This window comes from Kitasatospora sp. NPDC088346 (assembly GCF_044740765.1).
Classification (GTDB): domain Bacteria; phylum Actinomycetota; class Actinomycetes; order Streptomycetales; family Streptomycetaceae; genus Kitasatospora.
Map to the genome: position 1 here is coordinate 285,084 of NZ_JBIURH010000005.1, position 53,218 is coordinate 338,301.

At 74.6% G+C, this 53,218-nt stretch carries 50 protein-coding genes and 3 pseudogenes (1 of these 53 running past the window's edge); 23 read left to right on the plus strand and 30 right to left on the minus strand.

What is annotated here, in order from left to right:
• On the minus strand, nucleotides 1-715 hold the 5' portion of the coding sequence (locus ACIOFR_RS10580) for a hypothetical protein (RefSeq protein ID WP_400994591.1). The gene continues 200 nt to the left of window position 1, outside the view; 715 of the gene's 915 nt are visible here — the first part of the coding sequence; the start codon lies at nucleotides 713-715; its stop codon lies beyond the left edge, outside the window.
• A gap of 310 nt (nucleotides 716-1,025) precedes the next feature.
• On the opposite strand from ACIOFR_RS10580, the gene ACIOFR_RS10585 reads away from it, so the two are divergent.
• Nucleotides 1,026-1,859 carry an alpha/beta fold hydrolase gene (locus ACIOFR_RS10585; protein WP_400994593.1) on the plus strand — a complete coding sequence of 278 codons (834 nt, stop codon included), beginning with the start codon at nucleotides 1,026-1,028 and terminating at the stop codon, nucleotides 1,857-1,859.
• A 25-nt stretch (nucleotides 1,860-1,884) separates the two neighbouring features.
• A complete protein-coding gene (locus tag ACIOFR_RS10590; RefSeq protein WP_400994596.1) occupies nucleotides 1,885-2,562 on the plus strand; it encodes a DUF1275 family protein in 678 nt (225 codons plus the stop codon).
• Here the strand turns inward: ACIOFR_RS10590 and ACIOFR_RS10595 are convergent.
• Entirely contained in the window at nucleotides 2,531-3,988 is a 1,458-nt protein-coding gene (locus ACIOFR_RS10595) for an amino acid permease (protein ID WP_400994598.1), read from the minus strand. The two genes, ACIOFR_RS10590 and ACIOFR_RS10595, sit on opposite strands and share 32 nt — an antisense overlap.
• Before the next feature lie 294 nt (nucleotides 3,989-4,282).
• On the opposite strand from ACIOFR_RS10595, the gene ACIOFR_RS10600 reads away from it, so the two are divergent.
• Both ACIOFR_RS10600 and ACIOFR_RS10605 read left to right on the plus strand, forming a co-directional pair.
• Nucleotides 4,283-4,771, plus strand: a complete 489-nt coding sequence (locus tag ACIOFR_RS10600) for a glutathione peroxidase (RefSeq protein ID WP_400994601.1) — start codon at nucleotides 4,283-4,285, stop codon at nucleotides 4,769-4,771.
• 226 nt (nucleotides 4,772-4,997) lie between these two features.
• A complete protein-coding gene (locus tag ACIOFR_RS10605) occupies nucleotides 4,998-7,064 on the plus strand; it encodes an amino acid adenylation domain-containing protein (protein WP_400994604.1) in 2,067 nt (688 codons plus the stop codon).
• A gap of 117 nt (nucleotides 7,065-7,181) precedes the next feature.
• Here ACIOFR_RS10605 and ACIOFR_RS10610 read toward each other — a convergent pair whose 3' ends face one another.
• Nucleotides 7,182-8,525, minus strand: a complete 1,344-nt coding sequence (locus ACIOFR_RS10610) for a hypothetical protein (protein ID WP_400994606.1) — start codon at nucleotides 8,523-8,525, stop codon at nucleotides 7,182-7,184.
• 74 nt (nucleotides 8,526-8,599) lie between these two features.
• Nucleotides 8,600-8,902: a hypothetical protein gene (locus ACIOFR_RS10615; protein ID WP_400994608.1), complete on the minus strand. Its 303-nt coding sequence runs from the start codon at nucleotides 8,900-8,902 to the stop codon at nucleotides 8,600-8,602.
• A gap of 150 nt (nucleotides 8,903-9,052) precedes the next feature.
• On the opposite strand from ACIOFR_RS10615, the gene ACIOFR_RS10620 reads away from it, so the two are divergent.
• Nucleotides 9,053-9,655 carry a hypothetical protein gene (locus ACIOFR_RS10620; protein ID WP_400994611.1) on the plus strand — a complete coding sequence of 201 codons (603 nt, stop codon included), beginning with the start codon at nucleotides 9,053-9,055 and terminating at the stop codon, nucleotides 9,653-9,655.
• 86 nt (nucleotides 9,656-9,741) lie between these two features.
• The gene (locus ACIOFR_RS10625; RefSeq protein WP_400994613.1) at nucleotides 9,742-10,131 is read left to right on the plus strand and encodes a YkvA family protein; all 390 of its coding nucleotides are present in this window, start codon (nucleotides 9,742-9,744) and stop codon (nucleotides 10,129-10,131) included.
• A gap of 33 nt (nucleotides 10,132-10,164) precedes the next feature.
• On the opposite strand, the gene ACIOFR_RS10630 is transcribed toward ACIOFR_RS10625, so the two are convergent.
• On the minus strand, nucleotides 10,165-10,749 hold the full coding sequence (locus tag ACIOFR_RS10630; RefSeq protein ID WP_400994616.1) for a GNAT family N-acetyltransferase: 585 nt from the start codon (nucleotides 10,747-10,749) through the stop codon (nucleotides 10,165-10,167).
• Between the two features lie 97 nt (nucleotides 10,750-10,846).
• On the opposite strand from ACIOFR_RS10630, the gene ACIOFR_RS10635 reads away from it, so the two are divergent.
• The gene (locus ACIOFR_RS10635; protein ID WP_400994618.1) at nucleotides 10,847-11,935 is read left to right on the plus strand and encodes a hypothetical protein; all 1,089 of its coding nucleotides are present in this window, start codon (nucleotides 10,847-10,849) and stop codon (nucleotides 11,933-11,935) included.
• Nucleotides 11,936-11,967: 32 nt separating this feature from the next.
• Here the strand turns inward: ACIOFR_RS10635 and ACIOFR_RS10640 are convergent, their stop codons facing one another.
• From ACIOFR_RS10640 to ACIOFR_RS10650, 3 genes are all read right to left on the minus strand, one after another.
• Complete coding sequence (locus ACIOFR_RS10640) at nucleotides 11,968-12,870, minus strand: Gfo/Idh/MocA family protein (RefSeq protein ID WP_400994620.1); 903 nt, start codon at nucleotides 12,868-12,870, stop codon at nucleotides 11,968-11,970.
• 13 nt (nucleotides 12,871-12,883) lie between these two features.
• A complete protein-coding gene (locus ACIOFR_RS10645; RefSeq protein ID WP_400994623.1) occupies nucleotides 12,884-13,552 on the minus strand; it encodes an O-methyltransferase in 669 nt (222 codons plus the stop codon).
• Between the two features lie 67 nt (nucleotides 13,553-13,619).
• Entirely contained in the window at nucleotides 13,620-14,288 is a 669-nt protein-coding gene (locus tag ACIOFR_RS10650; protein WP_400994625.1) for a DedA family protein, read from the minus strand.
• 372 nt (nucleotides 14,289-14,660) lie between these two features.
• Between ACIOFR_RS10650 and ACIOFR_RS10655 the strand changes: the two are divergent.
• Nucleotides 14,661-15,017 (plus strand): annotated as a pseudogene (locus tag ACIOFR_RS10655) (MmgE/PrpD family protein); the annotation flags it as partial.
• Between the two features lie 366 nt (nucleotides 15,018-15,383).
• Here the strand turns inward: ACIOFR_RS10655 and ACIOFR_RS10660 are convergent.
• The 6 genes from ACIOFR_RS10660 to ACIOFR_RS10685 all read right to left on the minus strand — a co-directional run bounded on the left by ACIOFR_RS10660 (nucleotide 15,384) and on the right by ACIOFR_RS10685 (nucleotide 20,519).
• Complete coding sequence (locus tag ACIOFR_RS10660) at nucleotides 15,384-16,232, minus strand: class I SAM-dependent methyltransferase (protein WP_400994628.1); 849 nt, start codon at nucleotides 16,230-16,232, stop codon at nucleotides 15,384-15,386.
• A 71-nt stretch (nucleotides 16,233-16,303) separates the two neighbouring features.
• A complete protein-coding gene (locus tag ACIOFR_RS10665; RefSeq protein ID WP_400994728.1) occupies nucleotides 16,304-17,089 on the minus strand; it encodes a spermidine synthase in 786 nt (261 codons plus the stop codon).
• Nucleotides 17,090-17,151: 62 nt separating this feature from the next.
• The gene (locus tag ACIOFR_RS10670; RefSeq protein WP_400994630.1) at nucleotides 17,152-18,111 is read right to left on the minus strand and encodes an alpha/beta hydrolase; all 960 of its coding nucleotides are present in this window, start codon (nucleotides 18,109-18,111) and stop codon (nucleotides 17,152-17,154) included.
• 112 nt (nucleotides 18,112-18,223) lie between these two features.
• Nucleotides 18,224-18,796 carry a flavoprotein gene (locus tag ACIOFR_RS10675; RefSeq protein ID WP_400994633.1) on the minus strand — a complete coding sequence of 191 codons (573 nt, stop codon included), beginning with the start codon at nucleotides 18,794-18,796 and terminating at the stop codon, nucleotides 18,224-18,226.
• Nucleotides 18,780-19,316 (minus strand): GNAT family N-acetyltransferase, encoded by a 537-nt coding sequence (locus tag ACIOFR_RS10680; RefSeq protein ID WP_400994635.1) that lies wholly within the window; start codon nucleotides 19,314-19,316, stop codon nucleotides 18,780-18,782. The genes ACIOFR_RS10675 and ACIOFR_RS10680 overlap by 17 nt, the downstream gene beginning before the upstream one ends.
• A gap of 66 nt (nucleotides 19,317-19,382) precedes the next feature.
• The gene (locus tag ACIOFR_RS10685; protein WP_400994637.1) at nucleotides 19,383-20,519 is read right to left on the minus strand and encodes an AI-2E family transporter; all 1,137 of its coding nucleotides are present in this window, start codon (nucleotides 20,517-20,519) and stop codon (nucleotides 19,383-19,385) included.
• Nucleotides 20,520-20,773: 254 nt separating this feature from the next.
• On the opposite strand from ACIOFR_RS10685, the gene ACIOFR_RS10690 reads away from it, so the two are divergent.
• Nucleotides 20,774-21,214: a VOC family protein gene (locus tag ACIOFR_RS10690; protein WP_400994639.1), complete on the plus strand. Its 441-nt coding sequence runs from the start codon at nucleotides 20,774-20,776 to the stop codon at nucleotides 21,212-21,214.
• Between the two features lie 22 nt (nucleotides 21,215-21,236).
• On the opposite strand, the gene ACIOFR_RS10695 is transcribed toward ACIOFR_RS10690, so the two are convergent.
• The 4 genes from ACIOFR_RS10695 to ACIOFR_RS10710 form a co-directional block, all read right to left on the minus strand.
• The gene (locus ACIOFR_RS10695) at nucleotides 21,237-22,334 is read right to left on the minus strand and encodes a winged helix DNA-binding domain-containing protein (RefSeq protein ID WP_400994642.1); all 1,098 of its coding nucleotides are present in this window, start codon (nucleotides 22,332-22,334) and stop codon (nucleotides 21,237-21,239) included.
• Nucleotides 22,331-23,035: a glycerophosphodiester phosphodiesterase gene (locus tag ACIOFR_RS10700; RefSeq protein WP_400994644.1), complete on the minus strand. Its 705-nt coding sequence runs from the start codon at nucleotides 23,033-23,035 to the stop codon at nucleotides 22,331-22,333. Before ACIOFR_RS10700 ends, ACIOFR_RS10695 begins: the two co-directional genes overlap by 4 nt.
• An 88-nt stretch (nucleotides 23,036-23,123) precedes the next feature.
• A complete protein-coding gene (locus ACIOFR_RS10705) occupies nucleotides 23,124-23,540 on the minus strand; it encodes a molybdopterin-binding protein (protein WP_400994647.1) in 417 nt (138 codons plus the stop codon).
• 135 nt (nucleotides 23,541-23,675) lie between these two features.
• Nucleotides 23,676-24,872 carry an ROK family protein gene (locus ACIOFR_RS10710; protein ID WP_400994650.1) on the minus strand — a complete coding sequence of 399 codons (1,197 nt, stop codon included), beginning with the start codon at nucleotides 24,870-24,872 and terminating at the stop codon, nucleotides 23,676-23,678.
• Between the two features lie 93 nt (nucleotides 24,873-24,965).
• On the opposite strand from ACIOFR_RS10710, the gene ACIOFR_RS10715 reads away from it, so the two are divergent.
• From ACIOFR_RS10715 to ACIOFR_RS10735, 5 genes are all read left to right on the plus strand, one after another.
• Nucleotides 24,966-26,156, plus strand: coding sequence for an MFS transporter (locus ACIOFR_RS10715; protein WP_400994653.1), 1,191 nt, complete (start codon nucleotides 24,966-24,968; stop codon nucleotides 26,154-26,156).
• A gap of 85 nt (nucleotides 26,157-26,241) precedes the next feature.
• Entirely contained in the window at nucleotides 26,242-26,976 is a 735-nt protein-coding gene (locus tag ACIOFR_RS10720) for a hypothetical protein (RefSeq protein ID WP_400994656.1), read from the plus strand.
• On the plus strand, nucleotides 26,910-28,004 hold the full coding sequence (locus ACIOFR_RS10725; RefSeq protein ID WP_400994659.1) for a hypothetical protein: 1,095 nt from the start codon (nucleotides 26,910-26,912) through the stop codon (nucleotides 28,002-28,004). The genes ACIOFR_RS10720 and ACIOFR_RS10725 overlap by 67 nt, the downstream gene beginning before the upstream one ends.
• 60 nt (nucleotides 28,005-28,064) lie before the next feature.
• Nucleotides 28,065-29,024: a deoxyribonuclease IV gene (locus ACIOFR_RS10730; RefSeq protein ID WP_400994662.1), complete on the plus strand. Its 960-nt coding sequence runs from the start codon at nucleotides 28,065-28,067 to the stop codon at nucleotides 29,022-29,024.
• A 10-nt stretch (nucleotides 29,025-29,034) separates the two neighbouring features.
• Nucleotides 29,035-29,709, plus strand: coding sequence for a TVP38/TMEM64 family protein (locus tag ACIOFR_RS10735; RefSeq protein WP_400994665.1), 675 nt, complete (start codon nucleotides 29,035-29,037; stop codon nucleotides 29,707-29,709).
• On the opposite strand, the gene ACIOFR_RS10740 is transcribed toward ACIOFR_RS10735, so the two are convergent.
• Nucleotides 29,699-30,046, minus strand: a complete 348-nt coding sequence (locus ACIOFR_RS10740) for a YrdB family protein (protein WP_400994668.1) — start codon at nucleotides 30,044-30,046, stop codon at nucleotides 29,699-29,701. The two genes, ACIOFR_RS10735 and ACIOFR_RS10740, sit on opposite strands and share 11 nt — an antisense overlap.
• A gap of 151 nt (nucleotides 30,047-30,197) precedes the next feature.
• On the opposite strand from ACIOFR_RS10740, the gene ACIOFR_RS10745 reads away from it, so the two are divergent.
• The 7 genes from ACIOFR_RS10745 (at nucleotide 30,198) to ACIOFR_RS10775 (ending at nucleotide 35,895) form a co-directional block, all read left to right on the plus strand.
• Nucleotides 30,198-30,713, plus strand: coding sequence for a MarR family winged helix-turn-helix transcriptional regulator (locus ACIOFR_RS10745; protein ID WP_400994670.1), 516 nt, complete (start codon nucleotides 30,198-30,200; stop codon nucleotides 30,711-30,713).
• A gap of 118 nt (nucleotides 30,714-30,831) precedes the next feature.
• Complete coding sequence (locus ACIOFR_RS10750; protein WP_400994673.1) at nucleotides 30,832-31,332, plus strand: hypothetical protein; 501 nt, start codon at nucleotides 30,832-30,834, stop codon at nucleotides 31,330-31,332.
• 102 nt (nucleotides 31,333-31,434) lie between these two features.
• Nucleotides 31,435-32,373, plus strand: a complete 939-nt coding sequence (locus ACIOFR_RS10755) for an NAD(P)H-binding protein (RefSeq protein WP_400994675.1) — start codon at nucleotides 31,435-31,437, stop codon at nucleotides 32,371-32,373.
• A gap of 40 nt (nucleotides 32,374-32,413) precedes the next feature.
• Nucleotides 32,414-32,929, plus strand: a complete 516-nt coding sequence (locus tag ACIOFR_RS10760; RefSeq protein WP_400994677.1) for a DinB family protein — start codon at nucleotides 32,414-32,416, stop codon at nucleotides 32,927-32,929.
• Between the two features lie 269 nt (nucleotides 32,930-33,198).
• Nucleotides 33,199-33,594, plus strand: coding sequence for a cell division protein SepF (locus ACIOFR_RS10765; RefSeq protein ID WP_400994679.1), 396 nt, complete (start codon nucleotides 33,199-33,201; stop codon nucleotides 33,592-33,594).
• Nucleotides 33,595-33,754: 160 nt separating this feature from the next.
• Complete coding sequence (locus ACIOFR_RS10770) at nucleotides 33,755-34,309, plus strand: TetR/AcrR family transcriptional regulator (protein ID WP_400994682.1); 555 nt, start codon at nucleotides 33,755-33,757, stop codon at nucleotides 34,307-34,309.
• A complete protein-coding gene (locus tag ACIOFR_RS10775) occupies nucleotides 34,306-35,895 on the plus strand; it encodes an MFS transporter (protein WP_400994684.1) in 1,590 nt (529 codons plus the stop codon). The genes ACIOFR_RS10770 and ACIOFR_RS10775 overlap by 4 nt, the downstream gene beginning before the upstream one ends.
• 100 nt (nucleotides 35,896-35,995) lie before the next feature.
• On the opposite strand, the gene ACIOFR_RS10780 is transcribed toward ACIOFR_RS10775, so the two are convergent.
• From ACIOFR_RS10780 to ACIOFR_RS10815, 8 genes are all read right to left on the minus strand, one after another.
• Entirely contained in the window at nucleotides 35,996-37,510 is a 1,515-nt protein-coding gene (locus tag ACIOFR_RS10780; protein ID WP_400994687.1) for an oxidoreductase, read from the minus strand.
• A 70-nt stretch (nucleotides 37,511-37,580) separates the two neighbouring features.
• Nucleotides 37,581-40,058, minus strand: coding sequence for a SpoIIE family protein phosphatase (locus tag ACIOFR_RS10785; RefSeq protein ID WP_400994690.1), 2,478 nt, complete (start codon nucleotides 40,056-40,058; stop codon nucleotides 37,581-37,583).
• Nucleotides 40,059-40,300: 242 nt separating this feature from the next.
• Entirely contained in the window at nucleotides 40,301-40,918 is a 618-nt protein-coding gene (locus ACIOFR_RS10790; protein ID WP_400994693.1) for a TetR/AcrR family transcriptional regulator, read from the minus strand.
• Nucleotides 40,919-40,957: 39 nt separating this feature from the next.
• Complete coding sequence (locus ACIOFR_RS10795; RefSeq protein ID WP_400994695.1) at nucleotides 40,958-42,544, minus strand: AMP-binding protein; 1,587 nt, start codon at nucleotides 42,542-42,544, stop codon at nucleotides 40,958-40,960.
• Nucleotides 42,545-42,682: 138 nt separating this feature from the next.
• Nucleotides 42,683-43,885, minus strand: coding sequence for an acyl-CoA dehydrogenase family protein (locus ACIOFR_RS10800; protein ID WP_400994697.1), 1,203 nt, complete (start codon nucleotides 43,883-43,885; stop codon nucleotides 42,683-42,685).
• A 145-nt stretch (nucleotides 43,886-44,030) separates the two neighbouring features.
• Nucleotides 44,031-45,974 (minus strand): acetyl/propionyl/methylcrotonyl-CoA carboxylase subunit alpha, encoded by a 1,944-nt coding sequence (locus ACIOFR_RS10805; protein ID WP_400994699.1) that lies wholly within the window; start codon nucleotides 45,972-45,974, stop codon nucleotides 44,031-44,033.
• Between the two features lie 14 nt (nucleotides 45,975-45,988).
• The gene (locus tag ACIOFR_RS10810) at nucleotides 45,989-47,587 is read right to left on the minus strand and encodes an acyl-CoA carboxylase subunit beta (RefSeq protein WP_400994702.1); all 1,599 of its coding nucleotides are present in this window, start codon (nucleotides 47,585-47,587) and stop codon (nucleotides 45,989-45,991) included.
• Nucleotides 47,584-49,266 carry an acyclic terpene utilization AtuA family protein gene (locus ACIOFR_RS10815; RefSeq protein ID WP_400994704.1) on the minus strand — a complete coding sequence of 561 codons (1,683 nt, stop codon included), beginning with the start codon at nucleotides 49,264-49,266 and terminating at the stop codon, nucleotides 47,584-47,586. The genes ACIOFR_RS10810 and ACIOFR_RS10815 overlap by 4 nt, the downstream gene beginning before the upstream one ends.
• Before the next feature lie 261 nt (nucleotides 49,267-49,527).
• On the opposite strand from ACIOFR_RS10815, the pseudogene ACIOFR_RS10820 reads away from it, so the two are divergent.
• A pseudogene (locus ACIOFR_RS10820) lies at nucleotides 49,528-50,063 on the plus strand (winged helix-turn-helix domain-containing protein); the annotation flags it as partial.
• A pseudogene (locus tag ACIOFR_RS10825) lies at nucleotides 49,976-50,601 on the plus strand (transposase). The pseudogenes ACIOFR_RS10820 and ACIOFR_RS10825, both read left to right, overlap by 88 nt.
• On the opposite strand, the gene ACIOFR_RS10830 reads toward ACIOFR_RS10825, so the two are convergent.
• From ACIOFR_RS10830 to ACIOFR_RS10840, 3 genes are read right to left on the minus strand one after another with little or no spacing between them, the layout of a single operon-like run.
• Nucleotides 50,579-51,265 carry a hypothetical protein gene (locus ACIOFR_RS10830; RefSeq protein ID WP_400994730.1) on the minus strand — a complete coding sequence of 229 codons (687 nt, stop codon included), beginning with the start codon at nucleotides 51,263-51,265 and terminating at the stop codon, nucleotides 50,579-50,581. The pseudogene ACIOFR_RS10825 and the gene ACIOFR_RS10830 overlap by 23 nt on opposite strands.
• Nucleotides 51,156-52,520 (minus strand): multidrug effflux MFS transporter, encoded by a 1,365-nt coding sequence (locus ACIOFR_RS10835; RefSeq protein ID WP_400994706.1) that lies wholly within the window; start codon nucleotides 52,518-52,520, stop codon nucleotides 51,156-51,158. The genes ACIOFR_RS10830 and ACIOFR_RS10835 overlap by 110 nt, the downstream gene beginning before the upstream one ends.
• 3 nt (nucleotides 52,521-52,523) lie before the next feature.
• Nucleotides 52,524-53,168, minus strand: coding sequence for an NAD(P)-dependent oxidoreductase (locus ACIOFR_RS10840; RefSeq protein ID WP_400994709.1), 645 nt, complete (start codon nucleotides 53,166-53,168; stop codon nucleotides 52,524-52,526).
• Between the last annotated feature and the right edge of the window lie 50 nt (nucleotides 53,169-53,218).

A 53,218-nucleotide genomic window follows, 5' to 3' on the forward strand; every position in this document is an offset into this window, starting at 1 on the left:
AGCTCTCCAGGTACGGCTGGAGGTCGGTGACCGGCCGGCCGTCCCGGCTGACCGTGACGGTGAGCGGGTGGATCATCCCGGCCGCCGACCCCTCCTGGAGCGAGACCGTGTAGCCGTCGACCTCGGTGCTGCCGGCCGCCGCGGGCAGCGGCACCGCGAGGACCGCACCGGGCACCGTGACCACCCGGCTGAAGACCAGCTCGGTGCCCCGGTGGGGGCCGGTGTTCGGGGTGAACGAGGCGTACAGCCGCCAGTCGCCCGGTTCGAGGGCGGCCAGGTCGGCGGTCCAGGTGCCGTCGGCGGCCATCGTCGGGTGCAGGTGCTGGTACCCGGTGAGGTCCGAGCGGATCGCGTAGAAGTGCAGCTTCTTGGTCTGCACCACCGCGAAGTCGGTGATCGGCAGACCGTCCGGCCCCACCAGGGTGAACGGGTAGCCCGTCGCCCCGCCGGCCGGGAGCGTGCCGACGGGCGATTCCATCCGGTAGCCGTCGAGCTCGGGGGCGAGCCCCTCGCCGGCCGCCATGCCGGACATCGCCGCCGTCGCCGGCATCTCCGAGGCGCCGTGGTCCATGCCCGCCATGGAATGCACGGCATCGTGCGCCGGGTGGCCGGGCTCCGGGGACGGTCCGGACATCCCGAGCGCGAGGACGAGCGCTCCGGTCGCACCGGCCACCACGGCCGCCCAGCGGAACGTCGAACGGGGAGAAGCGAACATCGGCAGGTCTTTCCGGTACGGCGCGCCCCGGGGAGCGCGTGGATCGGCGGGCGCGGAGCGGGGCCGGTCTCCGCGCGGAACCGGCCCCGCAGTACAGGAGACCCCGCACCGGTACGGCGATAACGGAAAATCCGGAGCCCGCGCGACCGGCCGCTCGTGAGATGCGGGGCCGGGGGCCGGATGGAAGGCTCGTGGCCAGGCCCGGGGCCGCGGAGGGCTGGTCCGCCTCCGGTCGGGGCCGTCACCGGGTCCAGGTCACCGGTTCCAGGTCCGGGTCCAGGGGGAAGTCCGAGAAAGGCGAGGTCTCCGCATGTCGTTCGTCACCGTCGGCCGGGAGAACAGCAGCTCCATCGACATCTACTACGAGGACCACGGCAGCGGGCAGCCGGTGGTCCTGATCCACGGCTACCCGCTGAACGGCCACTCCTGGGAGAAGCAGGAGCGGGTGCTGCTGGAGGCCGGGTACCGGGTCATCACCTACGACCGGCGGGGCTTCGGGCAGTCCAGCCAGCCCACCACCGGGTACGACTACGACACCTTCGCGGCGGACCTGAAGACGCTCCTGGAGCACCTGGACCTGAACGACGTCGTCCTCGTCGGCTTCTCGATGGGCACCGGCGAGGTCACCCGCTACCTGGGCACCCACGGCTCGGCGCGGGTCAGCAAGGCCGTGCTGATGGGTGCCATCCCGCCGTTCCTGCTGAAGACCGACGACAATCCCGAGGGCGTGGACGCGTCGGTGTTCGACGGCATCAAGGCGGCGGTGCTCAAGGACCGGCCGGCGTACTTCAAGGCCTTCCTGGACGACTTCTACAACGTCGACACCTACGGCGGCACCCGGATCAGCACCGAGGCCTGGCAGAACAGCTTCAACGTGGCCGTCGCGGCCTCGGCCTGGGCGGCGCACGCCTGCGTCGACACCTGGCTGACCGACTTCCGGGCCGACCTGCCGAGGATCGACGTGCCGGTGCTGCTCGTGCACGGCAACGCGGACCGCATCCTGCCCTACGGCAACACCGCCGAACGGCTGCCGGGCCTGATCAAGGACCTGACCTTCGTCACGGTGGAGGGCGGCCCGCACAACATCGCCTGGACGCACCCCGAGGAGGTCAACCGGGCGCTGATGGACTTCCTGGGGAAGTGACCGGGTCCGGCGGCCGGAGGACGCGATGGGGAGGGACGCCGCCACCCACGGCCTGCTGGTGCTCGCGGCCGGCGGCGCGAACGCCTTCGGCTTCCTCGCCCTGGGCGGGGTCTTCACCAGCGTGGTCACCGCCAACTCCGCCGTGCTCGGCCTGAGCCTGGGCGGCGCCCACCCGGACGCCGCCCGGCTGGTCGCCCTGGCGCTGCTCGGGTACGGCGCCGGGGCCGCCGCGGGCAGCCTGGCGACCGGCGGCCGGGGCCGGCGGCCCGCCCTGGGCCTGCGGGGCGGGCTGCTGCTGGAGACGCTCGCGGTGTGGCTGGTGGCGGCGGCCTGGCTGGGCTGGGGCGGGGCCCCGGACCCGGCCCAGCGCGCGACGCTGCTGTTCCTGACCGCCGTCGCGATGGGCTGCCAGAACGGCAGCGTCCGCGCCACCGGCAGCGAGGCCACCACGGCCTACCTCACCGGTACGGTCACCACGGCCATCGCCGCCCTGGTGACCCGGGGACGGGCGGCGCGGCAGAGCGCGGGCTCCGTACTGCTCTTCGTCGCGGGGGCGGCGGCGGTGGGCGCGGCCTTCCGCTGGCTGCACCCGGCCGCCCCGCTGCTGCCCGCGCTGCTGGTCACGGCGGCGCTCCGGACCTCCTGGCCGGTGGCGCGCCGGAGCCCGGAGGTCAGTCCCGGTGGGTCTCGGCGACCGCCCTGACCCGCCGGCGGACCAGGAACCAGCCGCCGACCAGCGCGGCCGCGATCAGCGGCAGGCAGGCGACGGTGGTGCGGCCCACGCCGCCGTCCAGCCACATCAGCACCACGACGGCGGCCAGGAAGCAGAGCGTGACGATCTGGGTGTACGGGGCCCAGGGCAGCCGGTAGCCCGGCCGGGTGACCCGGCCGTCCGCCGCGCGCCGCCAGAACAGCAGCGAGCAGATCATGATCATGGCCCAGGTGCCGAGGATCCCGATCGACGCGAAGTTGACGACCAGCTCGAACGCCTCGCCGGGCATGACGTAGTTCAGCACCACCCCGAGGACGCCGAAGCCGGCCGTGAGCAGGATGCCGCCGTAGGGCACGCCGCCCTTGTTCATCACACCGGTGAAGCGCGGCGCCGAGCCGGACAGCGACATCGAACGCAGGATGCGGCCGGTGGAGTACAGCCCGGAGTTCAGGCTGGAGAGTGCGGCGGTGAGGACCACCAGGTTCATCACGCCGGCCGCGCCGGGGACGCCCAGCTTCTCGAAGACCGTCACGAACGGGCTGCGGCCCGCGGAGTACGCGGTGTGGGGGAGCAGCAGCGCGAGCAGGACGACCGAGCCGACGTAGAACAGGCCGACCCGCCACATGATCGAGTTGATCGCCTTCGGCATGATCTTCTCGGGGTTCTCGGTCTCGCCCGCCGCGACTCCGCACAGCTCGACGGAGGCGTACGCGAAGACCACGCCCTGGACCAGCAGCAGCATCGGCATCATGCCCCCGGGGAAGATGCCGCCGTTGTCGGTGATGGTGGCCAGGCCGGGGGTGTGGCCGCCGATGTCGTGCCGGGTGACGATCAGGAAGATGCCGACCAGCATGAAGCTGACGAGCGCGGCGACCTTGATGATCGCGAACCAGAACTCCATCTCGCCGAAGTACTTCACCGAGATCAGGTTGGCCGTGAGCACCACCGCGAGGGCGATGAGGGCCAGGATCCACTGCGGGACGCTGCTGAACATCGCCCAGAAGTGGGCGTACGTCGCGGCGGCCGTGATGTCCGCGATGGCGGTGGTGGACCAGTTGAGGAAGTACAGCCAGCCCGCCGTGTAGGCGCCCTTCTCGCCCATGAACTCGCGGGCGTAGGAGACGAACGCGCCGGAGGACGGCCGGTACAGGACCAGCTCGCCGAGCGCGCGCACCACGAAGAAGGCGAAGGCTCCGCAGACCGCGTACGCGATGAACAGGGAGGGGCCCGCGTCCGCCATGCGGCCGCCGGCGCCGAGGAAGAGCCCGGTGCCGATCGCACCGCCGATGGCGATCATGTTGACGTGGCGGGACTTCAGGTCCTTGCGGTACCCGGCGTCGCCCGCGTCGACGGGCCGGGACGGCGCCGTCGGCGCCCCGGCGGACGGGCGGGCCGCAGTCGATGTGCGGTCACTCATGGAGTTGTTTTCGCCTTCGTGAGGGGACGGGACTTCCTGCTCCGCCCGGCGCGACGTGATGAGGGTGGTCACGGTGGCGCGGGCCGACGGCACATCCTGGCCGCAAGGGGGGCCCGGCAGCAGTAGCCAATGTCACGTTCGGGGATGATTTGCGCAAGATCTGAGCTTTCTCCGCCGTTCGGGGGGTCCCGGGGCCGGTCCGGCCGCTCCGGCGCCGGTCGGGAACACCCGGGGCGGCCCGGAGGTTGTCCGCTGGAGTACGCCCCTGCCCCCGGACAGACCGAAGGACCTCCCGTGAGCCTCTACGACATCCCGCTGCGCACCCTCGCCGGCGAGCCGACCTCGCTCGCCGACCACAAGGGCAAGGCCCTGCTGCTGGTGAACGTCGCCTCCAAGTGCGGCCTGACCCCGCAGTACGCCGGCCTGGAGCGGCTGCAGCAGCGCTACGCCGACCGCGGTTTCACGGTGCTCGGCTTCCCCTGCAACCAGTTCGCCGGTCAGGAGCCCGGTACCGAGGAGGAGATCCAGACCTTCTGCTCCACCACCTACGGCGTCTCCTTCCCGCTGTTCGAGAAGGTCGAGGTGAACGGTGGCGACCGGCACCCGCTGTACGCCCGCCTGACCGAGGTGGCCGACGCCGAGGGCGTCGCCGGCGACGTCCAGTGGAACTTCGAGAAGTTCCTGCTCGCCGCGGACGGCACGGTGGCCGGCCGGTTCCGCCCGCGCACCGAGCCGGAGGCCGACGAGCTGGTGGCCGCCATCGAGGCGCAGCTGCCTGCCTGACCCTCCGCGGGTTCGACCTCCGGGGCCGCCGCGGCCGACGCGGCGGCCCCGCGTGCGTGCGGCGCGGCGCCGGACACCCCGGCCGCGGTGGCCAGGTCCCGAGTCGGTGACAGGTGTGCAACTACCGGACGACCTGCGGGCGTCACGGGGAAGTACTGGCTGCACACTGTCAGTGGGGGCGGGCAGGATCGGCGTGGTCCTGTCGACGCAGGGAGGGGAACGCGCGATGACGACGACACAGACCGAGACCGTGCACGGGCTGTTCGAGGAGCAGGTCCGCCGGGCACCACGGGCCCCGGCCGCGGTGTGCGGCACGGAGCGGCTCTCGTACGGTGAACTCGACGCGCGGGCCAACCGGTTGGCGCACCGGCTGGTCGAGCTCGGGGTGGGGCCCGAGCGGCCGGCGGCGGTGGCGCTGGGGCGGGGGCCCGAGCTGCTGACGGCGGTGCTCGCGGTGCTGAAGGCCGGCGGGGCGTACGTGCCGCTGGAGCCGACCGGGCCGGACCGGATGATCCGCCACGTGCTGACCGACGCCGACCCGGTGGTGGTGGTCACCGAGGAGGTGTACCGGGTGCGCCTGACGGACGCGACCGACCGTCCGGTGCTCTGTCTCGACACCGCGGCCGCGGAGCTGGCCGGTCTGCCGTCGACCGCGCCGGACGTCCGGGCCCGCGGCGTCGACGTGGCGTGCGTCTTCTACACCTCCGGTTCGACCGGCGATCCGAAGGGCGCCCGGATCGAGCACCGCAACCTGCTGCACGCCTACCGGGGCTGGCAGGAGGTGTACCGGCTGAGCGAGTCCGACCGGATCCTGCAGACCGCCACGCTGGAGTTCGACGTCTTCACCGCGGACTGGCTGCGGGCGCTGGGCACCGGCGCCACGCTGGTGATGGCCCGGCGCAACTACACCCTGGACCGCACGGCCGAACTCCGGGAGCTGCACGAGCTGGTGATCGGCGAGCGGATCACCGTGATGGAGACCAACGTCCACCTGCTGCGCCGGCTCTTCGAGTACCTCCAGCCGCTCGGGCTGGAGCTGGGGTCGGTGCGGCTGCTCTCGGTGGGTGCCGAGAAGTGGTACCTGGACGAGCAGTTGCGGATCCAGCGCTACCTCGGCCCCGGGGTCCGGCACATCAACGTGTACGGGGTCGCCGAGGCCGCCGTGGACAGCACCTACTTCGACCCGGCGACGCTGGCGGACCCTCCGGAGCACGCCGAGCGGGTCTCCCTGATCGGCGTGCCGTTCCCGGGGAACCGGGTGCACCTGCTGGACGCCGAGGGCGAGCCGGTGCCGCCGGGCGAGGTCGGCGAGATCTGCCTGTCCGGGCCGGGGGTCGGCCGCGGATACCTGAACCGGCCGAAGCTGACCGCGGACCGCTTCTACGCCGACCGCCGGCACCCCGAAGTCCGGCTGTACCGCACGGGCGACCTGGGGCGGCTGCGGCCGGACGGGATCCTGGAGTTCGTCGGCCGCGACCTCGGCCCGGAGACGGTCGCCGCGGCCGAGGTCGAGGCGGTGCTGCGCGGCCACCCGGACGTCCGGGAGTGCACCGTCACGGCCGTCCCGCGGGAGCCGCGACCCGGGCCGGTCCTGGTGGCGTACGCGGTGCCGGTGGCCGGCCGCACGCTGGACCCGTGGGCGCTGCGGTCGTACCTGGCGGCCCGGCTGCCGGCCGGGTCCGTGCCGGAGGCGGTGGTGCCGCTGTTCGAGCTGCCCCTCACCCGGGCGGGCAAGCTCGACCGGGCAGCCCTGCCGGTGCCCGCGGCGGGCGTCGGGAGCGCCGGCTCCCCGGGGTCCGCCGGATCCGTCAAGGCCGGCCGGGCCGGCGGTGCCAAGGGCGCCGGGGTCTGGGCGGACTCCGCCCCGGGTCCGGCGTCCTGGATCGCGGTCACGGCGGTGTTCGCGCTGCTGTCCCGGTTGTTCACCGAGCCGATCTGGCCGGGGTCGACCGACGTCGGCCTGGTGCCGGAGCCGTGGGCACTGGTGTTCCAACTGCTCTACCTGGGCGAGTCGATCGGCTTCGGGCTGGGCGTGGCCGTGCTGTTCCTGGGCGGGCGGATGCTGTCCCGGCTCGGCCGGCCGGAGGGGCTGACGCTGCTGACCCGGCTGGCCCTGGTGTGGCTGCTGGCCTCCTGGTGGCCGCAGGACAACGCCTACCGGACCACGCCCCGGCACGACTGGGCCGCCCAGGGGATGCTGGCCGTAGTGTTCAACCTGGCGCTGATCGTGTCGGCGGCCGTGCTGGTGCGCTTCCTGGCCTGGCGGGCGCCCGCCCACCCGAAGGCGCTCTGATCCGGCGCCAGGCGCCCACGGCGCCAGGCGCCCACGGCGCCAGGGGCCCACGGCGCCAGGGGCCCACGGTGTCAGGGGCCTCCGGTGTCAGGAGGCCCGCCGTCAGGGGCCCCGGCGTCAGGACCGTGGCTCCAGGGCCTCGAACGGGTCGCCGAGCGCCAGGTTCGCGGACCGCACCACCGCCTCGGCCGCGTCCAGTGCGTCCGGCGCGGCCGGGCCGGCGGCGGCCAGCGCGATCCCCACCGTGGGCTCCGGCTCCGACCCCGTGGTGGGGATGGTCGGCAGCAGGGTGGCGCCGAACGGCGCGCAGCGCCGGGCGAGGCGCTCCAGGTGGGCCAGCAGCGGCTGCGGGCCCAGGCGGGCGCCGAGCGGCAGCCGGTCGAGGGTCCGCACCAGGTGTCCGGGGCCGCGCACGGCGTCCAGCCGGGTCTTGAGCATGAAGGCGACGGCGGGGCCGGTGAGCCGGAGGTTGGTCTCGGTGGGCGCCGGCCGGCCGGTGCGGTCGGTGACGAAGTCGACGTCGTACCAGCCGCGGTGGCCGGCGCGGGCCAGTTCGCGGCCGACGGCCAGTCCGAACGCGGCGACGGTGTCGGCCAGCCCCCGGGGTACCAGACCGGGGCCGACGGTGGCGCCGCGGTAGCCGGTGCCCTCGACGTCCATCAGGCCCACCCCGACCGGGTGGACCGACCCGTCGTCGGCGACCACCCCGTCGAAGGTCGGATGGCGCAGCCGGCCGCCGCCGTCCACGTACTCCTCGACCAGCAGCGGTTCGCCGGGCGGCAGGACCTGGTGCTCGGTCAGCCGGCGCAGCAGTGACCTCGCCCCGCCGGCCAGGGTGACCTGTTCGGGGGTCAGGAGGGCGGTGCCGAAGCCGCCGACGCCGTGCCTGGCCTTGAGGACGGTGGTGCGGCCGCCGGCGGCGCGGGCCGCGACCAGCCGGGCGAGCCGGCGACCGGGTTCGACGGCCTGCTGGGCCGGGACGCGGACGCCCGGGTGACCGGGGGCGATCCGGGCGAACAGGGCGTGCGACTCGTCCTTGGCCTCGTACCGGCGGACGGCGGCGAGCGCCGGGTCGTCGGGGGCGCCGGCGGGGCCGTCGGGGCCACTGCGCCCCCAGCGGCGGACCGGCAGGCCGAGGCCGTCGATCCGCTGCCGCAGGGCGGGCCGGGCGGCCAGCGCCGGGGCCATCAGCCCGTCCCCGGCGAGGCCGCTGTGCAGTTCCACGGCCGACCAGCCCAGTTCGCGTTCCAGCAGTCGCAGCCACCCCTCCTCCACCTCGTGCGGCAGCACCAGGACGGCGGGGTGCGGGCTGTAGAAGGCCGCCAGGCAGGAGTAGTGGTGGCCCTGGCGCCTGCTGCCGGCGGACTGCGGGAGGAACTGCGCGTTGAAGTCGGCGACGTCGCCGATGTGGACGGCCCGGCCGCCGGCCGCCCAGGCCTCGGTCCACGTTGCTGCTCGCATCCGTCGAGGGTACGGCCGGCGTGCCCCCGCCGGGCCGGTGCCGGGGAAATCCGGCGCCGCGGCCCGACGGTCCGTCAGGCCTCGCCCGGGTGCCAGGCCGGCCACTCCCAGGGCCGGTCCTCCCAGCGGACGAGCTGCGGGTCGTGCGGGTCGAGGTCGGGGAAGAAGTGCCTGATCTCGGGTTCGAACTCCTCGGGGGCCAGCGGCTTCCAGCCCGCGCCCTTGAAGTGGACCAGCCGGTAGCGGCTGTCCGTCCGGAACTCGGCGATCTCGACCAGCGGTTCCACGTCCAGTTGCCTGCTCGCGTCCATTCTGCGCTCCCTGTCTGCGGCGGTGTCCATGGCGGTGTTCGCGACGGTGTCCATGAGGTTCTCCATCCCGTCAGGATCGTCGCGGTCCACGCGGGGCGCATCCGTGCCTCGGCCGGGTGGACGCACCCGGTCGGCCGTTCCGCAACCGCCGGTCCGTCGTTGGGCACGGCGGGCCCGGCCGGGGCACGGCCGGGCCGGACGGCGTGGAGGAGCACGATGGACGAGCAGTGGCAGCCACCCTGGCAGTACGCGTGGGAGGAGCGGCCCGCCGAGCCGGCGGCCGCGCCCCCGCCCACGCCCCCGCCCACGCCGTGGGAGCCGGAGCTCACCCCGCCGCGCCGGCATCCGCCCCGGGCGGCGCGGATCGCGGTCCTGCTCGGCGGCGCGATGGTGCTGGGCGGGCTGCTGGCCACCTGCGGGCCGCTCGCCGCGGAGGACACCGGCGAGCTGGTCGGCGGGAGCGCCACCGACGGGCCCGCCCCGGCCCCGCTGGCGCCGCCACCACCCTCCGTACCCGTGGCGGACCCGGTGCTGGTCGAACGGGTCGGCGCCCCGGCCGGGCCGTCGGCGGCGCGCACGCCCGGCCCGTCCCCGTCGGCCTCCGCCTCCGCCTCGGCCTCGGCCCGCTCCTCCCCCGCCGCGCGGCCGACCCCGTCGGCCCACCGGTCACCGAGCGGCGGCGCCGGCACCCGGCCGAAGCCGAGTCCCTCGCTCCCGCTGCTCTCCGGTCTGGGGGTCTGCACGCAGGCCGAGCGGCTCGGCCAGTGGCAGCCGGGTTCGGAGCAGGCGCGGGCCTGCCACGACCTGTACGGCGGCTGAGGCCGCTCCGGCCGGCACCGCCGTCGCGTACCGTGCATGGGGAGCCGCGCCGCGGGTATGCGGCCCGTACGCGGGAGGAGACCGTCATGGGCAGAGGGGTACCGGCCGGGCGCCGGCCGGGCCGGGGTGTGCGCGGGCTGAACGGTGCGGCCGTCTCCCGCTCCGCCTGGGGGCTGTACCGGGAGACCCGCAGGCCGGGCGCCCCCGGGCTCGGCTCCCGGGTGGTGGCGCTGCCGGGCCTGGTCGGGGACGTGCTGCGGCACCGGTACCCCGGCGTGGGGCCGGGCAAGCTGGTGGGCCTGGGGCTGTTCGCGGCGCTGTACCTGCTCAGCCCGGTCGACGTGCTGCCGGACGTCTTCCCGGTGGTGGGCTGGACGGACGACACCGCCGTGCTGCTCTGGTTCCTGACCGGGCTGACCCGGGAGTCGGGCCGCTACGTCGAGTGGCGCCGCGGCGACCGGCCGGACGCCGTGTAGGGCTGGTCGGACGAGCCCCGGCGCGGTGGGCCCTCAGAGCGCCTTGGTGAGCCGCTCGAACCGCAGGTCGGCGCGGCGCGGCACGCCGAACCGCTCGTCGCCGTAGGGGAAGGGCGAGTAGTCACCGGTGCGGTGGTAGCCCCGCCGCTCGTACCAGGCGATCAGGTCGGCGCGCTGCTCGATCACCGTCATCTCCAGCTCGGCGGCGCCCCACTCCTCGCGGGCCAGCCGCTCGGCGCGGGACAGCACCTCGCGGCCCAGCCCGCCGCCCTGCCGCTCGGGCCGGACGGAGAACAGCCCGAAGTACGCGGTGTCCGCGCGGCGCTCCAGCTGGCAGCAGGCCAGCAGCTCGCCGTCGCGTTCGGCGAGCAGGATCACGGAGCCCTCGCGGGCGATCACGTCGGCGACCAGCTCGGCGTCGGTCCGCCGGCCGTCCAGCAGGTCGGCCTCGCTGGTCCAGCCCGCCCGGCTCGCCTCGCCGCGGTAGGCGGACTCGACGAGAGTCACCAGGGCGGGGACATCGGCCGGTCCGGCGGTTCGGAAGTTCAGCTCGCTCGTCACGTTCGATGCTCCAGTTCTCCGGTCGGTGGCAAGCCTCCACGGGTACTGCGCCGCCATCGTGCCACAGCCGCGGCGACCGTCCCAGGGGGCGTTCCAAGCGGCGGACAACGGCCCCGGAACGGGCCGCCCGCGGTGCGCGGGCCACAATGGGCGGATGAGATCGATCATGGCCGTGGCCGGGCTCGCCCTGCTGGGCGTCACCATCGCGAGCATCCTGCGCACCCTGGTGGTGCCGCGGGGCCTCTACTCGTCCCTGGTGAACCGGCTGTGGACGGTGCTGCGCACCCTGCTGCGGCTGCTCGCCGCGCCGTTCGGCGGCTACCGGACGCTCGACCGGCTGCAGACCTGGCTCGCCCCGCTGATCCTGGTCTGCACGCTCGGCTGCTGGCTGCTGGCCACCCTGGCCGCGTACACGCTGCTGCTCTTCGGCACCTCGGACCTCGCCTGGGGCGTCTGTTTCCGGGAGGCCGGATCCAGCCTCTTCACCCTGGGCTTCGCCAGCGGCGACCGGCTCCGGCTGTCGGCGCTGGACTTCCTGGCCGCCGCGACCGGTCCGCTGATCATCGCGCTGCTGATCGGCTACCTGCCGACCCTGTACGGCGCCTACAACCGGCGGGAGGTGGAGGTCACCCTGCTGCAGTCCCGGGCGGGGGCCCCGGCCTGGGGCCCGGAGCTGCTGGCCCGGCAGGCGCTGGTCGGCACCGAGACCGCGTTGCCCGACCTCTACCGCGACTGGGAGCGGCTGGCGGCGGACATCGGCGAGGGCCACTCCAACTACCCGGTGCTGCTGTCGTTCCGCTCCCCGCATCCGCACCGCAACTGGGTGGTCGCCCTGATCGCGGTGCTGGACGCCGCCGCGATGCAGCTCGCCCTCGACCCGCGCAGCGCCCCGCCGGAGGCCCGGCTGGTGCTGCGCGCGGGCTTCACGGCGATGCGGGACATCGCCGACGCGCTGCGGATCGGCTACGACCCCGATCCCGATCCGGACGGCCCGATCCGGCTGGGTTTCGCCGAGTTCGACGCCGCCGTCGAGATGGTGACCGCCACCGGCTTCCCGGCGGAACGCGACGCCGCCGAGGCCTGGCCGCACTTCCGGGGCTGGCGGGTCAACTACGAGGCCATCGGCTACGAGCTGGCCCGGCGCAGCGACGCGGTGCCCTCGCTGTGGACCGGCCCGCGGGACTTCCCGGCCGTCCCGATCCCGCCCAGCCGGCCGGCCGACCGCCGCCCGAAACGGGCCTGACCCCGCGGGGCCGGGCGCCTCGGCCCGCCGCCTCAGAGGGCCAGGCCGCTGCCGCTGTCCAGGGCGCGCTCGGCGCCCGCGAGGATCTCCACCACCCGCGCCCCGAAGGCCGCGTCGCAGGGGTGCGCCGGCCCGCCGGCGGCGGCCGTGTGCAGGGCGTCGATCGCCCGGCCGTAGGCCTCGGCCGGGCCCTCGTTGCGGGCGGGCATCCTGGTCAGGCCGGCCGTCCCGCGCAGTTCGAGCCCGACGCCGTCGACGGCCGCCTCGGGCGGGGTGCTCAGGCTCAGGGTGAGGGTCGAGCTGGCGCCCGCGGCGTGCCGGAGCACCAGGTGGACGGTGTCGCCGGGGCCGCCGGCCGCGGTGACGTGCTCGACGTCCCCGAGGACGGGCAGCAGCATGGACAGCGCGTGCGGGCCGACGTCCCACAGCGCGCCCTTCTCCCTGCGCCACGGCGAGGCCGCGTACGGGCTGTCGGGCGAGGTGAAGACGGCGCCCAGCCACTCGCAGCGGGCCGTGAACCAGCCGTCCCGCGCCGTCTGGTCGGCCAGCCACCGGGACTGCTCCGCGTTGAAGCGCAGGGTGAAGAAGACCACCGACGCCACGCCCCGCGCGGCGGCCGTATCGGCGAGCGTGCGGGCCGCGGCGGGCTCCAGCGCGACGGGCTTGTCGAGCAGCAGGTGGCGTCCGGCCCGCGCCGCGCGCAGCGCCAGCTCGCCCTGGACGGACGGCGGCAGCGCGACGGCCACCGCGTCCACCGCGGCGAGCAGCTCGTCCAGGTCCTCGTACACCGGCACACCGTGCGGCGCGGCCAGCTCGGCCGCCGCCGCGGGCCGCCGGCCCCAGACGCCGGCGAACTCCGTCCCCGGGTGGGCGGCCAGCGCGGGCGCGTGCACCCGGTGGGCCCACGGCCCGGTGCCGAGCAGTCCGATCCTCATGGCGGCGGCTCTCTCAGCTCTCGACGCGGATCAGGGTGAAACCGTCGTAGCCCTTGACGCCGACCGTCTGGACGGAGGTGGCGGTGACCCGCGGCTCGGCGGCGATCAGCTCGTGCAGCTTGCGGACGCCGAGCACGGCGGCGTCGGTGGAGGCGGCGTCGGCGACCTTGCCGCCGCGCACCACGTTGTCGACCACGATCAGCGCGCCGGGGCGGGTCAGCCGCAGGGCCCACTCGAAGTAGACCGGGTTGCTCGGCTTGTCGGCGTCCACGAAGACGAAGTCGAACGGCTCGGTGTCCTCCTCGGCCAGCCGGGCCAGGGTGTCGACGGCGCGGCCGACCCTGACCTCGGCCCGCCCGGCGAGCCCGGCGCGCTCCAGGTTGGCCTCGGCGACCTCGGCGTGGGCCGGGTCGATCTCCAGGGTGACCAGCGTGCCGTCGGCGGGCAGGGCCCGGCCGAGCCAGATGGTGCTGTAGCCGCCGAGGGTGCCGATCTCCAGGATCCGTCGGGCTCCCCGGGTGGCGGCCAGCAGCTGGAGCAGCTTGCCCTGGTTGGGGGCGACGTTGATCTGCGGGAGCCCGGCGTCGTCGGCGGCGGCCAGCGCGCCCTCCAGCACCTCGTCCGGGCCGATCAGCACCTCGGAGAAGTAGTCGTCGACTGCCGTCCACTGCTGCTGGCTCATGGCCCCGCCTCCAGGCGTCCGCTCGGATGGATCGTCCGCAACCCTATCCGACCCCGGTGACAGTCGATCAGGTGCGGTCGGCGACCGGCTCGACGGGCGTGCCGCTCTTCCCGCCGACCACCTCGGGGTGGCCCTCCCTGGCCTTGGCCGCCCGGCGCTTCATCAGCCAGGCCGAGCCGCCGCCGACCAGCACGGCCGCCACCAGGCCGATCCAGGAGAAGCTCTTCAGCCACTTCTCGGCCACCTTGCCGACCTGGTAGACCAGCAGCGTGGTACCGCCGGCCCAGGCGACGCCGCCGAGCACGTTCGCGGTCAGGAACTTCCAGTACGGCATCCGCAGGGCGCCGGCCAGCGGGCCGGCGAAGATCCGCAGCAGGGCGACGAACCGGCCGAAGAAGACCGCCCACATGCCCCACTTCTGGAACGAGCGCTCGGCGCTCTCCAGGTGTTCGGCGCCGAAGTGCTTGGGGAACTTGCGGCCCAGCTTCTCGAACAGCGGCTTGCCGCCCTTGCGCCCGATCGAGTAGCCGATCGAGTCGCCGATGATCGCGCCGAGGATCGCGCAGATCGCCACCCACCACGGGCTGACGTGACCCTGCGCCGCCAGCAGCGCGGCCGAGACCAGGGCGATCTCGCCCGGCAGCGGGATGCCGAGGCTCTCCAGTCCGATGATCAGGCCGACGATGGCGTACACCGCGGCGGGCGAGACACCGTCGATCCACTGGTCGATGTGCAAGACGGACTACCTCCGTGAGCGTGGTGCGACGACTGCCGTGGTGCGAGAACGACCCCACGCGCGCGGATACGGCGAGGCTCCCCCCGGCGGACCAGCCTAACCGGTCCGGCTGCCCCGACCTCGAACGTCCCGGGGCCGCAGCAGGTTCCCGGCCCCGCAGGTCAGGGCCGGGGCGGGCCGGTGGACCACCCCGAGTACGGGCCCCGGATGCGCGAGCACGCCGCGCGCACCGGCCTCGGCCCCGAGGGCCTGGAGATCCGGCCGTCGGCCGCGTGCGTCCGCAGAATCCGCGGATTCGCAGTCCGACCGTGGTTCGGCAGCCTGAAGCGCACCCCCCTGTCCGGGTGGTTCCCGACGCTCCCGAGGAGTCCCGTGATCGAGCATCACGTCCGCGTCCACCCCAGTGCCGACCGCCTGCCGCGCGAGGACCAGCTCGCCTGGAAGCTCGCCTCGGTCGCCGTCGCATCGCTGCTGCGCAGGCCGGTGGCGGTGGCCCGCGCGCAGGCGCACGCCCACCGCGGCGCCCCGGGCGCGCGGGTCTTCGGCAGCCTGACCCGGGTCTCCCCCGCGTGGGCGGCGTGGGCCAACGGCACGGCGGTGCGCGAGCTGGACTTCCACGACACCTACCTCGCCGCGGACTACGCGCACCCCGGCGACGACATCCCGCCCCTGCTGGCCGACGCCCAGCACACCGGCCGCACCGGCGCCGACCTGCTGCGCGGCATCGTCCCGCCGGCCGCGTCGAAACGGCGCATCTCGGACCGCTGTCGGGGGTCCGCGTCGACCACCCGGACCCTGTGCCGGTCGTCGAGCCTGCGCACCAGCGCGGCTGCGGTGGCACTCCAGCGGCACCCGGGCCTGCACCTGCCCGGTGTTCGGGTCGAAGACGTCGCCGAAGCAGCCGGACGTGCCGCCGTGCTTGCCGGCGACGAAGTGGGTCGGTTCACGGATCATCGGTTCCTTCTCTCATCGGATGGGGAGAGGAGGAATGGAGGCCGTCGGTAACGGGCGGGCGCACGGTGGTGCGGCCCCGCGTCGCGTGGGCGGCGGCAACCGGCTGCCCGCAGGTGTGACGCCCGCTGCGGCGCCCACCGCCTACGGCTGCCCGGTACGGCCGGCGAACTCCAGGACGGTGACCGAAGGGCGGTGGGTGGACAGCGGCGGGACGGCGAGCGCGAGCGGCAGCAGTGCGCCGACCAGCCCACGCCCCCCGATCGGCCGTACGTCCCGAACCGCAGCCACCGCCTCACTGGCGGTCCGCAGCTTGGTCCGCTCGGCGGCATCCATCGCCCACGGCATCGGGGGCGCCTGATAGCCCCGGCTGCGCACCCTGCCGGACACGGTGAGCCGACCGAACCAGCGCGGCACGGCGTCCAGCACCAGCGATCCACCCGGGAAGCGCTCCGCACAGCCCGCGATCAGAGCCCGCACCTGGGGCGGCCGGAGGTACATCAACAGCCCCTGCGCGGTGACCAGTACGTCACGGTCCCGGGGGACCTCGTCGGCCCATCCGAACTCGTTGGCGTCGGCCGCGAGATAGCGCTGCCGCGGCCCGGGGGGCAGCAGCCGCTCGCGCAGCGCCACCGCCTCGGGCAGGTCCACGGTGAGCCAGCGGGCACGCCCGTTGTCGACCCGCCAGAACTGGGTCTCCAGGCCCTCCCCCAGGCAGACCACCGTGCCGCGCGGCTCCCGGAGCAGGAAGTCCGCCACCTCCCGGTCGAAGCAGCGCACCCGCAGGGCCTGCAACTGCGCCTGGGTGGCGCTGGTGCCGAACCGCTCCGCGAACGGGAAGTCGATCCGGTCGACCAGCTCGACCGCCTTGGGATCGAGCAGCACCGCGTCCGGCCGGCGGGCCTCGACGGCCCGCTGGTAGAGCGTCCACAGCGCGGTCTCCGGGACCGCTTCCAACTCGGCCCCGACCCGTGTCGACTGATCGCCCGTCATCGTCGTGCTCCTCCACCCGTCCGGTACTCCGGCATTGTGGCATCCTGTCGCCCGCTCGGCAGCGCGGGCGATCACCCCACGCTGAACGCGCCGTCCGGGGGCGGCGGCGAGTCCTCGGCGGTGGCGTCGGTGACCGGGCGGGCGCGGCCCGCCAGGGCCGCGAGTTCGTCCTCGTCGGTGAGCCGGGCGGGGAACGGGTCGGCGGCCAGCCGGCGGCTGAGCTCCCGGACCGGCAGCGGCGCCGTGGAGCCGATCAGCAGGATGTTGCCGTACCGGCGGCCGCGCAGCACCGGGGGCTCGGCGACCAGGCAGGTGTACGGGAAGGCCTGGCGCAGGGTGGCCGCCTGGGCCCTGGCGAAGGCCAGCGGCGGGCCGTCGGCCAGGTTGGCGGCGTAGCAGCCGCCGGGGCGCAGCGCGGCGGCGGCCAGCCGGAGGAACTCGACGGTGGTGAGGTGGGCGGGGGTGCGCGAGCCGTGGAAGACGTCGGCGACCAGCAGGTCCGCCGAGGCGGCGGGGGTGTCGGCGAGGGCGGCGCGGGCGTCACCGACGGTGACCTCGATGCCGTCCGGCCAGGGCAGCCGGTCGGCGACGAATCCGACCAGCCGGCCGTCCACCTCGACCACCCGCTGGCGGGAGCCGGGCCGGGTGGCGGCCAGGTAGCGGGGCAGGGTGAGGGCGCCGCCGCCGAGGTGCAGGGCGGTCAGCGGCTGCCCGGCGGGAGCGAGGGCGTCGGCCAGGTGGGCGAGTCGCTGGACGTACTCGAATTCGAGGTGGGTCGGGTCCGCGAGGTCGACGTAGGACTGCGGGGTGCCGTCGAGGGTGAGCAGCCAGCCGCCGTCCCGGTCGAGGTCGGGCATCAGCTTGGCGGTGCCGAGGTCGACCGGCCGTTCGACCGGGCGCGGCTCCTCGCCGGGTGCGCTCACGCGCCGTCCGCCGGGAGGTAGGCGGTCAGCCAGCGGTCGAGCTCGGTGAAGACGCGGGTCCTGACCTGCTCGCCGGAGAGCACCAGGTCGTGCATGCCGCCGTCGATCCGGACCACGGTGACGTTGTGCCCGAGCCGGGGGCCGAGCGCGGCGATGTCGTCGGCGCGCAGGACGGCGTCGGTGCGGTGCAGGGCCGGGTCCCAGCGGGTGGTGCTGGTGCTCGCGGTGGAGGCCATCAGCAGGATCGGGCACGTGATGCCCAGGCCGCGCCGGACCGCCCGGTGGCCGCGCTGGATCGCCGCGAGCCAGCCGGCGTAGAGCGGGAAGCCCTCGGCGGGCTTGAGGGTGAGGTCGAAGTCCCAGTCGCCGCGGTGGTCGCGGTGCAGGCTGTGCACGTAGTGCGGGTTGAGCGCGGAGGGGAGCTTGCGGGTGCCGGCGAGCCGTCCCATCGCCTCCACCGCGGGGGCGCCGAGCGTCCGGACGGCGGGCGCGGCGGGCATCGACAGGAACGGGCTGTTGAGGAAGAGCGCGTCGACCAGGCCGCGGGCGGAGCGGCGGTCGGCCCACAGCGCGGTGATCAGGCCGCCGGTGGAGTGGCCGTTGACGAGCAGCCGGGTGTGGCCGTCGACCTCGCGGATGATCCGGACGGCCTCGTCCAGCTCCTCGTCGTAGGCCGTCAGGTCGCGGACGAAGTTGGGCGACTGGTGGGTCCGCAGCGAGCGCCCGTACTTGCGCAGGTCGAGGGCGTAGAAGGAGTAGCCCGCCGCCGTGAAGTGGTCGGCCAGGTGGGTCTGGAAGAAGTAGTCGACGTAGCCGTGGACGTAGAGCACGGCCCGCTCGGCGCCGGGCACCAGCCGCCGGACGAGGGTGGCGCTGACGTCGCCCTCCTCGTCGGGGCGCAGCGGGAGGACGGCGGCCTCGTAGGGCTCGCCGAGGATGTCCGTGCGAAACTCCATGCTCTGGTCCGCGCCCCTCTGGATCCGTGCGGCGCCGCCGGTCCGTGCCGGGTCGCCGTGCCTGTGGTCCGACCCTACCGCCCGGTTCGGTTCCGGGCTCCGCCGGTGCCGGTCAACCGGCCCGGTGGCGCAGCAGGGCGGGGCGCAGCAGGGTGAGCGGTCCGGTCCAGTCGAAGGCGGTGCGGCCGCCGACCTCCGTGCCGCCGACCGGTGGCTGACCGCCGATCAGGACGCCGGCGGAGCGCAGCACGGCGAGGCTGGTCGGGTAGGCGGGGTGGGCGGCCTGGGCGGCGTTCAGGCAGGGCTGGACGGCGACGGGGGTGCCCAGGCCGAGGGCTTCGCAGAGGATGCCGAGGGCGAGGGTGTCGCTGATGCCGGCGGCCCACTTGTTGAGGGTGTTGAAGGTGGCGGGCGCGACGACGATCGCGTCCGGCGGGGGCAGCGGTCTGGGCTCGCCGGGCCGGCGCAGGGCGGAGCGGACCGGGTGGCCGGTCAGCCCCTCGATCGCGGGCCGGTCGAAGAAGCCGAGCGCGGTGGGGGTGGCCACCACGCCGACGCGCCAGCCCTCGGCACGGGCGGCGGTGACCAGCTCGCCGACGCCGCCGGCCACCCCGGCGGCGCAGACCACCACGTACAGGAAGGGTGCGCCGGCCGGGCCGGGCCCGGGGTCAGCCGCGCCCGGCATGCCACTCCTCGGCCAGCCGGCCGAAGATCACTTCGTCCAGGAAGGCGCCGTAGACCCAGGCCGAGCGCCGCAGGTGGCCCTCCTGGGTGAAGCCGGCCCGCAGGGCGGCGCCCTGCATGGCGGGGTTGTCGGCGAGGGTCTCGATGCCCAGCCGTTGCAGGCCGCGCACGGCGAAGCCGTACTCGCAGAGCGTGCGGACGACGTCCGTGCCCAGGCCCCGGCCGCGGAAGGACGGGCGCAGGGCGAGGCCGATGTGGCCGGTGCGGTTGTGCAGGTCGATGCCCCACAGGACGGCCTCGCCGGCGAGGTCGCCGGTGGCGAGTTCGACGACGGAGAAGACGGCGGCGCCGTCGTCGTCGTGCTTGCCGGGGGCGAACGGCGAGTGCGGGGCGGAGATCGGCCGCCAGGGCCGGGAGTCGCCGCGGGAGCGTCCGAGGACGTCCTCGTACAGCTCGGTGTGCAGGATGGGGACGTCCGCCTCGGTGCGGGCCCGCAGTGCGATCTTCTCGCCGGTCATCATGGTTCAGTGCTACCGGAGTTGGCGGAGGCGTCGCAACAGTTTTCCGGGTGGGCGGGGCCGGCCGGGTCAGGGGGCCGGCCGGCCCAACGGGCGGCCGCGCAGGACGGCGATCACGCCGAGGCCGGCGGCACAGATCGGGACGGCGATCAGGGCGCCGATGATCCCGGCGATGCCGGCGCCGGCGACCACGGCGAACATGATGGTCGCGGGGTGCAGCTCGACGGTGCGGCTCTGGATCAGCGGTTGCAGGACGTTGCCCTCGACCATCTGGACGGCGAGGACGACGCCCAGCGTCCACAGCGCGATGCTGAGCCCGCCCTGGGCCAGCGCCACCAGGACGGCGACGGTGCCGGACAGGAAGGCGCCGATGAACGGGACGAAGGCGCCGAGGAAGACCAGGGCGCCCAGGCCGGCGGCGCCGGGCACACCGAGGATCAGCAGGCCGATGGTGATGAAGACGGCGTCGATCAGCGCGATCAGCGTGGTGCCGCGCATGTAGCCGGCCATCGCGGTGAAGGCCTGCTGCCCGCAGGCGACGACGGTCTCGGCGTGGTCGGCGGAGAACACCGAGCGGACCAGGTCGGCACTGCGGTGACCGTCCCGGAGGAAGAAGAACACCAGGGCGAGGGCGAGCACGCCGCCGGTGACGAGTTGGACGGCGAGGCCCAGGCCGGAGAGCAGGCCGCCGGCCAGGGCGCCGACCAGCGAGCTGCCGGCCGAGCCGCCGGCGGTCGCGGAGTCGGAGAGCGCCTCCTGGAGGCGGTCCCCGACCGGCCCCAGCCAGGTGGCGAGCTGGTCGCCGGCCTGCTGCAACGAGTCGGCGATCTGCGGCGCGCTGTGCACCAGCGAGTTGGTCAGCACGGCCAGCACGCCGCAGACCCCCGTCACGAGGACGACGCAGGTCAGGCCGGCGGCGAGGCCGCGGCGTACGCCGCGGCGCACCAGCCACGGCATGACGGGCTGCAGCAGGGCGGTGCCGAGCAGCGCGACGATCATCGGGATGGTGGCGGCGCGCAGCGCGACGAAGGCGTAGACGACCAGTGCGGCGACGGTGATGAAGAGGATCACCGCGACGGACCAGGCGGCGGCCGCGCGGACGGAGGGCGGCAGCGGCGCGGAGGGCCGCGCGGGCGCGGCTGCGGGGGTGGGCCCTGTGCCGGGCGGGGTGGGTTCGGTCCCCGGCGGGGTGGGCTCCGCCGACATTCCCACCTCCGCCTGGCCGGCCGGTCCTGACCCGCCCATCTCAGCAGATGATCTGCTGAACTCTCCGCAGGGCGGACCTCCGGCGCGTCCGCCGACGCGGCCTCCCCCGTCCGCGGTCTCCCCCGTCCGCGGCCTGACGAGGCGTCGACGCCGGAGGGTTTCCTGGTGCCCGTCGCAGCGCCCGACGCCGTCGACGTCCCCGGACGGCCGTCACGTCGCCGACGGTGTCGCCCCCGGCCCCTACCCTCGGGGACATGACCATTCTGCGCATGGACAACGTGGGCATCGTCGTCGACGACCTCGACGCCGCCATCGCCTTCTTCACCGAACTCGGCATGGAGCTGGAAGGCAGGATGCCGATCGAGGGACGCTGGGCCGGGAACGTCGTCGGGCTCGACGGCATGCGCAGCGAGATCGCGATGATGCGGATCCCGGACGCCCCGGGCCGGATCGAACTGGCGACGTACCACGACCCGAAGGCGATCACCCCCGAGCCGGCGCCCACCCCGGCGAACACGCTGGGCCAGCATCGCGTCATGTTCGCCGTCGAGGACATCGAGGACACCCTCGCCCGCCTCCGCCCGCACGGCGCCGAACTCGTCGGCGAGGTGACGCGCTACGAGGACAGTTACCTCCTCTGCTACCTCCGCGGGCCGAGCGGCATCATCCTCGCGCTGGCCGAGCAGCTGAGCTGAGGATCGTCCTCGACGGCGTTTTCTAGAGGCCGACGCTCACCCGGCCGCCCGGGTCGCCGGTGAAGGCCAGGATCCGGGCGGCCTCGTGCTCGACGGCGGCGTGCTCCCCGCGGGGGAGGCTGCCGAAGGGCCGGACCCGCAGGACGCCGTCTTCGATCCGCCAGGCTCCGGCGACCAGGCCGTCGACCAGGAGCGAGCCGAGCACGATGCCGTTCTGGGTCATGATCCGGGGCCGGTACTCCTCGGGGAGCACCCGGGTGCGGTCGGCGTGCGAGAGCAGCAGGTTGTCGAACGGCGCGAGGAGGCGGACCGGGGCCGGGGTGGACGGGTCGGGGCGGGGTGCCTGCGGCAGGTCGTACAGGGTGCGGCCGTGGGCGTCGCGGAAGAGCAGGAGCTGCGGGGCGAGCCGCTTGAGGACGGGGCCGAGGCCGGTGAGTCCGCACCACTTCTGGGCGTCGGCCGCGGTGGCCGGGCCGAAGGCCGCGAGGTAGCGCAGCACCAGGTCGTCGGGCGCGGGGTCGGTGGCGAGCGGCCGGCCGAGCCAGTGTTCGGCGGTGGTGTGCGCGGCGGGCCCGCTGCGGCCCCACACGCCCCGCGGGGGCACCTGGACGAGCGGCAGGCGGGCGCGGGCGACCTGGGCGAGCGCGGCCGGGTCGCCGGCCGGGAAGCGTTCGGCCAGCAGCGGGCCGAGGCGCTGGAAGGTGAGCGGTTCGGCCTCGACCAGGCGCCGGGCCGGCGCGGCGACCGCGTCGAGGTCCACCCCGGGCAGCCGCTTGGCCCAGTTGCCGGCGAGGCCCCGGTCCAGCACCGGCTGGAGCAGCGGGCGCAGGGTCAGGCAGTCCTCGGCGGTGACCAGGTGGATGGTGCCGCGCTGGAGGGCGGTGCGGACCACCCGGCGGTCCTCGATCAGGGTGGACAGCTGCTCGGGGCGGAAGCCGTCGATCCGGGAGAGCAGCCCGAGGTAGGGCGGTTCGGGGGCGGCCTGGGCCTGGAGTCCGACCAGGTGCCGGACCGTCCCGAGCGGGTCGCGGGTGGTGCGCTCCAGCAGGTGCTGGCGGGCCAGCAGGGCCCGTCCGAGGGCGCGGGGGCCCAGCTCGGGGAGGGGCGGCGGCGCGCTCACCGGATGGCGGCGGCCCGGTCGAGGACCGAGCGCAGCAGCGCGATCCGGTTGGAGGTGACCGAGTCGACCCCGGCCCGCAGCATCCGCACCATGGTGCGGCGCAGGTCGACCGTCCAGGTGGAGACGGTGAGGCCGGCGTCGTGCGCCGCCGCGGTGAAGCCGGCGTCGACCAGGCCGAAGGGCGGGTTGACCGAGTGCGGCCGCAGGTCGTCCAGCAGGGCGCGGACGGGCAGGCGGGGCTGCTTCCAGGTGAGGGCCAGCTCGGCGGCGGGGGCGAGCTCGCGGACGGCGAGCATCGCGGTGGCCGGCCCGCAGTAGGCCACCCGGTCCTCGGCGCCCAGGGCGGCGACGGCCTCGACGGTGGCCGCGACCGGGCCGGGGGTGTCGAGGTCGATGAGCAGCCGGGCGGCGGGGGCCTCGGCGACGGCCTTGACGGCCTCGGCGAGGGTCGGCACCCGCAGGCCGGGGCTGCCGAGGTCGGCGAGCTGGTCCAGGGTGACCCGGTCGATCGGGCGCGGGTCGCCCCAGAGCCGTTCCAGGGTCGGGTCGTGCAGCAGGACCGGCACCCCGTCGCGGGTGAGCCGGACGTCCACCTCGACCGCGTCGGCTCCGGCGGCGACGGCGTGGGCCACGGAGCGGACGGTGTTCTCACGGTGGCGGTAGGGGTCGCCGCGGTGGGCGACGGCGAGCACGCGGCTCATGGACGGGACCTCTCTCGATCGCAGGTCGGCCCGGGATGCGGGGGCGTCGGCCCGGGGCGCGGGTGCGGGCACGAAGGCGGGCACGGGCTCAGCCGCGCTCGATCACGACGTTGGTCGACTTGATCACGGCGGTCGCCGGGGCACCGGGCACCAGGCCGAGCTCCTCGGCGGAGTCCCGGCTGATCAGGGAGACCACCCGGAACGGGCCGGCCTGGATCTCCACCTGGGCCGCGACGTCGCCCAGCACGACGTCCGTGACGATGCCGGGGAAGCGGTTGCGGGCGGAGGACGGCCGGCCCTCGGCCGCGGCGTTCTCCGGCCTGGCCAGTTCGCGGGCGAACGCGGCGAGCTGGGCGCCGGCGATGATCCGGTGCCCGTGCTCGTCCCGCTCCGCGGCGACGCGGCCGGCGTCCACCCAGCGGCGCATGGTGTCCGCGCTGACGCCGAGCATCGATGCGGCCTCGCCGATGCGGTACGTGTGGACCGGCCGGTGGGGCTGGGCCATGGGTGTGCTCCTGGCGGTGGTCGGACGGTGTCGCCGCCATCCTGCCCTACCGGGGGCGGCCCGGGCGACGTGCCGTCACCTCACGGTCGGTCAGCGACCCCTTCGGGCGTCCGCCGGGCCGCCGGGGCCCGGTGCTCACTCACCGCCGAACAGGTCCCGCCGGGCCGCGTCGCCCGCCGTGAGCACCGCGCCGGCCAGCACCGCGCCACCGCCGGCCGTACCGGCCCGCACCTCGGTGCGGAACGGCGAGAGCGCGGCGAGCCGCCGTTCCACCAGCTCCGCGAGGCCGGCGCCGCCGGCCCGGCCGAGTTCGCCGCCGAGCACGACGCAGCCCGGGTCGAGCACCACGCAGATGGCGGCAGCGCCGATCGCGATCCGTTCGGCGAGCTCGGCGAGGAAGGCGTCGGCGCCGGTCGCCACCGCCCGGCGCAGCAGCGATTCGGCCTGCTGGACGGGTCCGGCGCCGGGCGGGACGGCGAGCCCGTGGCGTTCGGCGAGCTCGCACACGGCCGCGCTGCCGACCAGCGAGTGGAAGCCGCCCTCGCAGCCGGTGGCGCTGGGCAGCACCGCCGTGCCGGGCACCGGCAGGAAGCCGATCTCCCCGGTGCCGCCGGAGGCGCCCCGGCGCAGCTTCCCGTCCAGGACGACGGCGGCGCCGACGCCGTGGCCGAGCCAGAGCAGTGCGAAGGTGTCCCGGTCGACGGCGGCACCGAGCCGGTGCTCGGCGATGCCCGCCAGGTTGACCTCGTTCTCCAGGATCACCTCGGCGCGCTCCAGTGCCTCGACGCCCGAGCTGGAGCGCAGCGCCGCGAGCAGGTCGGTGTGCCAGCGCGGGAGTTGACCCGAGTTGTTGAGGTCGCCGGTGGCCGGGTCGACCAGGCCGGGGGCGCCGACGGCCACCGTGTGCAGCCGGTCGGCGCCGGCCTCGGCGGCCGCGTCGAGCAGGGCCCGTACGGTGCGGCCGGCCAGGTCCTGGTCGTCCGGACCGGCGGGGATCTCGGCGGTGGCGCGGGTGCGGCCGGTCAGGTCGGCGACGACCAGGGTGACGCCGGTGGAGCGGATGTCGATGGCCGCCAGGTGGGCGCGGTCGGCGGCCAGCGCGTACAGCCGGGCGTTGGGCCCGCGCCGCAGTTGGGCGCTCTCCCCCGCCGAGGCGACGAGTCCGGCACGCTGGAGGCGTTCCAGCAGGTCGGCGACGGTGGGCCGGGAGAGTCCGGTGAGGCTGCGCAGCTCGGACGCGGTCAGCGGCCCCCGCTCCAGCAGGAGGTCGAGGGCCAGCCGGTCGTTGATGGCGCGGGCGGTGCTGGGCGTGGCCGTACGCGCGGTGGTCATGAGGCTGCATCCTTCCAGAGGTTTCTATCAGGATCCCTTCCTGATAATTTATCGGACGTCCGCAGCACCACCGACACGGGGAGGGCCCGGCGCATGGGACAGAAGTCGAGGGACGTGGAACGGGCCCGGGTGAGCGTGGCCCTGGTCTTCGCCGTGCACGGCGCGGTGACCGGCACCTTCGTCACCCGCATCCCGTGGATCCAGGACCACCTGGCGCTCAGCCCGGGCCGGCTCGGCCTCGCCCTGGTCATGCCCGCCGTCGGCGCCTCGCTCGCGATGCCGCTGGCCGGACGGATGGTGCACCGCTACGGCGGCCGGGCCGCGGTGCGCGGACTGCTGACCCTCTGGTGCCTGTGCCTCGCCGTCCCCGCCCTCTCCCCCAACCTGCCGAGCCTGTGCCTGGCCCTGTTCCTGTACGGGGCGACCGCCGGAATGGCCGACGTCGCGATGAACGCCCAGGGCGTCGAGGTCGAGGAGCGGCTCGGCCGGTCCGTGATGTCCGGACTGCACGGCATGTGGAGCGTGGGCGGGCTGGTCGCCTCCGGCTTCGGCGTCCTGGCGGCCCACCGCCAGACCGACGCGCGGCTCCAGTTCGCGGTGACCGCGGCGGTCCTCGCGCTGCTGGCGCAGGTGGTCTGCGCCGGCCTGCTGGACGTCCGGCCGGCCGCCGACGAGCAGGCACCGCCCAGGTTCGCGCTGCCGCCCAGGGCGGCCCTGACGATCGGCCTGGTCGGCTTCTGCGCCGTCTTCGCCGAGGGCGCCGCGATGGACTGGAGCGGCGTCTACCTGCGGGACGTCACCGGTTCCTCCGCCGGAACCGCCGCGGCCTGCTACTCGGCCTTCGCCGCCACCATGGCCGCCGCCCGACTGGCCGGCGACGCGGTGGTCCGCCGGCTCGGGCCGGTCCGCACCGTCCGCCTCGGCGGCGCCACCGCCGCCCTCGGCGGCCTGCTGGTGGTCGCCGCCGGCACCCCGTACCTGGCCATCCCCGGCTTCGCCCTGATCGGCATCGGCATCGCGGTCGTCGTCCCGCTCGCCTTCGCGGCGGCCGGCCGGGCCGGCACCAACCCCAGCCAGTCCATCGCGGGCGTCGCCACCATCACGTACACCTCCGGCCTGGTCGCCCCGGCCGTCGTCGGCGGCATCGCCCAGGCCGGCTCGCTGACCGTCTCCTTCGCCGTGGTCACCGTCCTGGTCGCGGCGCTGGTGCCGAGCGCGCACGCCCTGCGGCAGCGCCCGGCGGCCGACCGCGAGCGCGCCCAGGGGCTGGAACCGGCGGCCTGAGGCCGCCCGAACCGGCCTTGACCGGCCCTCGGCGCCCCTACGCTGGGCGCACGGGCCGTCGGAGCCCGTGGGGGGACGGGCGGGGATGCGGGACAGTGACACCTGGAACACCGTCGACGCGGCGACGGTCCACGGGCCGGTGGTCCAGGCGCGCGACATCGGGCACCTGTCGATCCACCACGCGCCGCCGTCCGAGCCGCCGCCCGCCGTGCCGGCCGAGGCCTGGGTGCGGCAGGCCCTCGGGTCGACGGTCTGGCAGCACGTCCCGGCCGGCCGCGACGCCGCACCGCTGCGCGAACTCGTCGGCTCCGCGGTCGCCCGGCTGGCCGTCCTTCGCGACGACGCCGAGCGGCAGCTGACCGCCGACCCCTGGCGGGACCCGACCGCCGCCGGGCGGTTCCTGGAGCGGATCGAATGGCTGCTCGGGGAACCGGAACCCACCCCCGCGCTCGACCTCTACCCCGCCGAGGCCGCGCTCTTCGTGCTGGCGCCCTTCCTGCACCGGGTGCACGGCCTGCGGGCGGCGGCCCTGCGCGCCTGCGCACCTGGATCTCCCGGCTCGCCGAGCGCAGCACCCTGCTGGCGGACCTGGTCACCGGGGCAGCCGTCGAGGCGGACCGGCGGCCGGACCACGAGCCGCCCCGGCGGATCGCCGACACCGGCTGCTTCCCCGCCGACCCGGACATCCTGCCGTCCGGGACCTTCGACCACCGCAGGCCCCGCGCCGACGGGCCGCCCCCGACCCGTACCAGCGTGGGCGAACCGCCCGACCACATCTTCCTGTGGCGACTGCTCGCCCACCGGCCCAACCCGACCCTGACGGCGCTCACCGAGATCTGCCCCGAGCTCGACCGGGTCGGCCCGGTGCTCCCCGCACTGCCGTCCGACCGGGTCCTGCTGACCCAGCACGACGAGAGCGACGGGAAGTACTGGCGGTGGCGCACCACGTCCACCGTCGGGGCGGTACGGCACCTCGCGGACGCCGTCCGGCTCCACCGGCTCCCGCCGGACACCGCCGCCGCCCGCGCGGCACTGCTCGGCCTGCCCACGGTCGCCCCGCAGGAGCTGACCGGGGACGCGGGGGCCGAGCTGGCACGCACCCCGGTCGTGGAGGCGTACCGCGGCGACCGGGTCGGCGAGGACCGGCCGGTCACCGTGGCCGACCTGATCCGGGCCGCCGAGCAGGGCGCCGACCGCCTGACCGCGCTCGGCTTCACCCTCGCCCGGCCGCTACCGCCCGACGCCGACACCGCCGACCTACGGATCCTGCTCACCCCCGGCCACGACGAGCCCTGGCTCAGCACCGACCGCCCGGTCCCCTACCAACACCTGCTGCACGTGGTCGCCACGACCGGGACCCCGCTCGGCGAGGTCCTGGGCCGCCTGCGCGCCTACGGCTTCGACATCCCGCTCCGGCTGCCCGCGCGGCCGACCGCGCTGGACCGGGCGCTGCTCAAGCCGTACGGCCCGTGCGAGTGGTGGGGCGTGCTGGCCGGCCGGCCGATGCCCTTCGCGCACCTGGTGGTCGCCGCGCGATCCCTCCACACGAACCCCCGCGACCTCGCGGCGCGGCTGCTCTCGTACGGCGTCGAGACCTCCTGCCGGGACCTCCCGGACGGGCTGTCCTTCGACACGGCCCTGCTCCTGCTCGCCGAGGACGGCTCGGAGGACGCCTTCCTGACCGCCGACAGCTCGCCCACCCTCCAGCAACTGCTGGACCGCTCCCGGGCCCTGCGGGTGCCGCTGCACCAGGTGGGCGCCTGGCTGGACGAGCTCGGCATCCCGGTGCCCGACCTCGCCATCACCCTCCGGGCCGCGTTGGCCCGGGTCCCGCTCGCGGCCGGCTGACGGGCCGCCCCGTTCCGGGGCGATTCCGCGGTCCGGGGGTGCGCGTGCGATGCTCCCCCGATGACGACCGCAGCCGCGCAGCGCAACCCCGTCGGCGCCCACGTCCCCGTCGCCGGGCGGGGGCTGGTCGGGACGGGGCTGGCGTACGCGGAGAAGGTCGGGGCGGAGGCGGTGCAGGTGTTCGTCGCCAATCCGCGCGGGTGGGCGACGCCGGCCGGGAACCCGGTGCAGGACGACGCGTTCCGGGCGGCCTGCGCGGAGCGCGGCATCCCGGCGTACGTGCACGCGCCCTACCTGATCAACTTCGGCTCGGGCTCGGCCGCGACCCGGGAGCAGTCGGTCGGGTCGCTGCGTCACTCGCTGCTGCGCGGGCACGCGATCGGCGCGCTGGGCGTGGTGGTCCACACCGGCTCGGCGCTCTGCGCGGACGGCCGCTCCGGCGCGCTGGCGCAGCTGCGCGCGGACGTGCTGCCGCTGCTGGACGAGTTGGACGCACTCGGCCCGGACGCGCCCTGGCTGCTGCTGGAGCCGACCGCCGGGCAGGGCAGTTCGCTCTGCTCGCGGATGGGCGACCTGGCCGAGTACGTCGGGGTGCTGGAACACCACCCGAGGGTCGGGGTCTGCCTCGACACCTGCCACGCCTTCGCGGCCGGGCACGACCTGGCCGAACCGGGCGGGGTCGCCGCGATGCTGGACGAGCTGGAGGCGGCCGTCGGCCCGGGGCGGCTGCGGCTGATCCACGCCAACGACTCCAAGGACGTCGCGGGCGCCCGCAAGGACCGGCACGAGAACATCGGCGCCGGGCACATCGGCGCCGAGCCGTTCCGGGAGCTGCTGGCCCACCCCGCGACGGCCGGGGTGCCGCTGGTCATCGAGACGCCGGACGGCCGGCACGACCCCGACCGGGTGGAGGGGGTCCGGCACGCCGCGGACATCGCCCGACTGAAGGGTCTGCGCGCGAAGGACCCGCGGGCACCCGTGGTCCGGGCCGCCGGCCGAACGCTCGGGGCCGCTGGTTAGGCTCGTCCCCGTGCCGAAGCTCCCGCCGATCACCCGCGCCGCCGGGCTGCGCCTCGCGCTGCTGCTGGCCGTGCTGGCCGCCCTCGCCTGTTCGCTCCTGCTCTGGGACCCGGCGGCCGTGCTGTCCCGGGCCGGCGGGCCGTGGCGGCTGCCGGTCGCCACGGTGGTGTACGCCGTCGGGACCCTGGCGTTCGTCCCCAAGCCGGCGCTGAACGCGGCGGCCGGGCTGCTGCTCGGGATGGTCCAGGGGCTCGCGCTGGCGGTGGTGGCCACCACGCTGGGCGCCGTCCTGGCCTTCTGGCTCGGCCGGGCGCTGGGCCGGGAGGCGGTCCGCCCGCTGATCCGGACGCGGTGGCTGACGGCGCTCGACCAGCGGCTGACCGAGCAGGGGTTCCGCAGCGTCCTGCTGATGCGGATCGTCCCGGGGCTGCCGTTCCAGGCGGCGAACTACGGGTGCGCGGTCTCCGGCGTGCGGTTCTGGCCGTACACCTGGGCGACGCTGCTGGGGGTGGCCCCGGGCACCGCCGCGTACGTGGTGGCGGGGGCGAGTGCGGGTTCGCCGACCTCGCCGGCCTTCCTGATCTCGGCCGCGGTGATCGTGCTGATGTGCGCGATCAGCGTGCTGACCCTGTGGCGGTCCTGGTCCTCGGCCCGCGCGGGGAGGGCTGCGGAGGCTACCGGGTGACCGACGGGTGCCACTCCCCGAGCACCCGCAGGATCGCGGTGTTGGCCACCGTCACGGCACCCAGGGCGACCGCCCACGCCGGGTGCCCGGCGAACGCGAGTGCGGCCACGGCCCCGCCGAGGACCAGCAGCTGGGTCAGGTACCAGGCGGGCGGGGACTTCACGGTCGCCCGCGGCGAGGCGTAGCGGCCCCACAGCACCGCCGCCGCGAGCGGCAGGAGCACCGCCAGCAGGACCCGTACGGCGAGCGGCGCGGCCACCCCGTAGCCGCCGATGCCGAGCGCCACCAGCGCGCAGACCTCCAGCAGGAAGCGGAGCCCGAGATTGGCTCCGGTCACCACCTTGCGCATCGTCTGCCCCCGTCCCCGGCCGCGGCGGCCGAAACGCGGCACATCCTAGGGTGCGACGGCTGCCGGCCTAGGGTGCGACGGCTGCCGGCGGGTCGGAACACCTTGACGACTCGATTGATTAGCTGCCATATTACTTCTCGTGAACACGGACCCGGCGGAGGAATCGCCGTCACTCGACCAAGCGCGGCGCCAGATCCGGCACTACGGGCTGGACGCCGACCCGCAGGCGGTCCTGGTCGCCGTCCGGCTGATGGCGGCCGGCGCCCGGCTGGGCCAGGCGAGCGAGGCGCACTTCGCGCGGTACGGCCTGTCCACCGGACGCTACCGGCTGCTGGCCGACCTGGAGGACAGCGGCGGGGAGAAGTCCCCCTCGCGCCTGGCCGCCGGGCTCGGGGTGTCCCGCGCCACCGTGACCGGCCTGGTCGACGCGCTCGCCCGGGACGGACTGGTGGTGCGGCGCCCGTCGGCCGAGGACGGGCGCTCCGCCGAGGTGGTGCTGACCGCCCGGGGCGCACAGAAGCTGCGCGACCTCGCCCCCGACCACTTCGGCCGGCTCCAGACGATGGTCGGCGAGCTGACCACCGAGGAGCGGACCACCTTCCTCGACCTGCTCGCCCGCGTCACCCGGGGCATCGGCGCCCTGACCGCGCCGTAGGCCCCCGCCGGCGCCGCTCCCCCTGCGCGGGCGCGGCGACCGAGTTCCGCACGCCCATATAGTTAGGCACCTAATTACATGCCTCCGGCCGCACGCCGGGGCGGGAATCGAGGACACCATGGGGAAGCGAAACGGCAGCCCGACCGACCGGGCCCGCACCACCCCCAAACGCTTCGTGCTCGGGCGCGAGGTACTGGTCGCGTACGTCGCGCCCGCGCTCAGCGCCGGGGCGGGCGGCCTGGCCACCGGCCAGACCGGACTGACCCTGGCCGCCGGCACCTCCATCGCGGGCGGCTCGGCCCTGGCCGCCGCACTGACCGGCGCCTGGCTCCAGCGCGGCCGCACCCGCCGGCGATGGCCGTCCCGGGTGCCCAGGGCCCTGCTGGCCGGGGGCGCCGCCCTCGGTGCCGCCGCGGTCGCCGCCCTGGCCGCCCACCTCGCGGTCACCGGCCTCGACGGCCGGACCGGCACCCACCTGACCCCGGTGCTCGACCGCCTGCGCACGGACCTGCCGGTGTCGGCCGCGCTCGCCGCCACCATCGTCAGCTGGCGCTGGCGCGGCCTCCTGCACGAGCCGCAGCCCGGCCGGCACGGCGCACCCCGGCCGCACACCTCCTGACCGCCGCGCCGTCGCCACGCACGTCCCGGCCACGCATGTCCGGAACACGCACGTTCCGACCACGCACGTCCCGACGCCCGACCCGTCCGAAAGGAACCACCGATGATCGTCGTCATGGGAGCCACCGGAGCCACCGGCAGCGCACTCCTGCACCGCCTCACCGAACTGGGCGTCCCGGCCCGCGCGCTGAGCCGCGACCCCGCCCGGCTGCGGGCCCGGCTCGACCCCGCCGCACCCGTCGAGGTGCGGGCGGCCGACGCCGCCGACCCGGCCTCCCTGCGGGCCGCCTTCGAGGGCGCCGAGCAGCTGTTCCTGGCCATGGCCAACGGCCCGGACCAGGTCGAGCTGGAGATCCGGGCGGTCGAGGCCGCCGCCGCGAGCGGCATCGGACACGTCGTCAAACTCTCCGCCCCCGCCGTGGAACCGCACTCCCCGGTCGCCGTCTCCCGCGGGCACCACGCCGTCGAGGAGCACCTGCGGGCGAGCGGCCTCACGCACACCCTGCTGCGGCCGTACGCGTTCCTGCAGAAGCTGCTGCTGCTCGCACCGGAGATCGCCGCCCTGGGGGCCCTGCACGGCACCCTGGGCGACGTCGCCCGCAACTACGTCGACTGCCGGGACATCGGCGACGTCGCCGCCGCGGTCCTGACCCGCCCCGAGCTCGCCGGGCGGACGTACCCGCTGACCGGCGACCGGGCCTACCGCCACCCCGAGCTGGTCGAGCTGCTGAGCGGCCTGCTGGGACGCCGGATCGGCTACGTCGACCTGCCCGTCGAGGCCTTCCGGCGCAACCTGGTCGAGCGGGCGCGGATGCCCGGCTGGCTCGCCGACCACGTGGTGGAGATCCAGCAGTTGGCGGCCGACCGGCCGGAACGGCCCGACGACACCGTCCCGCGGCTGCTCGGCCGGCCCGCGCGCAGTCTGGAGTCCTTCCTGCGCGAGCACCTGGAGGCCTTCGGCGGGCCGGCCGCAGGGCAGGCCGGCGGGCGGATCGGTGCGGGTGCGCACGGGGAGCCGGGCGCGGCGCCCGTCCGCGGATAACTACTGGCCGCCTCCGCACCGGTCGAGCATCATGGCGGCCATGCCAACGACCCCCCGCATCGACCCCCCGTTCGCCGCCGACGAGAGCACCATGCTCCACTCCTGGCTCGACTACCACCGTGCCACCCTCGCCGTGAAGTGCGAGGGCCTGACCGACGATCAGCTGCGCGAGCGCTCGGTCGAACCGTCCACGCTCTCGCTGCTGGGCCTGGTGCGGCACATGGCCGAGGTCGAGCGCCACTGGTTCCAGGGCATCCTGGCCGGCACCGACCTGGGCGGCAGCGGCCTGTACTGGAGCGAGGCCGAGCCGGACGGCGACTTCGACGGCGTGGACACGGCGGACGCGGCCGCGGACTTCGCCGCCTGGCGGGCCCAGATCGAGCTGGCCCGGCAGGCGGCGGCCGGCCTCCCCCTGGAGACGGTGGGCAAGTCGCTGCGCCGGGGCGAGGAAGTGACGCTCCGCTGGATCCTGGTCCACATGATCGAGGAGTACGCGCGGCACAACGGGCACGCCGACCTGATCCGCGAGCGGGTCGACGGCGCCACCGGCGAGTGAACCCGTTACACGATCGTTGACAGCCAGTCAACCACGGTCTGACGCACACCGATATGGTCTACGCGCGCAACCGTCAACGGGCCTGCGGCGTCGAATGGATCGTCCGGACAATCACGGAATTCCTGCTCGCCACACCTCGTCCGGCGGTCGCGAGCGGGCACCGAACCGGTGATCAATGCGATACTCGGACAGTTCCAACAAGTGGATGACGTGTCAAGAAGACGCGGAAACCCGGGGGACACGTACGGAACGGGACAGGGAGGCGCGGCATGGGAGCACTTCGCGACGAGCACCACAACGGGTGGCTGATGCCCTCCGGAAACTACTCGGCTGCGGTGTACGAGGATCCGTGGGACAGCGAGGAGACGCTTCAGAACGTGGCGCCCGCGCCCGCGAAGATCGTCTCCCTGCGGCCGACCGGCTTCGAGTCCGCCCGCACCGTCGGCGAGCACATCCGGGACTCGGTGCCGGTCGTCATGGACCTCACCGAGATGAGCGAGGCGGAGGCCAAGCGCATGGTCGACTTCGCCTCCGGACTGATCTTCGGCACCCGGGGCGGGATCGAGCGGATCGCCCGCCGGGTCTTCCTGCTCACCCCGGCCGACGTCGAGGTCACGGTGATCGACCGGCCGCTCGACGAGACCGGCTTCTACAACCAGAGCTGATCGATCCTCCTGAAACCGGGGACGGCACCACGCCGACCCCGGTTTTTTGCTGCCCGCACACCGGCGTCACCGGCTGCGACCTCACCCCCTACCGACTCTCAGATGAGCGACTCACGGATCCCATGAGACATGCATGTCTCAGATGCTCTACACTCGACTCATGGCCACCGACCGTGACTCCGTCCTCGAAGCCGCCGTCGGCGTGCTCTCCCGCCGCCCCACCGCCCACCTCGACGAGGTGGCCCGGGCCGCCGGCATCAGCCGCGCCACCCTGCACCGGATCTTCCCGGGCCGGGAGGCCCTGATCCGCGAGGTCGGCGCCCTCGGCCTGCGCAGGTTCGCCGACGCGCTCGACGCCGCCCGGGTCGAGGAGGGCGACGCCCAGGCCGCGCTGAGACGCCTGATCAACGCGCTGGTGCCGGACGCCGCGCTCTGCGCCTTCCTCGCCGGTGAGAACCAGCTCTACGACGACCCGGAGATCAACGAGCTCTGGGAACTCCAGGACGCCCGGGTCCGCGCCCTCTTCCTGCGCGGCCAGCAGGAGGGCGTCTTCCGGATCGAACTCTCGGCCGGCTGGCTGAGCGAAGCCTTCTTCGACCTCGTCGCGGGCGTGGGCTGGGCCGTCCAGGACGGACGGCTGGCCCCCCGCGACAGTGCCCACTCGCTCGCCGAGCTCTTCCTCGGCGGCGCTCTCAGGAGACCTGATAGATCATGACCGGCAAGCCCCACCTGCCTGCCGGCGCCCGGCGACGCTGGGCCGGTCTCGGCGTGCTCGTGCTCGCCGTCACCCTGGTCGCGGTCGACGCGACCGTCCTGTCCCTGGCGATCCCCTCCATCAGCGAGACCCTCGACCCCAGCGGCACCCAGCTGCTCTGGATCGGTGACAGCTACTCCTTCGTGCTGGCCGGCCTGCTCGTCAGCATGGGCTCGCTCAGCGACCGGATCGGCCGCAAGAAGCTCCTGCTGATCGGCTCCACCGGCTTCGGTGCGGCCTCGCTGCTCGCCGCGTACGCACCCAGCCCCGGCTGGCTCATCATCGCCCGCGCCCTGCTCGGCGTGGCCGGCGCGACCATCATGCCGTCCACCCTCTCACTGATCCGCACGCTCTTCCCGGACGCCCGTGAGCGGGCCACCGCCATCGGCATCTGGGGTGCCGGTGCGACCGCCGGCGCCGCCCTCGGCCCGCTGGTCGGCGGCATGCTGCTGGAGCACTTCTGGTGGGGCTCGGTCTTCCTGCTCAACCTGCCGGTGCTCGCCCTGCTGCTGGTGTTCGGTGCCTGGCTGCTGCCGGAGTCCAAGGACCCCAAGCCGGGCCGCTGGGACGTGTTCAGCGTGGTGCTGTCCATGGTCGGTGTGATCAGCGTGGTCTACGCCGTCAAGGAGGCGGCCGCGCACGGGCTCGACTCCTGGGTGGTCCCGGTGGCCTTCGCCGTCGGCGTCACCGCGCTGACCGCCTTCGTCCGGCGCCAGCTCCGGCTGGAGACCCCGCTGCTGGACGTCCGGCTGTTCTCCGACTCCCGGTTCACCGCGGCCGTGGTCGCCTCGCTGACCGCGCTGATCGGGCTCTCCGGTGTGATCTTCTTCATGTCGCAGTACCTTCAGCTGGTCCGCGGGTACAGCCCGCTGAAGGCCGGTGTCGCCGAGATGCCCGCCTTCGTCGGCGCCGTCGTCGGCGGTCTGCTGACCGCGCAGGTCGCCCGTCGCACCGGCAGCCGGGCCACCCTGACGGCCGGCCTGCTCGCCATGGGCGCCGGCATCGGCCTGCTCGGCTGGGTCCACGAGGACACCACGTACCTGCTCCTCGGCATCTCCTTCCTGGTGGTCGGCACCGCCGAGGGCGTGGTCTACACGCTCGCCTCCGACCTGGTGCTGGGCGCCGCCCCGGCCGACAGGTCCGGCGCCGCCTCGGCCGTCTCCGAGACGGCGTACGAGCTCGGCACCGCGCTCGGCATCGCCCTGGTGGGCTCCGTGCTCACCGCGATCTACACCGGGGCGCTGGCCGTCCCCGCGGGGACGGACCCGGCCACGGCCGCCCGGGCCGGCGAGTCCGTGGGCGGCGCGGTGGAGGCCGCGGGCTCGCTCCCCCAGCCACTCGGCGACCAACTGCTCGGCAGCGCCAAGGACGCCTTCGTCCAGGGCATGAACGTCGCCGCGTGGCTGGCCGCCGGACTGCTGCTGCTCTCCGCGGCGCTGTCCTGGTACCTGCTGCGCGCCCGCGGTGGCAAGCCCGCGCCGGGCGCGCCGAACGGCCCGGGCGCCGCCGGTGCGGTGGAGCCGGAGGCGGACCGGCTCAACGCCTGAGGCCGGGCGGACCACCGGCCGCGGGCGCACCGACCGCAGGCGCACCGCCGCGCCGGACAGGGCCGGACACGGCCGGGCGAGGGTGGCCGGGCGTCCCGGCTCACTGCCGGTTGAGCGAACGGCTGACCCCCGCCAGCAGAGCCGTGGTGAGCACCCAGCCGGCCGCGATCAGCCCGTAGCCGAACCACTGCTGCGGGCCGGTCCAGTACCACGCGGTGCGCTGCCCGAAGCCACCGATCGGGAGCAGCAGGTCGAGGGTGTAGATCAGCCGGTTGAACGGCGCCCCGCCCTCGGCGGACGCGGGCGCGGGGTCGGCGGTGCTGAAGACCCCGCAGCCCAGGGCGGTCAGGGCGAGCAGCCAGACGCCGGCCAGCCAGGGGCGGTAGCCGTACCCGACCGTCACGTCGAGCAGGCGGCCCCAGGCCCGGGCGGCCGGGTGCAGGGTCCTTCGGCGGCGGCGCTGCTTGGCGAGCAGCACCCGGCGGGCGGCGTCGTCCTCGCCGGACCGGCGGTACCAGGCGGCCAGTTGCTCGTACGGCTGCGGGGCGTAGCCGGGCAGGGCGGCGAGCCAGGCCAGCCGGCGGGCCGGTGAGGCGGGGCCGGCACTCTGCAGGGAGGTGTAGGTGAGACCGTCCAGGCGGGTGTCGCCGGGCCAGCTGTGCTCGCCGTCGTGGAGGACGGAGAGCTGGGCCTCCCGGAGGTCGACGGTGCCGAGCGGGGTCGTGGCCGGGGTGAGCCGCAGTTCGCCGACGTGCAACCGGCCCGCCTCCAGGGCGACGTCGGCCCCGGCGAGGACGGCACCGGCCAGCGAGAGCCGGCTGCGGACGGTGGCTCCGGGCAGCCGGACGGCACCGTCGGCGGTGAATCCGTCGGCGAGCTCCATGGTGCCGGCGCTGAGGTCGTCGCCGCTCAGGGCGTCGCCGCCCGGGTTGTCGATCCGGGCGCCCTCCATGAACAGCCCGCCGTTGAACTGGGCGCCCACCAAGCGCAGTCCGCCGCGGGAGGTGAAGCCGTTGCGGGCGAAGCAGCCGCCGTCCAGGACCATGCCGCCCGCCCACAGTGCCCAGACGCCGGAGGTGCGGGCGGTGTCGGGGCCGGTGCTGTCGAGGAGCTCGGAGGCGGTCAACCGGACGCCGCTGAGGCGCAGTTCGCCGGTGACACGGGCCCTGGTGAGGGTGAGGCGGCCGTCGATGACCGACCCCTCGAAGAACAGGTTGCCGTCGACGGCGAGGAGCCAGCCGTCGAGGCCGGGTATCCGGCAGCCGACCAGTCCGGTCGACCGCATGCTGGCGCCCCTGAGGCTCACCTGCTGCTCGAAGTAGCAGCCGCCCAGGGTCAGTTCGTGCTCCGTCCGGGCGCCTGCGAGGTCGAGCCGGCCGGTGATCCGGGCGCCGGTCAGCCGCAGCGCCGCCACCGCTCCGGGCGCGGCGGTGTGCGCGCCGAGCAGCAGGGCGGCGAGCACCTCGGCCCGCACGGTGCGCTGCGGCCCCCAGCCGGCCCCGCCGGCGGGGTCGTCGCGCTCCGCCCGTCCCTCGCTCAGGTCGACCCGGGCTCCGGTCGGGAACGCGTCCCACACCCGCCGTTCGCAGTCGGTCAGTTCGTCGTACCCCAGCACCGCGTCTCCCCCGTCCGAACCCCGGACGGATCCTAGCGAACCCGGCCGGGCCGGGGAGGGCGGGTGCGGCTCAGAGGTGCAGGTCGCCGCGGTGGCCGAGGTCGATCTCGGCCCAGACCACCTTGCCGTTCCTGGTCTGGCGGGTGCCCCAGCGGTGGGCGAGCTCGCTGACCAGGTGCATGCCCCGGCCACCCTCGTCCTCCTCGGCCGAGCTCCGCATCCGGGGCGACTGCCGGCCGGCGTCGGAGACCTCCAGGGTCAGGTAGCGGTCCCGGAACAGCCGCAGCCGGCGCGGGGCGTCGGCGTGCAGCATGGCGTTGGTCACCAGCTCGCTGACCATCAGTTCGGCGTAGTCGCTGACGGCGGACAGGCCCCAGGCCGCCAGGGTGGCCCGGGTGAAGCGGCGGGCCCGGCCGGGCAGCGGGCCGTCGCCGGCCAGCGGGAGGGTGGCGATCCGGTCGGAGGGCACCGGGAGCACCCGCGCCATGATCATGGCGATGTCGTCGTCGGTGCCGTCGGCGACCAGGGCGGCGAGGGCGGCGTCGCAGCTCTCCTCCAGGGTGCGGCCGCGCACCGCGAGGGTACGGGAGAGCAGGCCGATGCCCTCGTCCAGGTCGCGGCCGCGCTTCTCGACCAGGCCGTCGGTGTACAGGGCGATCAGCCCGCCCTGGGGCAGGGTGAACTCGACCGCGCTGAAGGCCACGCCGCCGACGCCGAGCGGGACGCCGGGTGGGACGTCCAGGATGCGGGCGGAGCCGTCGGGGGCGACGGCGACCGGCGGCAGGTGGCCTGCGGAGGCGATGGTGCAGGTGCGCTCGACCGGGTCGTAGACCGCGCAGACGCAGGTGGCGAACTGGCCCTCGCCGATGCCCATGGCGGTCTCGTCCAGCCGGGTGAGGACCTGTTCGGGCGCCAGGTCGAGGGTGGCCAGCGTGCGGGCCACCGTCCGGAGTTGGCCCATGGTGGCGGCGGCCCGGATGCCGTGTCCCATCACGTCGCCGACCACCAGCGCGACCCGGCCGCTGGACAGCGGCACCACGTCGAACCAGTCGCCGCCGACCTCGCTCACCACGCTGCTGGGCAGGTAGCGGTGGGCGATCTCCAGGCCGAGGGTGCGGTGGATCTCCTGCGGCAGCAGGCTGCGCTGCAGGGTCAGCGCGGTCTCCCGCTCGCGGCGGTAGAGCCGGGCGTTGTCGATGGCCAGGGCCGTCCGGGCGACCAGCTCCTCGGCGAGCGCGACGTCGGCGGCGGTGAACGCGTCGGGGTTGCGGGTCCGGACGAACTCGGCGCCGCCGAGCACCATGCCACGGGCGATCACCGGCACCAGCAGGTACGAGTGGATGCCGGCCGCCATGCCGGGCCCGACCCGGTCGGGCTCGGGCACCAGCCCGCTCAGGGTCTCCTCGTCCACGTACGCCTTGAGCAGCGGCCGGCCGCTGAAGAGGGTGCGGGCGTACATCCGCTTGGGGTCGTACCGGGAGACCAGGCCGACCGCGTCCGCGGCCTGGGTGAGGCCGGAGCCGAAGGCCTCGCCGACGGCGACGGCCCGGACCTGGACCGAGCTGTCCTGGCGCAGCGGGCCCGGCTCCTCGCCGCCGAGCACGGATTCCAGCAGGTCGACGGTGGCGAAGTCGGCGAACCGCGGCACGACCGCCTCGATCAGCTCCTCGGCGGTGCGCTGGAGGTCGAGGGTGGTGCCGATCCGGGCGGTGGCGGCGGCCAGCATGGTGAGCCGCTCCTGGGCGCGGGAGGCCCGGGCCTCGGCCTGGAAGCGCTCGGTGACGTCGATGATCGAGGAGCTGACGCCGAGCACCCGGCCGGTGGAGTCCTCCAGCCGGAAGTAGGACGCGGACCAGGCGCGGTCGCGCCGCGGGTCGCCGGGGGTCTGGCCGTGCGAGCGGGCGTCCAGCACGGGTCTGCCGGTCAGCAGGACCTGCCGCATCACCGCCTCGATCTCGCTGCCGTTGATGCCGGGCAGGACGGTGCTGATCCGCCGCCCGAGGTGGGCCTCGACGGGCAGGCCGTTGATCCGGGCGAGGGCGTTGTTCAGCCGGACGTAGCGCAGGTCGGTGTCGTAGACCGCGAGTCCGATCGGCGACTGGGTGAAGAAGCCGTCGAGCACCGCCAGGTCGGCCTCCACGTCGCGCAGCACGTTCAGGTCGGAGGCGGTGGCGAGGAGCAGCGGCCGGCCGTCGGGGCCGCTCAGCGGGTAGGTGTGGAACTCCAGCTCCACCAGGTGGCCGTCGCGGTGCCTGAGCGCGTAGCTGCCCGACCAGCCGCGGCCGGCCATGATCTTCTGGAACAGGCCGAGCACCCGGGGCCGCTCGGCGTCGCCGACCAGCAGCTGGGCGGCGTACGCGCCGATCGCCTGGTCGGCGGGGTAGCCGAGGAGGGCTTCGGCCTCCTGGCTCCAGTGCAGGATCCGGCCGTCGTCCTGGAGCAGCGCCGTGGCCAGCGTCACCAGGCGGTGTCCGGCCAGGCGCGCCGAGGCGGCGCCTGCCGCGCCCCGGCCGGCGCCGTCCGGCGCGCTCCGCTCGAATCCGTGCATGATCAGGTGGTCACCTGCCAGGTACCTTCCCGCTCGGAGCCCGGGCAACCCGGCTTTCCCACCAGACTGCACGGCGTCCGCCCGGACGGCTAGTCAGCTCACACGGGGAATTGGATCGATCGACAGCGCGCTCGGCCGAGCCGGGGGCCGGGTGCGGGGCGTTTCCGCGGCCGGCGGGCCCTTCCGGCGGCCGCGGGCCCTTCCGGCGGCCGGCGGGGGCTCCGGGGCGGCCGGGGGCGGGCTCAGCCGCCGGTGAGGACCGTGTCGAGCATCCGGGCCCACTGCCGGACGATCCCGGCCCGGCGCGGGCCGTCGTCGGTGAGCAGGTTGGCCAGGCCCAGGCCGCGGGCCAGGTCGAGGGTGGCCTGGACGGTCTCGCGGACCCCGGGCACGCTCTCGTCGGCGCCCAGGAACTCCACCGCCGCCAGGTGGGCCTCCCGGCCCACCTGGTTCTCCAGGGCGACGATCCGCTCCCGTAGCGGCTCCTCGGTGGCCGCGGCCACCCACAGGTGCAGGGCGGCGCGGAACAGCGGGCCGGTGTAGAGCCGGACGATCATCTCGGCGACCGCCTCGGTCCTGGCCGGCCCGGCCGGCGGCAGCTGCCCGCTGTGGGTGCGCACCGCCGCCAGCCGCTCGGCCGCGACGTGCTCGACGGCGGCCGTGAAGAGGTCCTCCCGGGTCGGGAAGTGGTGCTGGGCGGCGCCCCGGGTCACCCCGGCGCGTTCGGCGACCACGGTGACGGTGCTGCCGTTCCACCCGAGCTCGGCCAGGCACTCCACGGCCGCCTCCAGCAGCCGGCGCCGGGTGGCACGGCTGCGGGTCTGCTGGGGGGTGCGGGAGGCGGCATGGGTGGTGTTCATGGCTGCTTTCCGATGGGGGCCGGTGTCCGCCCGATCCTGTCAGACCTGCCGGGACAGGGCGCGCAGCTCCTTGCGGAGGATCTTCCCGGCGACGGACTTCGGCACCGCGTCGAGGAACCGCACCGAGCGCACCTTCTTGTACGGAGCGACCCGGGCCGCCACGAACTCCGCCACTTGCTCCTCGGTGAGCGCGCTGCCGGGCGCCCGCACCACGTACGCGCGGGGGCGCTCCTCGCCGTCCTCGCCGACGATGCCGATCACCGCCGCGTCGGCGATCTCCGGGTGGGTCAGCAGCAGCGCCTCCAGCTCGGCCGGGGCGACCTGGTAACCCTTGTACTTGATGAGCTCCTTGACCCGGTCGACCACGAAGAGGTAGCCGTCCTCGTCGACGTGGCCGATGTCGCCGGTGTGCAGCCAGCCGTCCGCGTCGATCATGGCGTCGGTCTCGGACTGGCGGCCGAAGTAACCCTTCATCACCTGGGGCCCGCGGAAGACCAGTTCGCCGTCCTCGTTCGGGCCGAGGTCCTTGCCGGAGCCGTCCAGGGCCACCACCCGCAGCTCGGTGCTGGCCACCAGCTTGCCGACGGTGTCGCGCGGGGCGTCGGTGTGGGCCAGCGGCAGCACGTTGGTGACCGGGGACAGCTCGGTCATGCCGTAGCCCTGGCGGATGTTGGGCAGACCGAGCCGGCGGGCGCAGGCGGCGGCCAGGTCGGCGTCGAGCGGGGCGGCCGAACACAGCACGAACCTCAGCGAGGACAGGTCGAAGCTGTCCACCAGCGGGTGCTTGGCCAGGGCCAGGGCGATCGGCGGTGCCACGAACACGCCCTCGATCCGCTGGTCCTGGATGGTGCGCAGGAACTGCTCCAGGTCGAAGCGCGGCAGCACCACGACGGTGGATCCGCAGCGCAGCGGGTGGTTGAGCAGCGCGGAGAGCCCGTAGATGTGGAAGAACGGCAGGACGGCGAGGATCCGCTCCCCCGGGCGGGTCGAGTGGACGGGGTCGACCTGGGCCATGTTGGAGGCGATCGACCGGTGGGTCAGCATCACGCCCTTGGGCAGGCCGGTGGTACCGCTGGAGTACGGGAGCGCCGCGATGTCCTCGGCCGGGTCGATCGACGGGGTGGGCTCGGGCGCCGTGGTGGCGGCCAGGTCGGTCAGCGAGCGGTGTCCGGGGGCCGTGTCGCAGACCAGGACCTCCGCGATCGGGGTGCCCTCGGCCGCGAGCACGGCGGCCGCCTCGGTGGCCACCGGGAGGAACGGCGAGACGGTGATGATCCAGCGGGCCCGGCTGTCCCGCAGCTGGCCGGCCAGCTCGTGGGCGGTGGTCATCGAACTGACCGTGGTGACGGTCGCGCCGGCCCGGGTGGCGCCGTAGAAGGCGACCGGGTAGGCGATGGTGTTGGGGCTGTACAGCGCGATCACGTCGCCCTTGCGGACACCCGCCTCGGCGAGCCCGGCCGCGGTGCGGCGGGTGGCAGCGTCCAGCTCGGCGTAGCTGATCGACTGCCCGGTGATCCCGTCGACCAGGGCCGGTATGTCCGCGAACGCCGCCGCTCCGCCCAGGACGGCCTCGTGGATGGGCAGGTCGATCGGCTCGATGTCCGGGTAGTCACTGCGAAATGCCATGCTGCTGGCCTCCTGACGGGTCGGGTGCAGCCTCAAGAGTGGCGGCTGCGGGCCGCCGCGGACAGGGTGCGTGCCGATCGCGACCCGTGCGACCACGCAACGCTGCCCCGTCCGCGTGGGCCGGCCCGCCGCGCCCGGTCAGTACGACCGGGGCAGGCCCAGGGTGTGCTGGGCGACGTAGTTGAGGATCATCTCCCGGCTGACCGGCGCGACCCGGCCGACCCGGGTGGCGGTCAGCAGCGCGCCCAGGCCGTACTCCTGGGTGAGCCCGTTGCCGCCCAGGGTCTGCACCGCCTGGTCGACGGCGCGGCAGGAGGCCTCGCCGGCCGCGTACTTGGCCATGTTGGCGGCCTCGCCGGCACCCAGGTCGTCACCGGCGTCGTAGAGGTGGGCGGCCTTCATCATCATCAGCCGGGCCAGTTCGACCTCGATCGTGCACTGCGCGAGCGGGTGCGCGATGCCCTGGTGGGCGCCGATCGGGGTGTCCCACACGGAACGGGACTTGGCGTACTCGACGGCGGTGTGCAGGGCCTGGCGGGCGACGCCGAGCGAGAAGGCGGCGGTCATGATGCGCTCGGGGTTCAGCCCGGCGAAGAGTTGGAGCAGGCCGGCGTCCTCGTCCCCGACCAGGGCGTCGGCGGGGAGCCGGACGTCGTCCAGGAAGACCTGGAACTGCTTCTCGGGGGTGACCAGTTCCATCGGGATGGCCGTGTACTCGAAGCCAGGGGTCTCGCGCGGGACGACGAACAGGGCGGGCTTGAGCCGTCCGGTGCGGGCGTCCTCGGTGCGGCCGACGAAGAGCACCGCGTCCGCCCGGTCGACCCCGGAGATGAACACCTTGCGGCCGCTCAGCACCCAGTCGTCGCCGTCCCGGCGGGCGACCGTGCTGATCCGGTGCGAGTTGGAACCCGCGTCGGGCTCGGTGATGCCGAAGGCCATCCGGCGGGTGCCGTCGGCGAGGCCGGGCAGCCAGCGCCGCTTCTGCTCGTCGGTGCCGAAGCGGGCGATCACGGTGCCGCAGATCGCCGGGGAGACGATCATCATCAGCAGGGGGACCCCGGCCGTGCCCATCTCCTCCAGCACGATGGCGAGTTCGGCGATGCCCGCGCCTCCGCCGCCGTACTCGGCGGGCAGGTTGACGCCGAGGTAGCCGAGCTTGCCGGCCTCCGCCCAGACCTCCTCGGCGGGTTCGCCGGCCCGGGCCTTGGCCTGGAAGTAGCTGGGACCGTAGCGGCGGGCGAGGTCGCCGACGGCCTGGCGCAGGGCGCGGCGCTCGGCGGTCTCGATCAGGGGGTACTCGGCGGAGCCGGTCGGGTCGGTGGTGGTGCGCGGTGCGGACATCGTGGTCCTTCCGGGCGGAGGAGGGGGTGGTGGTGGAGTGGGGGTGGTGACGGTGGGGCGGGGTGCGGCCCTGGTTCGGGCGGGTGCGGCCCCGGGCTCGGGCGGGTGCGGCTCGGGCGGGGTGCGGGGTCAGGCGGGGTGCGGGTCAGGCGGGCTCGGTGACGACGGCGAGCAGGGTGCCCGGCTCGACCTGGTCGCCGGGGGCGACGTGCAGGTCGGTCAGGACGCCGTCGGTGGGCGCGGTGATGCGGTGCTCCATCTTCATCGCCTCCAGCCACAGCAGCGGCCGGCCCGCCACGACCCGTTCGCCGACGGCCGCACCGACCCGGACCACGGTGCCGGGCATCGGGGCCAGCAGGGCACCGGGCTCGGTGTGCTCGACCGGCTCCGGGAAGCGGCCGAGGGCGGTGAGCACGGTGGCGCCGGACGGCGAGTCCAGGTGGACGGTGGCGCCGTACACCGCGACGGCGTAGCTGCGGCGCAGCGCTCCGACGGCGAGGACGACCCGGTCCGGGGCGGCTTCGACCAGCGTGGTGTCGGGGTGGCCCTCGGCCCGCAGGCCGTCCCGGGTGAGGCGGTAGCGGACCTCGTGCTCGGTGCCGTCGGCGGCGCGGTAGCGCTTGACCTGCGGCTGGGAGGGCAGGTTGCGCCAGCCGGACGGCAGGTGGGTGCGGCGGCCCGCGGCGTCCGCGAGGGCGGCGGCGAGGGCCGCCAGCGGGGCGTCCTTGTCGGTGGTGCCGGCCGGCCCTGCGGTGAGCTCGGCGGCGTGTTCGGTGAGGAATCCGGTGTGCAGCCGCTCGGCCAGGAAGGCCGGGTGGCGCACTGCCCGGACGAGCAACTCCCGGTTGGTGAGCGGTCCGTGGAGCCGGGCCCGGGTGAGGGCGTCGGCGAGCAGGCGGGCGGCGGCCGGGCGGGTGGGTGCCCAGGCGATGACCTTGGCGAGCATGGCGTCGTAGTGCACGGTGACGGTGGAACCGGCGTCGACGCCCGAGTCCAGGCGCAGACCGGAGGCCGTCCGCCCGGTGGTGAACTCGGCCGTCGTGCCGGGGAGTTCGATGTGGTGGAGGCGGCCGGTCTGCGGCTGCCAGTCCTGGTCCGGGTCCTCGGCGTAGAGCCGGGCCTCGATGGCGCAGCCGCTGGTGGGGGGCGCCTGCTCGGGCAGCTTCCCGCCCTCGGCGACGGTGAGCTGGAGGGCGACCAGGTCGAGGCCGGTGACGCACTCGGTGACGGGGTGCTCGACCTGGAGGCGGGTGTTCATCTCCAGGAAGAAGAAGCGGCCGTCGGGGGCGAGCAGGAACTCGGCCGTGCCGGCGCCGGTGTAGCCGATCGCGCGGGCCGCGGCGACGGCGGCGGCGTGCAGGTCGGCACGCAGGGTGTCGGACAGACCGGGTGCCGGGGCTTCCTCGACCACCTTCTGGTGGCGGCGCTGGAGCGAACAGTCGCGGTCGCCGACGGCCAGCACGGTGCCGTGGGTGTCGGCCATCAGCTGGACCTCGATGTGCCGGCCGGCCGGCAGGTAGGGCTCGCAGAACACCTCCTCCGACCCGAACGCCTTGGCCGCCTCGGTACGGGCGGCGAGCAGCGCGCCGGGCAGGTCGGCGAGGGTCCGCACGATCCGCATGCCGCGTCCGCCGCCGCCCGCGGCCGCCTTGACCAGCAGCGGCAGGTCGGCCTCGGTGGGCTCCGCCGGCGCGCTGAGCACGGGGACCCCGGCGGCGGACATCAGCCGCTTGGCCTCGGTCTTGGAGCCCATCGCGGCGATGGCCGCCGGCGGCGGGCCGATCCAGGTCAGACCGGCGTCGAGGACGGCCCGGGCGAACTCGGCGTTCTCGGAAAGGAATCCGTAGCCGGGGTGGACGGCGTCCGCGCCGGCGGCGCGCGCGGCGGCGACGATCAGGTCGGCGCGCAGGTAGGTGTCGGCGGGGGCCGCGCCGGGCAGCCGGACGGCGGTGTCGGCCTCGCGGACGTGCGGGGCGTCGGCGTCCGGGTCGGAGTACACCGCGACGGTGGCGATGCCGAGGTCGCGGCAGGTGCGGAAGACCCGGCGGGCGATCTCGCCCCGGTTGGCGACCAGCAGTGAGGTGATCATGTGTGAGTTCGCCCTTACATCCGGAAGACGCCGTAGCCGCGCGCACCCTCGACCGGGGCGCTGTGCACGGCGGAGAGGCAGATGCCCAGTACGGTGCGGGTGTCGCGGGGGTCGATGACGCCGTCGTCGTACAGCCGCCCGGACAGGAACGCCGGCAGCGACTCGGCCTCGATCTGCTGCTCGACCATCGCGCGGATCGCCGCGTCCGCGTCCTCGTCGTACGGCTGCCCCTTGGCCGCCGCCGACTGCCGGGCCACGATCGACAGCACGCCGGCGAGCTGCTGCGGGCCCATCACGGCCGACTTGGCGCTCGGCCAGGCGAACAGGAAGCGCGGATCGAAGGCCCGGCCGCACATGCCGTAGTGGCCGGCGCCGTAGGAGGCGCCCATCAGCACCGAGATGTGCGGGACCCGGCTGTTGGCCACCGCGTTGATCATCATCGCACCGTGCTTGATGATGCCGCCCTGCTCGTACGCCTGACCGACCATGTAGCCGGTCGTGTTGTGCAGGAACAGCAGCGGGATGTCGCGCTGGTTGGCGAGCTGGATGAACTGCGCCGCCTTCTGCGACTCGGCGCTGAACAGCACGCCCTGGGCGTTGGCCAGGACGCCGACCGGGTAGCCGTGCACGGTGGCCCAGCCGGTCGCCAGGCTGGTGCCGTAGAGCGGCTTGAACTCGTCGAAGTCGGAGCCGTCGACGATCCGGGCGATCACCTCGCGCGGGTCGAACGGCACCTTGAGGTCGCCGGGGACGATGCCCAGCAGCTCGTCCTCGTCGTACTTCGGCGCCTCGACGAGCCCGGCGGGCGCGGGTCCCGACTTGGTCCAGTTCAGGCGGCGGACCACCCGGCGGGCCAGCCGGCAGGCGTCCGGCTCGTCCAGCGCGAAGTGGTCGGCCAGCCCGGAGGTGCGGGCGTGCATCTCGGCGCCGCCGAGCGACTCGTCGTCGGACTCCTCGCCGGTGGCCATCTTCACCAGCGGCGGGCCGCCGAGGAAGACCTTGGCCCGCTCCTTGACCAGGATGGTGTGGTCGGACATCCCCGGGACGTACGCGCCGCCGGCGGTGGAGTTGCCGAACACCACCGCGACGGTGGGGATCCCGGCCGCCGAGAGCCGGGTCAGGTCGCGGAACAGCGCCCCGCCCGGGATGAAGATCTCCTTCTGGCTCGGCAGATCCGCGCCGCCGGACTCCACCAGGTTGACCAGCGGGAGGCGGTTGCGCAGCGCGATGTCGTTGGCGCGCAGCGCCTTGCGCAGGGTCCAGGGGTTGCTGGCGCCGCCGCGCACGGTGGCGTCGTTGGCGGTGATCACGCACTCGGTGCCCTCGATCACACCGATGCCGGCCACCATCCCCGCACCGACCGGGTACTCGCTGCCCCAGGCCGCGAGCGGGGAGAGTTCGAGGAACGGCGAGTCCGGGTCGACCAGCAGCTCGATCCGCTCGCGGGCCAGCAGTTTGCCCCGACCCCGGTGGCGCTCCACGTACTTGGGGCCGCCGCCGGCGAGCGCCTTGGCGTGCTCGGTGTCGAGGTCGGCCAGCCTGGCGAGCATCGCCTCACGGTTGGCACGGTGGTCGGGGGCCGCCGGGTCGAGGCGGCTGGGCAGCACGGTCACAGCAGGGCCTCCGGGATGTCGAGACGGCGGGCCCGCAGCCACTCGCCGAGGGCTTTGGCCTGCGGGTCGAAGCGGGCCTGGGCGGCGACTCCCTCGCCGAGCAGTCCCTCGACGGTGAAGTTCACCGCCCGCAGATGGGGCAGCAGGTGCCGGGTGACGGTCAAGTCGGCGGTTTCGGGCAGCAGTTCGCGCAGCAGGTCGGTGGTCAGGGTGTGCGCCAGCCAGCGCCAGCCCGCCTCGCTCCGGGCCCAGACGCCGAGGTTGGCGTCCCCGCCCTTGTCCCCGCTGCGGGCACCGGCCACCAGGCCGAGCGGAGCCCGGCGGGTGGGGCCGGGCGGCAGCGGCTCCGGCAGCGGCGGATCGGGCAGCGGCTCCACCTCCCGTACCGCCGGCGGCGGGGACACCGCGATCCGCAGGCCGTCGGGGGTCACCGCGGTGTGCTCGACGCTCTTCGCGTCCAGGAAGGCGGACTCGAACACCCCGTAGGGGCTGCCCGGCCCGGGCAGCGCCGCGAGGTGGAAGCCCGGGTAGCTGGCGAGGCCCAGTTCGACGGCGGCCGCGCTCAGGGACCGGCCGACCCTCTCGGCGTCCGGGTCGCGGACGGTGAGGTGGAGCAGCGCGGCGGCGGTCTGCTCGGTGTCCGCGTCCGGGCGGTCCGTCCGGGCCAGCGTCCAGCGCAGCTCGGCCGGCGGGTCGGTCAGCGCATCCGCCAACTGCCGTTGCACGAGCGCCGACTTGGCCTCGACGTCCAGGCCGGTCAGGACGAACACCACCTCGTTGCGCCAGCCGCCGAGCCGGTTCAGGCCGACCTTGACGGTGGGCGGTGGCGCCTCGCCGCGCACCCCGTCGATCCGGACCCGGTCCGGGCCGTCCTGGGTGAGCCGGACGGTGTCCAGCCGGGCCGTCACGTCCGGACCGGCGTAGCGGGCGCCGCCCGTCTCGTACAGCAGCTGTGCCGTGACGGTCTCGGTGGTGACCGCGCCGCCGGTGCCCGGGTGCTTGGTGATCACGCTGCTGCCGTCGGCGTGCAACTCCGCTACGGGGAAGCCCGGGTGGACGATGTCGTGCTCGGCGAAGAACGCGTAGTTGCCGCCGGTCGCCTGCGCGCCGCACTCCAGCACGTGCCCGGCGACCACCGCGCCCGCCAGTGCGTCCAGGTCCTGCGGCCCCCAGCCGAAGTGCGCGATGGCCGGGCCCACCACCAGCGCCGCGTCGGTGACACGGCCGGTCACCACGACGTCGGCGCCGGCGCGCAGGCACTCGGCGATGCCCTGCGCACCGAGGTAGGCGTTGGCCGCCAGCAGTCCGGGGCGCCCGAACTCGGCGGCCCGCGGCAGCAGATCGTCCCCCACCACCTGGCCGACCCGCAGCGGGATGCCCTGCCGCTCGGCCAACTCGGACAGCGCCTTGGCGAGTTGCGGCGGATTGAGACCGCCGGCGTTCACCACGATCCGGACGCCCCGCTCGACCGCGACACCCAGGCAGTCGCCCATCTGCCGCAGGAAGGTCCTGGCGTACCCGAGTTCGGGGTCGCGCAGTCTGTCCTTGGCCAGGATCAGCATCGTGAGCTCGGCCAGGTAGTCGCCGGTCAGGACGTCCAGCGGCCCCTCGGTGAGCATCTCCCGGAACGCACTGAACCTGTCGCCGTAGAACCCCGACGCGTTGCCGATCCTCAGCACCGCAAGCCTCCTTGCCGCCGATGTCGTGAGCAGCCTGGCAGCGGGCCGGAGATAAATCAAGCATGCATGCTTGTTTTTGGCTCAAGCTCTCGGTGCCGGCCCGCACGAGGTGTGACCGTCAGCGGTAGTTGGCGACGGTCGGCGATAGTTGGCGGCACGCCTGATCGACTACAGCCGGCGGCTTGTGACTCAGCAGGCTACTGAGGTTTTCGTTCTGTTGTCGGTGGTGACAGGTAGTGATCCCTGCGGTATGCCGGTGGTATGCGGTACGCGCAGGGTGGGGGTCTGACCGCTGAGCGGCGGGCATTTCGTGAACAGGTGCGACTGGAGGCCGGGGTCGGGTTCGAGGCGGGCGAGAAGACGTCGGTGATCGCCCGGGAGCTGCGGGTCAGCGAGCGGTCGGTGGAGCGTTGGCGGCGGGCCTGGCGCGAGGGCGGTGCGGATGCCCTGCGCTCGGCGGGTCCGGCGAGCGTGCCGAAGTTGTCGGCGGCCCAGTTCGCCGAATTGGAAGCGGAGTTGGGCAGGGGCCGGCCGCCCATGGCTTCGAGGACCAGCGCTGGACGCTGGTCCGGGTCCAGGCGGTGATCGGCCGACGGTTCCGGATGCCACTGTCGATCGCGACCGTGTGGCGGTTGCTGAGGCGGCACGGCTGGTCCTGGCAGGCCCCGGCCCGCCGGGCACTCGAGCGGGACGAGCGCGCCGTGGAGCCGTGGAAACAGGAGGTGCGGCCGCGGGTAAAAGCACCGCGGCGGCGCTCGGAGCCGGGGTCGTCTTCGAGGACGAGGCAGGATTCGCGACGACGCCGCCGCGCGCCCGCACCTGGGGCCGGCGCGGGCACACGCCTGTGGTCCGGGTCCGGGGACGTTCCCGGCGCCGGATCCCGGTGGCCGCGCTGTGCTGCTACAAGCCCGGCGAGCAGAGCAGGGTGATCTACCGGCCCCGCTTCCACATGCCGCTCAAGGGGAGCCGCAAAAGCTTCGCCTGGACCGATTACCGCGACCTTGCCGTCCGGGCACACATTCAGCTCGGCGGCCCGATCATCCTGGTCTGGGACAATCTCAACACTCACCTGGCCGTCGGCATGAAGCAGTACGCGGCGAAGCACGACTGGCTCACCGTCTTCCAACTGCCTCATACGCACCGGACCTCAATCCGGTCGAGGGCATCTGGTCACTCCTGCGTCTCGGCCCGACGGCGAACACCGCGTTCACCGATCCGGACCATCTCACCCGCACCCTCCGACGCGGACTGCGGCACATCCAACTTCGACCCGCCCTTATCGATGGATCCCTGGCCGGCACCGGCCTGCCACTCACCCCACCGACTCCACCCTGAAAGCCTCAGTAACGGTCGGGGTCGCCGTTCCAGAGGAACACGTGACTCCTGAAGCCAGCCCGTATCCGCGTTCGAGCGCCGGATCGGCGACCTTGCGGGCGGTGCCGATGTTCGTCTGACTGTCGGATCCCTCAGGCATCACCACCACCCGCCGACGTGGCAACGCCGCCTCCAGGACGAGATGGTCCACCTCGGCCAGATCCGCCTCCCAGGCGTCGGTGATGACGAACTTGAACCAGGCCCTGTCGGTGGCCACCAGGCTGGCGAGCTCGTCCGGCTTGATGCGCTTGGAAAGCCGGTTGCCGCTGGTGGCCAGCTCGGGCGACACGTTGTCCTGCGTGACGAGCGCGTCGAACTCTGCGAGGGGCGCGATGGTGCCGGCCGTTTCGATGTGGATCTCGTTGCCACAGCTGCACAGCTGCTCCAGCAGGGGCACGAGTGCCCGCCGCTGCATCATCGGCTCCCCACCGGAGACCACGATGGTCGTCGGCCGGTCCTCGACGTCCCAGAGCTTCCGCAGACGGCTCAGGACCTCGGCGGGCTCCATCTCCTTCTCACCGTACGCGGGCTCGTTGCGTTCGTACCGCTGCCCGCTGCGGGTCTTCGCCGCCTTCTCGGCCGTCACCGCCCAGGTGTAGGCGGCGTCGCACCACGTACACCCCAGGTTGCAGCCCCAGAGCCGCACGAAGAGACAGTGCCTCCCGTGCCCCAGGTCCTTGGCGAGCCGGCCTGCGAGTGCGCTCACCGGGCATCGACCGGGTGAGGACGCCGAGTGTGAGCAGAGCGAGCGCCGGCAGCACGGCGACGATGATTCCCATCGGCAAGGCGTCGGTGGCGCCACCCGCGCCGGCCAGCGGAGCAAGTGCCCCGCCGAACATGAACTGGCTGAAGCCGAGCAGAGCGGCGGCCGACCCGGCGTGTCCGCCGTGGTCGGCCAGGGCCTGGGCCGCGGCGTTCGGCATGACCAGGCCCACGCTGGAGACCAGGACGAACAGGCCGATCAGGAGCACGGGCAGGGGTGCCCGTGTCAGCACCGCGCCCAGGACCGTGGTGCCACCGGCTGTCGCGCCCAGCAGACCGGCGAGCAGCAGCACGCGGGCGCCGGCCCGGGCCACCAGCCGGCCGCTGATCTGGGCGGCCGCAATGAGTCCGGCGGCGTTGACGGCGAACACGGCGCTGTACTGCTGCGGTGACAGGCCGTGGATTTCCTGCAGGACGAACGGCGAGCCGGAGATGTAGGCGAACATCGCCGCGAAGACCAGGCCGTTGGCCAGGACGTACCCGGTGAAGATCCGGTCGCTGAGCAGCTGCCCGACGACAGCCAGCAGCGGCTGGCGTGACGTGGAGGGCCGGGTCTCCGGCAGTCCTGCGGCGGAGGCCGCCAGCATCACGGCGCCGAGCACGGCCAGGGCCACGAAGATTCCAGGCCAGGCCGTGACGCGCAGTAGCTGGCCGCCGAGGACCGGCGCGAACACCGGCGCCAGGCCGGTGATCAAGGTCAGTGCGGAGAAGAGACGTGCGGTGCGGGTTCCGGAGGTGCGGTCGCGGACCATGGCGTTGGCGATGACGATGCCGAACGCCCCGCCGACGCCCTGGACCAGGCGTAGGCCGACGAAGGTCCGGACGTCGGGTGCCACCGCGCAGAGCGCGCTGGCGATCGTGTAGAGGGCGAGGCCCGCCAGCAACGGACGCCGCCGGCCGTAGGTGTCGCTCAGCGGCCCGGCGATCAGCTGCCCGATGGCCAGCCCGGCCAGGCAGGCGGTGATGGTGAGCTGGGTGGCCGCGGCGCTGGCGCGCAGGTCGCCGGCGAGGTCCGGCAGTCCGGGCAGGTAGCCGTCGATGGACAGTGGTCCCAGGGCCACGAGCGCTGCGAGCAGGACGATGAATCGGGTGTGCCGGCCGGCGGCGTCGTTGCTCATGGCTCAGTACGCCACGGTGATGCGGCGGCGGATCGCGGTGCTGCTCTCGATCGTGTCGGCCAAGGCGATCGCGTAGTCGGCGTACGAGATGCGGCTGTTGCCGTCGTCGTCGGTGAGCAGGGTGTCCCCGGCGCTGCGGTAGGCCCCGGTCCGCTCGCCCGCTCCGATGACCGCGGCGGGCGACACGTACGTCCAGTCGAGGTCGTGCACGCCGCGGTAGAGGTCGAGCGCTTCGGACTGGGCCTCGGCGTTGGCCTTCCACAGCGCGGGGAAGTCCGGGTCGTCCATGACCCGGGCGCCGGTCGGCGTGCGCAGGCTACCGGCACCGCCGATGGTGACCAGGCGGGTGACGCCGGCTCGGCGGAGTCCGTCGATCAGCGCACGGGCGGCACCGACGATCGTGGCGCGGTCGTTCTCCTGGCCGATCCGGGGGCCGACGGCCGACAGTACGGCGTCGTGGGAGGCGGCGAGGCCGGCGACCGCGGCGGCGTCTGTGACGTCACCGGTGGTCACGGTCAGGGCCTTGTGCTCGAGGCCGTCGACGTGGCCGGCTCGGGTGACCGCGGTGACGGTGTGGCCGCGGCGCAGGAGTTCCTCGGTGGTGGGCCGGCCGATGTTGCCGCTGGCACCGAACAGGACGATCTTCATGTGTTGCTCCTTGTTTCTGATGGTCACAGGACGGGCTGGCCGTCGGCGAT

What these genes read in the sequence shown, in the direction of transcription:
- ACIOFR_RS10585 (WP_400994593.1), top strand. Translation starts at nt 1,026, where the DNA reads ATGTCGTTCGTCACCGTCGGCCGGGAGAACAGCAGCTCCATCGACATC.
- ACIOFR_RS10590 (WP_400994596.1), top strand. Translation starts at nt 1,885, where the DNA reads ATGGGGAGGGACGCCGCCACCCACGGCCTGCTGGTGCTCGCGGCCGGC.
- ACIOFR_RS10595 (WP_400994598.1), bottom strand. Translation starts at nt 3,988, where the DNA reads ATGAGTGACCGCACATCGACTGCGGCCCGCCCGTCCGCCGGGGCGCCG.
- ACIOFR_RS10605 (WP_400994604.1), top strand. Translation starts at nt 4,998, where the DNA reads ATGACGACGACACAGACCGAGACCGTGCACGGGCTGTTCGAGGAGCAG.
- ACIOFR_RS10610 (WP_400994606.1), bottom strand. Translation starts at nt 8,525, where the DNA reads ATGCGAGCAGCAACGTGGACCGAGGCCTGGGCGGCCGGCGGCCGGGCC.
- ACIOFR_RS10615 (WP_400994608.1), bottom strand. Translation starts at nt 8,902, where the DNA reads ATGGAGAACCTCATGGACACCGTCGCGAACACCGCCATGGACACCGCC.
- ACIOFR_RS10620 (WP_400994611.1), top strand. Translation starts at nt 9,053, where the DNA reads ATGGACGAGCAGTGGCAGCCACCCTGGCAGTACGCGTGGGAGGAGCGG.
- ACIOFR_RS10625 (WP_400994613.1), top strand. Translation starts at nt 9,742, where the DNA reads ATGGGCAGAGGGGTACCGGCCGGGCGCCGGCCGGGCCGGGGTGTGCGC.
- ACIOFR_RS10630 (WP_400994616.1), bottom strand. Translation starts at nt 10,749, where the DNA reads ATGGCGGCGCAGTACCCGTGGAGGCTTGCCACCGACCGGAGAACTGGA.
- ACIOFR_RS10635 (WP_400994618.1), top strand. Translation starts at nt 10,847, where the DNA reads ATGAGATCGATCATGGCCGTGGCCGGGCTCGCCCTGCTGGGCGTCACC.
- ACIOFR_RS10640 (WP_400994620.1), bottom strand. Translation starts at nt 12,870, where the DNA reads ATGAGGATCGGACTGCTCGGCACCGGGCCGTGGGCCCACCGGGTGCAC.
- ACIOFR_RS10645 (WP_400994623.1), bottom strand. Translation starts at nt 13,552, where the DNA reads ATGAGCCAGCAGCAGTGGACGGCAGTCGACGACTACTTCTCCGAGGTG.
- ACIOFR_RS10660 (WP_400994628.1), bottom strand. Translation starts at nt 16,232, where the DNA reads ATGACGGGCGATCAGTCGACACGGGTCGGGGCCGAGTTGGAAGCGGTC.
- ACIOFR_RS10665 (WP_400994728.1), bottom strand. Translation starts at nt 17,089, where the DNA reads ATGCCCGACCTCGACCGGGACGGCGGCTGGCTGCTCACCCTCGACGGC.
- ACIOFR_RS10670 (WP_400994630.1), bottom strand. Translation starts at nt 18,111, where the DNA reads ATGGAGTTTCGCACGGACATCCTCGGCGAGCCCTACGAGGCCGCCGTC.
- ACIOFR_RS10675 (WP_400994633.1), bottom strand. Translation starts at nt 18,796, where the DNA reads ATGCCGGGCGCGGCTGACCCCGGGCCCGGCCCGGCCGGCGCACCCTTC.
- ACIOFR_RS10680 (WP_400994635.1), bottom strand. Translation starts at nt 19,316, where the DNA reads ATGATGACCGGCGAGAAGATCGCACTGCGGGCCCGCACCGAGGCGGAC.
- ACIOFR_RS10685 (WP_400994637.1), bottom strand. Translation starts at nt 20,519, where the DNA reads ATGTCGGCGGAGCCCACCCCGCCGGGGACCGAACCCACCCCGCCCGGC.
- ACIOFR_RS10690 (WP_400994639.1), top strand. Translation starts at nt 20,774, where the DNA reads ATGACCATTCTGCGCATGGACAACGTGGGCATCGTCGTCGACGACCTC.
- ACIOFR_RS10700 (WP_400994644.1), bottom strand. Translation starts at nt 23,035, where the DNA reads ATGAGCCGCGTGCTCGCCGTCGCCCACCGCGGCGACCCCTACCGCCAC.
- ACIOFR_RS10705 (WP_400994647.1), bottom strand. Translation starts at nt 23,540, where the DNA reads ATGGCCCAGCCCCACCGGCCGGTCCACACGTACCGCATCGGCGAGGCC.
- ACIOFR_RS10710 (WP_400994650.1), bottom strand. Translation starts at nt 24,872, where the DNA reads ATGACCACCGCGCGTACGGCCACGCCCAGCACCGCCCGCGCCATCAAC.
- ACIOFR_RS10715 (WP_400994653.1), top strand. Translation starts at nt 24,966, where the DNA reads ATGGGACAGAAGTCGAGGGACGTGGAACGGGCCCGGGTGAGCGTGGCC.
- ACIOFR_RS10720 (WP_400994656.1), top strand. Translation starts at nt 26,242, where the DNA reads ATGCGGGACAGTGACACCTGGAACACCGTCGACGCGGCGACGGTCCAC.
- ACIOFR_RS10730 (WP_400994662.1), top strand. Translation starts at nt 28,065, where the DNA reads ATGACGACCGCAGCCGCGCAGCGCAACCCCGTCGGCGCCCACGTCCCC.
- ACIOFR_RS10750 (WP_400994673.1), top strand. Translation starts at nt 30,832, where the DNA reads ATGGGGAAGCGAAACGGCAGCCCGACCGACCGGGCCCGCACCACCCCC.
- ACIOFR_RS10755 (WP_400994675.1), top strand. Translation starts at nt 31,435, where the DNA reads ATGATCGTCGTCATGGGAGCCACCGGAGCCACCGGCAGCGCACTCCTG.
- ACIOFR_RS10760 (WP_400994677.1), top strand. Translation starts at nt 32,414, where the DNA reads ATGCCAACGACCCCCCGCATCGACCCCCCGTTCGCCGCCGACGAGAGC.
- ACIOFR_RS10765 (WP_400994679.1), top strand. Translation starts at nt 33,199, where the DNA reads ATGGGAGCACTTCGCGACGAGCACCACAACGGGTGGCTGATGCCCTCC.
- ACIOFR_RS10770 (WP_400994682.1), top strand. Translation starts at nt 33,755, where the DNA reads ATGGCCACCGACCGTGACTCCGTCCTCGAAGCCGCCGTCGGCGTGCTC.
- ACIOFR_RS10775 (WP_400994684.1), top strand. Translation starts at nt 34,306, where the DNA reads ATGACCGGCAAGCCCCACCTGCCTGCCGGCGCCCGGCGACGCTGGGCC.
- ACIOFR_RS10785 (WP_400994690.1), bottom strand. Translation starts at nt 40,058, where the DNA reads ATGCACGGATTCGAGCGGAGCGCGCCGGACGGCGCCGGCCGGGGCGCG.
- ACIOFR_RS10790 (WP_400994693.1), bottom strand. Translation starts at nt 40,918, where the DNA reads ATGAACACCACCCATGCCGCCTCCCGCACCCCCCAGCAGACCCGCAGC.
- ACIOFR_RS10795 (WP_400994695.1), bottom strand. Translation starts at nt 42,544, where the DNA reads ATGGCATTTCGCAGTGACTACCCGGACATCGAGCCGATCGACCTGCCC.
- ACIOFR_RS10800 (WP_400994697.1), bottom strand. Translation starts at nt 43,885, where the DNA reads ATGTCCGCACCGCGCACCACCACCGACCCGACCGGCTCCGCCGAGTAC.
- ACIOFR_RS10805 (WP_400994699.1), bottom strand. Translation starts at nt 45,974, where the DNA reads ATGATCACCTCACTGCTGGTCGCCAACCGGGGCGAGATCGCCCGCCGG.
- ACIOFR_RS10835 (WP_400994706.1), bottom strand. Translation starts at nt 52,520, where the DNA reads ATGAGCAACGACGCCGCCGGCCGGCACACCCGATTCATCGTCCTGCTC.
- ACIOFR_RS10840 (WP_400994709.1), bottom strand. Translation starts at nt 53,168, where the DNA reads ATGAAGATCGTCCTGTTCGGTGCCAGCGGCAACATCGGCCGGCCCACC.